General features: G+C 64.3%; 50 protein-coding genes and 1 pseudogene. 24 read left to right on the forward strand and 27 right to left on the reverse strand.

From position 1 onward, the window contains the following. Positions 1-147: 147 nt before the first annotated feature. Together CK219_RS29205 and CK219_RS29210 are read right to left on the reverse strand one after the other, a co-directional pair. Positions 148-354 carry a 4-oxalocrotonate tautomerase family protein gene (locus tag CK219_RS29205; RefSeq protein WP_095769985.1) on the reverse strand — a complete coding sequence of 69 codons (207 nt, stop codon included), beginning with the start codon at positions 352-354 and terminating at the stop codon, positions 148-150. Positions 355-382: 28 nt separating this feature from the next. Then, on the reverse strand, positions 383-1,303 hold the full coding sequence (locus tag CK219_RS29210) for an SMP-30/gluconolactonase/LRE family protein (RefSeq protein ID WP_095769986.1): 921 nt from the start codon (positions 1,301-1,303) through the stop codon (positions 383-385). Between the two features lie 294 nt (positions 1,304-1,597). On the opposite strand from CK219_RS29210, the gene CK219_RS29215 reads away from it, so the two are divergent. After that, on the forward strand, positions 1,598-1,762 hold the full coding sequence (locus CK219_RS29215) for a hypothetical protein (protein WP_224584863.1): 165 nt from the start codon (positions 1,598-1,600) through the stop codon (positions 1,760-1,762). A gap of 207 nt (positions 1,763-1,969) precedes the next feature. Here CK219_RS29215 and CK219_RS29220 read toward each other — a convergent pair whose 3' ends face one another. The 4 genes from CK219_RS29220 to ccmA form a co-directional block, all read right to left on the reverse strand. Next, positions 1,970-2,542 carry a DsbE family thiol:disulfide interchange protein gene (locus CK219_RS29220; protein WP_095769987.1) on the reverse strand — a complete coding sequence of 191 codons (573 nt, stop codon included), beginning with the start codon at positions 2,540-2,542 and terminating at the stop codon, positions 1,970-1,972. Then, positions 2,539-2,706: a heme exporter protein CcmD gene (ccmD, locus tag CK219_RS29225; protein WP_095769988.1), complete on the reverse strand. Its 168-nt coding sequence runs from the start codon at positions 2,704-2,706 to the stop codon at positions 2,539-2,541. The genes CK219_RS29220 and ccmD overlap by 4 nt, the downstream gene beginning before the upstream one ends. A gap of 117 nt (positions 2,707-2,823) precedes the next feature. Further along, entirely contained in the window at positions 2,824-3,489 is a 666-nt protein-coding gene (ccmB, locus tag CK219_RS29230; protein ID WP_095769989.1) for a heme exporter protein CcmB, read from the reverse strand. 211 nt (positions 3,490-3,700) lie between these two features. Next, entirely contained in the window at positions 3,701-4,309 is a 609-nt protein-coding gene (ccmA, locus tag CK219_RS29240; protein WP_095769990.1) for a heme ABC exporter ATP-binding protein CcmA, read from the reverse strand. A gap of 283 nt (positions 4,310-4,592) precedes the next feature. Here ccmA and acnA point away from each other — a divergent pair, with 283 nt between their 5' ends. The 3 genes from acnA (at position 4,593) to CK219_RS29260 (ending at position 9,712) form a co-directional block, all read left to right on the forward strand. Continuing rightward, the gene (gene acnA / locus CK219_RS29245; RefSeq protein WP_095769991.1) at positions 4,593-7,283 is read left to right on the forward strand and encodes an aconitate hydratase AcnA; all 2,691 of its coding nucleotides are present in this window, start codon (positions 4,593-4,595) and stop codon (positions 7,281-7,283) included. 450 nt (positions 7,284-7,733) lie between these two features. Then, the gene (locus tag CK219_RS29255) at positions 7,734-8,522 is read left to right on the forward strand and encodes a thioredoxin family protein (protein ID WP_095770028.1); all 789 of its coding nucleotides are present in this window, start codon (positions 7,734-7,736) and stop codon (positions 8,520-8,522) included. 803 nt (positions 8,523-9,325) lie between these two features. Beyond that, complete coding sequence (locus CK219_RS29260; protein WP_095770029.1) at positions 9,326-9,712, forward strand: DUF2794 domain-containing protein; 387 nt, start codon at positions 9,326-9,328, stop codon at positions 9,710-9,712. A gap of 99 nt (positions 9,713-9,811) precedes the next feature. Here the strand turns inward: CK219_RS29260 and CK219_RS29265 are convergent, their stop codons facing one another. The 4 genes from CK219_RS29265 to CK219_RS29280 form a co-directional block, all read right to left on the reverse strand. Next, a complete protein-coding gene (locus CK219_RS29265; protein ID WP_348628357.1) occupies positions 9,812-10,423 on the reverse strand; it encodes an N-acetyltransferase family protein in 612 nt (203 codons plus the stop codon). A gap of 87 nt (positions 10,424-10,510) precedes the next feature. Continuing rightward, entirely contained in the window at positions 10,511-11,251 is a 741-nt protein-coding gene (locus tag CK219_RS29270) for a Bax inhibitor-1/YccA family protein (protein WP_095769993.1), read from the reverse strand. Positions 11,252-11,497: 246 nt separating this feature from the next. Then, positions 11,498-14,053 (reverse strand): ABC transporter permease, encoded by a 2,556-nt coding sequence (locus tag CK219_RS29275; protein WP_095769994.1) that lies wholly within the window; start codon positions 14,051-14,053, stop codon positions 11,498-11,500. Between the two features lie 4 nt (positions 14,054-14,057). Then, positions 14,058-14,753 carry an ABC transporter ATP-binding protein gene (locus CK219_RS29280; protein ID WP_095769995.1) on the reverse strand — a complete coding sequence of 232 codons (696 nt, stop codon included), beginning with the start codon at positions 14,751-14,753 and terminating at the stop codon, positions 14,058-14,060. An 82-nt stretch (positions 14,754-14,835) separates the two neighbouring features. Here CK219_RS29280 and CK219_RS29285 point away from each other — a divergent pair, with 82 nt between their 5' ends. Together CK219_RS29285 and thpR are read left to right on the forward strand one after the other, a co-directional pair. Next, complete coding sequence (locus CK219_RS29285) at positions 14,836-15,480, forward strand: arylesterase (protein ID WP_095769996.1); 645 nt, start codon at positions 14,836-14,838, stop codon at positions 15,478-15,480. A gap of 118 nt (positions 15,481-15,598) precedes the next feature. Continuing rightward, positions 15,599-16,192 (forward strand): RNA 2',3'-cyclic phosphodiesterase, encoded by a 594-nt coding sequence (thpR, locus tag CK219_RS29290; RefSeq protein ID WP_095769997.1) that lies wholly within the window; start codon positions 15,599-15,601, stop codon positions 16,190-16,192. On the opposite strand, the pseudogene CK219_RS29295 reads toward thpR, so the two are convergent. Next, positions 16,099-16,609, reverse strand: a pseudogene (locus tag CK219_RS29295) (low molecular weight protein-tyrosine-phosphatase). The gene thpR and the pseudogene CK219_RS29295 sit on opposite strands and share 94 nt — an antisense overlap. Before the next feature lie 49 nt (positions 16,610-16,658). Here CK219_RS29295 and CK219_RS29300 point away from each other — a divergent pair. The 3 genes from CK219_RS29300 (at position 16,659) to CK219_RS29310 (ending at position 18,448) form a co-directional block, all read left to right on the forward strand. Beyond that, positions 16,659-16,952, forward strand: coding sequence for a 4a-hydroxytetrahydrobiopterin dehydratase (locus CK219_RS29300; protein WP_095769998.1), 294 nt, complete (start codon positions 16,659-16,661; stop codon positions 16,950-16,952). Positions 16,953-17,324: 372 nt separating this feature from the next. Beyond that, positions 17,325-17,687: a YkvA family protein gene (locus CK219_RS29305; protein ID WP_095770030.1), complete on the forward strand. Its 363-nt coding sequence runs from the start codon at positions 17,325-17,327 to the stop codon at positions 17,685-17,687. Positions 17,688-17,944: 257 nt separating this feature from the next. Then, positions 17,945-18,448, forward strand: a complete 504-nt coding sequence (locus CK219_RS29310; RefSeq protein WP_095769999.1) for an invasion associated locus B family protein — start codon at positions 17,945-17,947, stop codon at positions 18,446-18,448. 67 nt (positions 18,449-18,515) lie between these two features. Here CK219_RS29310 and CK219_RS29315 read toward each other — a convergent pair whose 3' ends face one another. Both CK219_RS29315 and CK219_RS29320 read right to left on the reverse strand, forming a co-directional pair. Further along, positions 18,516-19,865, reverse strand: coding sequence for a chloride channel protein (locus CK219_RS29315; protein WP_095770000.1), 1,350 nt, complete (start codon positions 19,863-19,865; stop codon positions 18,516-18,518). A gap of 170 nt (positions 19,866-20,035) precedes the next feature. Further along, positions 20,036-20,335 carry a hypothetical protein gene (locus tag CK219_RS29320; RefSeq protein WP_095770001.1) on the reverse strand — a complete coding sequence of 100 codons (300 nt, stop codon included), beginning with the start codon at positions 20,333-20,335 and terminating at the stop codon, positions 20,036-20,038. A 367-nt stretch (positions 20,336-20,702) separates the two neighbouring features. On the opposite strand from CK219_RS29320, the gene rlmN reads away from it, so the two are divergent. The 3 genes from rlmN (at position 20,703) to CK219_RS29335 (ending at position 23,151) form a co-directional block, all read left to right on the forward strand. Further along, entirely contained in the window at positions 20,703-21,935 is a 1,233-nt protein-coding gene (gene rlmN / locus CK219_RS29325) for a 23S rRNA (adenine(2503)-C(2))-methyltransferase RlmN (RefSeq protein ID WP_095770002.1), read from the forward strand. Next, positions 21,932-22,399, forward strand: coding sequence for a hypothetical protein (locus CK219_RS29330; protein ID WP_095770003.1), 468 nt, complete (start codon positions 21,932-21,934; stop codon positions 22,397-22,399). The genes rlmN and CK219_RS29330 overlap by 4 nt, the downstream gene beginning before the upstream one ends. Positions 22,400-22,467: 68 nt before the next feature. Next, positions 22,468-23,151, forward strand: a complete 684-nt coding sequence (locus tag CK219_RS29335) for a GNAT family protein (RefSeq protein WP_176477190.1) — start codon at positions 22,468-22,470, stop codon at positions 23,149-23,151. Here CK219_RS29335 and CK219_RS29340 read toward each other — a convergent pair. Continuing rightward, positions 23,148-23,801, reverse strand: coding sequence for an outer membrane protein (locus CK219_RS29340; protein WP_176477191.1), 654 nt, complete (start codon positions 23,799-23,801; stop codon positions 23,148-23,150). The two genes, CK219_RS29335 and CK219_RS29340, sit on opposite strands and share 4 nt — an antisense overlap. A 118-nt stretch (positions 23,802-23,919) precedes the next feature. Beyond that, entirely contained in the window at positions 23,920-24,561 is a 642-nt protein-coding gene (locus CK219_RS29345) for a LysE family translocator (RefSeq protein ID WP_095770006.1), read from the reverse strand. A gap of 161 nt (positions 24,562-24,722) precedes the next feature. On the opposite strand from CK219_RS29345, the gene CK219_RS29350 reads away from it, so the two are divergent. Then, a complete protein-coding gene (locus tag CK219_RS29350; protein ID WP_095770007.1) occupies positions 24,723-25,943 on the forward strand; it encodes an argininosuccinate synthase in 1,221 nt (406 codons plus the stop codon). 164 nt (positions 25,944-26,107) lie between these two features. On the opposite strand, the gene CK219_RS29355 is transcribed toward CK219_RS29350, so the two are convergent. Further along, positions 26,108-26,395, reverse strand: coding sequence for a GIY-YIG nuclease family protein (locus CK219_RS29355; protein WP_095770008.1), 288 nt, complete (start codon positions 26,393-26,395; stop codon positions 26,108-26,110). A gap of 259 nt (positions 26,396-26,654) precedes the next feature. Beyond that, positions 26,655-27,458, reverse strand: a complete 804-nt coding sequence (locus CK219_RS29360; protein WP_095770031.1) for a lytic transglycosylase domain-containing protein — start codon at positions 27,456-27,458, stop codon at positions 26,655-26,657. A gap of 363 nt (positions 27,459-27,821) precedes the next feature. On the opposite strand from CK219_RS29360, the gene CK219_RS29365 reads away from it, so the two are divergent. The 5 genes from CK219_RS29365 to rpsP all read left to right on the forward strand — a co-directional run bounded on the left by CK219_RS29365 (position 27,822) and on the right by rpsP (position 32,574). After that, positions 27,822-28,427 carry a DUF1236 domain-containing protein gene (locus CK219_RS29365; RefSeq protein WP_095770009.1) on the forward strand — a complete coding sequence of 202 codons (606 nt, stop codon included), beginning with the start codon at positions 27,822-27,824 and terminating at the stop codon, positions 28,425-28,427. 489 nt (positions 28,428-28,916) lie between these two features. Next, positions 28,917-29,867: a type II CAAX endopeptidase family protein gene (locus CK219_RS29370; RefSeq protein ID WP_095770010.1), complete on the forward strand. Its 951-nt coding sequence runs from the start codon at positions 28,917-28,919 to the stop codon at positions 29,865-29,867. A gap of 340 nt (positions 29,868-30,207) precedes the next feature. Next, positions 30,208-31,788, forward strand: coding sequence for a signal recognition particle protein (gene ffh, locus CK219_RS29375; protein WP_095770011.1), 1,581 nt, complete (start codon positions 30,208-30,210; stop codon positions 31,786-31,788). Between the two features lie 7 nt (positions 31,789-31,795). Then, positions 31,796-32,122 (forward strand): chorismate mutase, encoded by a 327-nt coding sequence (locus CK219_RS29380; RefSeq protein ID WP_095770012.1) that lies wholly within the window; start codon positions 31,796-31,798, stop codon positions 32,120-32,122. 50 nt (positions 32,123-32,172) lie between these two features. Further along, positions 32,173-32,574 carry a 30S ribosomal protein S16 gene (gene rpsP, locus CK219_RS29385; RefSeq protein WP_095770013.1) on the forward strand — a complete coding sequence of 134 codons (402 nt, stop codon included), beginning with the start codon at positions 32,173-32,175 and terminating at the stop codon, positions 32,572-32,574. A 77-nt stretch (positions 32,575-32,651) separates the two neighbouring features. Here rpsP and CK219_RS29390 read toward each other — a convergent pair whose 3' ends face one another. The 3 genes from CK219_RS29390 to CK219_RS29400 form a co-directional block, all read right to left on the reverse strand. Continuing rightward, on the reverse strand, positions 32,652-32,915 hold the full coding sequence (locus CK219_RS29390) for a YMGG-like glycine zipper-containing protein (RefSeq protein WP_095770014.1): 264 nt from the start codon (positions 32,913-32,915) through the stop codon (positions 32,652-32,654). Between the two features lie 147 nt (positions 32,916-33,062). Then, on the reverse strand, positions 33,063-33,590 hold the full coding sequence (locus tag CK219_RS29395) for an SRPBCC family protein (RefSeq protein WP_095770015.1): 528 nt from the start codon (positions 33,588-33,590) through the stop codon (positions 33,063-33,065). A gap of 13 nt (positions 33,591-33,603) precedes the next feature. Next, positions 33,604-34,014, reverse strand: a complete 411-nt coding sequence (locus CK219_RS29400; protein ID WP_095770016.1) for a DoxX family protein — start codon at positions 34,012-34,014, stop codon at positions 33,604-33,606. Between the two features lie 137 nt (positions 34,015-34,151). On the opposite strand from CK219_RS29400, the gene CK219_RS29405 reads away from it, so the two are divergent. Continuing rightward, a complete protein-coding gene (locus CK219_RS29405; RefSeq protein ID WP_095770017.1) occupies positions 34,152-34,580 on the forward strand; it encodes an ACT domain-containing protein in 429 nt (142 codons plus the stop codon). Here CK219_RS29405 and CK219_RS29410 read toward each other — a convergent pair. After that, the gene (locus CK219_RS29410) at positions 34,562-35,020 is read right to left on the reverse strand and encodes a GNAT family N-acetyltransferase (protein ID WP_095770018.1); all 459 of its coding nucleotides are present in this window, start codon (positions 35,018-35,020) and stop codon (positions 34,562-34,564) included. The genes CK219_RS29405 and CK219_RS29410 overlap by 19 nt on opposite strands. Before the next feature lie 383 nt (positions 35,021-35,403). Beyond that, positions 35,404-36,438 (reverse strand): aspartate-semialdehyde dehydrogenase, encoded by a 1,035-nt coding sequence (locus CK219_RS29415; protein WP_095770019.1) that lies wholly within the window; start codon positions 36,436-36,438, stop codon positions 35,404-35,406. 585 nt (positions 36,439-37,023) lie between these two features. Here CK219_RS29415 and CK219_RS29420 point away from each other — a divergent pair. After that, complete coding sequence (locus CK219_RS29420) at positions 37,024-38,916, forward strand: DEAD/DEAH box helicase (RefSeq protein WP_095770020.1); 1,893 nt, start codon at positions 37,024-37,026, stop codon at positions 38,914-38,916. Positions 38,917-39,246: 330 nt separating this feature from the next. Here the strand turns inward: CK219_RS29420 and leuB are convergent, their stop codons facing one another. The 5 genes from leuB to leuD form a co-directional block, all read right to left on the reverse strand. Next, positions 39,247-40,350, reverse strand: coding sequence for a 3-isopropylmalate dehydrogenase (gene leuB, locus CK219_RS29425; protein WP_095770021.1), 1,104 nt, complete (start codon positions 40,348-40,350; stop codon positions 39,247-39,249). Positions 40,351-40,570: 220 nt separating this feature from the next. Further along, positions 40,571-40,921, reverse strand: coding sequence for a VOC family protein (locus CK219_RS29430; RefSeq protein ID WP_095770032.1), 351 nt, complete (start codon positions 40,919-40,921; stop codon positions 40,571-40,573). 43 nt (positions 40,922-40,964) lie between these two features. Further along, positions 40,965-41,348 carry a RidA family protein gene (locus CK219_RS29435; protein ID WP_095770033.1) on the reverse strand — a complete coding sequence of 128 codons (384 nt, stop codon included), beginning with the start codon at positions 41,346-41,348 and terminating at the stop codon, positions 40,965-40,967. 330 nt (positions 41,349-41,678) lie between these two features. After that, entirely contained in the window at positions 41,679-42,608 is a 930-nt protein-coding gene (locus CK219_RS29440; RefSeq protein WP_095770022.1) for a hypothetical protein, read from the reverse strand. Positions 42,609-42,826: 218 nt separating this feature from the next. Then, positions 42,827-43,432, reverse strand: a complete 606-nt coding sequence (gene leuD, locus CK219_RS29445; protein WP_095770023.1) for a 3-isopropylmalate dehydratase small subunit — start codon at positions 43,430-43,432, stop codon at positions 42,827-42,829. 155 nt (positions 43,433-43,587) lie between these two features. On the opposite strand from leuD, the gene CK219_RS29450 reads away from it, so the two are divergent. From CK219_RS29450 to CK219_RS29465, 4 genes are all read left to right on the forward strand, one after another. Then, the gene (locus CK219_RS29450) at positions 43,588-44,013 is read left to right on the forward strand and encodes a GNAT family N-acetyltransferase (protein WP_095770024.1); all 426 of its coding nucleotides are present in this window, start codon (positions 43,588-43,590) and stop codon (positions 44,011-44,013) included. A gap of 338 nt (positions 44,014-44,351) precedes the next feature. Further along, positions 44,352-44,672, forward strand: a complete 321-nt coding sequence (locus CK219_RS29455; protein ID WP_095770025.1) for a metalloregulator ArsR/SmtB family transcription factor — start codon at positions 44,352-44,354, stop codon at positions 44,670-44,672. Then, complete coding sequence (locus tag CK219_RS29460) at positions 44,669-45,118, forward strand: SRPBCC family protein (RefSeq protein ID WP_095770026.1); 450 nt, start codon at positions 44,669-44,671, stop codon at positions 45,116-45,118. Before CK219_RS29455 ends, CK219_RS29460 begins: the two co-directional genes overlap by 4 nt. 45 nt (positions 45,119-45,163) lie before the next feature. Next, complete coding sequence (locus CK219_RS29465; RefSeq protein WP_095770034.1) at positions 45,164-45,814, forward strand: SRPBCC domain-containing protein; 651 nt, start codon at positions 45,164-45,166, stop codon at positions 45,812-45,814. The last annotated feature ends 90 nt before the right edge of the window (positions 45,815-45,904 follow it).

Consider the following 45,904-nt stretch of genomic DNA (forward strand, 5'->3'; position numbering starts at 1 on the left):
TACCGGCCTAGGGGCCGCACCGCCACCATCAAACTCAACCCCAAGGCCAAATCGCCCACCAAGCACAACACACTTCGCGGTCAAAACCCCTCTGCGAGCCTGTTCTCGCTAACTGCGCAACAGGCCCACAAGGGGAGAAGGAGGAACCTACCCCTTCCTCCGCGTCTCGACATCGGTCTTGCCGACATACCAGTCGCGGGCGTTGACCTCCTCGAACACCACCCAGACGTCGTCGTTGCCGAGCCCGGTGGCGTCCATGATGGCCGCAGTCACCTTCTTGGCGATGTCAGACTTCTTGCCGGCCGGATCGGCGGCGATCACTTCCTTGACGATGCGGATGTTGACGAACGGCATTTTTCTCTCCCGCTGATATGCCTCGCTGTCAGTACGTCTTGGCCCCGTTCACCATGAGCCGCACCATGTAGAGCGAGGTGGTGCCGGCGATGTAGAGGCAGTTGAGTTTGTTGCCGCCGAACACGCAGTTGGCGGTCACTTCCGGCACCTTCACCTTGCCGATCAGCGTGCCGTCGGGGTCATAGCAATGGATGCCGTCGGCGGCACTTGTCCAGATGCGGCCGTCCGAATCGAGCCGGAACCCGTCGAACAGGCCGGCGGTGCAGTCGGCGAACACCTTGCCGCCGGAAACCTTCTTGCCGTGCTTGCCGACATTGAAGACGCGCATATGCGCCGGATTCTTCTCGCCATGCGTGCGGCCGGTGTCGACGACATAGAGCAGGCTTTCGTCGAGCGAGAAGGCGAGCCCGTTGGGCCGCACCATGTCGGTGATGACCGCCTCGACATCGCCGGTCTCGGGATCGACGCGATAGACATTGCAGGCGCCGATCTCGCTTTCGGCCTTGTCGCCCTCATAGTCGGTGTCGATGCCGTAGCTCGGATCGGTGAACCAGATCGAGCCGTCGGAGCGCACCACCACGTCGTTGGGCGAGTTCAGCCGCTTGCCTTTCCATTTGTCGGCGATGGTGGTGACCGAGCCGTCGAACTCCGTCCGGCTGACGCGGCGGCCGGAATGCTCGCAGGTCACCAGCCGGCCCTGCCGGTCGACCGTGTTGCCGTTGGAATTGCCGGACGGCTGGCGGAACACGCTGACGCTCCCGTCGGTTTCGTCATAGCGCAGCATGCGGTTGTTTGGAATATCCGACCAGACGACATAGCGGCCGGCGGCGAACCAGGCCGGTCCTTCTGCCCAGCGGCATCCGGTGAACAGCTTCTCCACCTGCGCGCTGCCGTTGAACAGGCGCGCGAAGCGCGGATCGAGAACTTCGTAATAGTCTGCGGCCGCCATCAATTTCCTCCCGGCATCAGGTGACGGGCGGATCAAGCCAGCCCGCAGCCGTTCTGGCAAGACGGCACGCCAGCAATTTGTATGACAAAAACGGATGAGAACTGCGTGAAGCCGACCGGTCTCGTATGCCACGCCGGACGCATGGCCCGTTAGCTTGCAATTAACCGGCTATGCGCTGGCTGCAATGGTGCATTGCAACATCTTTCTTTTGCAATGCACCATTCCTATGTCATGCTCGCAATCGTCAGGGAGGAACAACCGGCCGCGCCAATGCGGCATGAAAGGAACCCTGTCATGTTCGACAATCTTGTCTCCCGCGCCCGCGCCAGCATGGCCAAGCGCCGCCACTACAACCGCCTTGTCGCCGAAATCGAGAACCTGTCCAGCCGCGATCTCGCCGATCTGCGCGCCGACCGTTCGGAAATGCTCTACCAAATCCACAAGCAGATCTACGGCTGAGCTTCGACGCTTTCGTCATCCTCGGGCTTGACCCGAGGATCCATGCCGTGACCTTCGAGCGCCGCAGCGGTGCAGGCACGCGCGCCCACAAGCGCCAGTTCTTGACCGCGGGGTTCTACGATCAACGTAACGGAATGGATTCTAGGGTCTGCGCTGCGTCGCTTCGCTCCTTGCTTCGCCCTAGAATGACGACGGACGGGAGGCGCCTCAGCCCGGCGCCGACAGCGCTTTCTCGATCTGCGGCAGCAGCAGGTCCCGCGCCGACTCCGGCGTCAGCGGCCCGACATGCTTGTAGGCAATCTTGCCGTCCTTGCCGATGAGGAAGGTCTCCGGCACGCCATAGACGCCCCAGTCGATCGCCGCGCGTCCGGCCGGATCGACGCCGATCGCCTGATACGGATTGCCGAGATCGCCAAGGAAGCGGCGGGCGTTTTCGGGCTGGTCCTTGTAGTTCAGCGCGGCGAGCGTGAAGCGCTTGTCCTGCGACAGGCCGAGCAGCACCGGATGCTCCTCGCGGCACGGCGCGCACCAGGACGCGAACACGTTGACCAGCGTCACCTTGCCGGCAAAGTCTTTTGACGCGAGCCCCGGCAGGCTCGTCCCTTCGAGCGGCGGCAAGTCGGTCTGCGGCGCCGGCAGGCCGATCAGCGCCGAGGGGATTTCCGAGGTGTCGCGGCCCGAGAGAAGCTGCGACAGGAACAGCCCCGCCAACCCCAGGAACACCAAGAGCGGCAGAAGCACGAACAGGCGGCGCCGCGGCGCTTCGGTTTCGAGGCTCATGGCTTGACGGCCTTGTCGGAACGCCGCCGCACCCCGGCCGCTTCAAGTGCCGCAAGCTCACGCCTGCGCGCCCGCTGGTTGAGCAGGATCCAGCCGATCAGTCCGGCCAGCACAACGGCGGTGATGGCATAGGCGGCGGTGACGAACAGGGCGTGCGCGCTCATAGCGACCGCTCCCTGCTCGTAGCCATGTCAACCGTTCCGATCATGTCTTTCCATAACCCCGCACCGGCCGGTCCGCAATTTGCCGCGGTGCCGCAGTGAGGCAACGTCTTCGTCGCCTCAATCCGTCCCGTGCCGCAACGCCAGCGCTGCCGCCAGTGGACCGAGCACCGCAAGAAACAGCGTCAGCGCGGCAAGAATGAGGAAAGGCTGCAGGAACGGCGCCGGATCGGCCACCGCGCCATAGCTTGCCGAAACGCCGAAGATCAGCACCGGAATGGTCAAAGGCAGCACCAGCACCGAAATCAGCAATCCGCCGCGCGGCAGCGCCACCGCCACCGCGGCGCCCGCCGCGCCGATGAAGGTGATGGCCGGCGTACCGACGAGAAGCGTGAGCGCCGTGGCGCCGATGCCCAGCGGCGCCATATTCATGAACAGGCCGAGCAGAGGTGCCGCGACCACCAGCGGCAGCACGCTGCCCGTCCAGTGCGCCAGGCATTTCGTCAGCACCGTCAGCGCCAGCATGTGGCGGTCGCCGTTCAGCACCAGGAGATCGAGCGAGCCGTCCTCGCGGTCGGCCTGGAACAGCCGGTCGAGCCCGAGCAGGCAGGCAAGCAGCGCGGCGATCCACAGGATGGCCGGGCCGATGCGGGCGAGCAGGTTGAGGTCGGGCCCGACGCCGAACGGGATGGTGACGATCACGGCGAGGAAAAAAATCACGCCGATCAGCGCCCCGCCGCCGGCACGGATGGAAAGGCGCATGTCGCGAAGGAAGAGGGACCACATTAAGAGGTGGCTCCCTGGTTAGCTATGCGTTCCTTCGCGCCCCCCTCTGGCCTGCCGGCCATCTCCCCCACAAGGGGGGAGATCAGCCGTCGCAGGCGATTTCGCCAATCAGCAACGTTGGCAAGATGAACGAGGCGCCGAAGCCACCAATCTCCCCCCAAGTGGGGGAGATGGCCGGCAGGCCAGAGGGGGGCGCCGTAGAGCACCGGCATCAATGGCCTACCCTCATTTGCAATTCCTTCGCCCCTTCCAGCCCCAGCGGCAGATGCGTCGCCGCAACCACGATCCCCCCATCGTCGAGATGGCCCCGCATCAGCCCCGCGAACCGTTCCTCCGAAGCTTTGTCCAACCCCGCCGTCGGCTCGTCCAAGAGCCAGACGGGCCGACGGCTGACCAAAAGCTTGGCGATCGACGCGCGTCGCCTCTGCCCCGTCGAGAGATAGCCGAAGGGCAGATGCCCGAGACCGCCGAGCGCCACCGTCTCCAGCGCCTCTTCGACGTCCAGCCCCGGCTCGCCCTGGAAGGCGCACCAGAAGCCGAGATTCTCCTCGACGCTGAGCGCCGTCTTCATTGCGTTGAGATGGCCGAGATAATGCGAAGCCGAGGCGACCGTCGGGAAAGCCTCGCCGCCGCCCTCGACAAGCACCTTGCCTCCGGCGGCCGGCAGCAGCCCGGCGACGATTCTCAGCAGCGTCGATTTGCCCGCGCCGTTCGGCCCGGTGACGATGAGCGCCTCGCCTTTTTCCAGCGCGAAGCCGATATTGGAGAAAACCGTCTCGCCGCCGCGCTCGCCGCCCAGATTTTCGGCGATCAGCCGCATTCTTGCCCGTCCCGAAAGCACCGTTTCGCGGCGCTTGCCGCCTCACGCAAATTCGTCTTTCGACTGTCTAGAACTATTCCGGGAAATTCTCTATATGCGGTTCATCCGTGCCAGCGGTCGGCGCGGGATCAGAATTAGCGCCGAACCAGCGCACGCGCCGCCTTGAACGGCTCGGGTTGCTTGGGAGCGGACAGCGGAAATGGCCGTACCCGCACCTTTGCGCGTGATTGCATGCCAACGGCGTCCGTTCCCTTTCAGGCTGAACAGACAAGGACGGATCGCCGTGACGAAATCCCTCGACAGTTTCAATTGCCGCCGCACCCTGACCGCAGGTGGCGCGGACTATGTTTATTTCGACCTCGTTGAGGCCGAGAAGAACGGCCTCACCGGCATCGGCCGGCTGCCCTATTCGATGAAGGTGCTGCTGGAGAACCTGCTGCGCAACGAGGATGGCCGCTCGGTCACCAGGGAATCGATCCAGGCGGTCGCCGCTTGGCTGACCGACAAGGGCACCGCTGGCGTCGAGATCGCCTATCGCCCGGCCCGCGTGCTGATGCAGGATTTCACCGGCGTTCCGGCCGTCGTCGACCTCGCCGCCATGCGCGACGGCATCAAGGCGCTCGGCGGCGACCCGGAAAAGATCAATCCGCTGGTGCCGGTCGATCTCGTCATCGACCACTCCGTCATCGTGGACGAGTTCGGCACGCCGATGGCCTTCGCCCGCAATGTCGAGCTGGAATATGAGCGCAACGAAGAGCGCTACAAGTTCCTCAAATGGGGCCAGCAGGCCTTCCGCAACTTCCGCGTCGTGCCGCCCGGCACCGGCATCTGTCACCAGGTCAACCTTGAATATCTGGGACAGGTGGTGTGGACCAATTCGGAAGATGGCGAGACCACCGCCTATCCCGACACCTGCGTCGGCACCGATTCGCACACCACCATGATCAACGGTCTCGGCGTGTTGGGCTGGGGTGTCGGCGGCATCGAGGCCGAGGCCGCGATGCTCGGCCAGCCGGTCTCCATGCTTTTGCCCGAGGTCATCGGCTTCCGCCTCACCGGCAGGCTCAAGGAAGGCGTCACCGCCACCGACCTGGTGCTCACCGTCACCCAGATGCTGCGCAAGAAGGGTGTCGTCGGCAAGTTCGTCGAGTTCTTCGGCCCCGGCCTCTCCAACATGACGCTGGCCGACCGCGCCACCATCGGCAACATGGCGCCGGAATATGGCGCCACCTGCGGCTTCTTCCCGGTGGACTCCGAAACCATCCGTTACCTCACCATGTCCGGCCGCGAGGAAAACCGCATCGCGCTGGTCGAGGCCTACTCCAAGGCGCAAGGCATGTGGCGAGACGCCGGCTCGGCCGACCCGGTCTTCACCGATCTGCTCGAGCTCGACCTCGGCGATGTGGTGCCGTCGATGGCCGGCCCGAAGCGTCCCGAGGGCCGCGTCGCCCTGCAGGACATCCCCGCCGGCTTCGCCAAGGCGATGGAGACCGAATACAAGAAGGCCGCCGAGATCTCGAAGCGCTACGCCGTCGAGGGCACCGATCACGATCTCGGCCATGGAGACGTCGTCATCGCCGCCATCACCTCCTGCACCAACACCTCGAACCCGAGCGTGCTGATCGGCGCCGGCCTGCTGGCCCGCAACGCCAACCGGCGCGGCCTGAAGCAGAAGCCGTGGGTGAAAACCTCGCTCGCTCCCGGCAGCCAGGTGGTGGCCGAATATCTCGAAAAGTCCGGCCTGCAGAAGGAGCTTGACCAGATCGGCTTCAACCTGGTCGGCTTCGGCTGCACCACCTGCATCGGCAATTCCGGCCCGCTGCCGGCGCCGATCTCGAAGACCATCAACGACAAGGGCCTGATCGCCGCGGCCGTGCTTTCCGGCAACCGCAACTTCGAAGGCCGCGTCTCTCCGGACGTGCAGGCGAACTACCTCGCTTCGCCGCCGCTCGTGGTCGCGCATGCGCTGGCCGGCACGATGACCAGGGATCTGACGACCGAGCCGCTCGGCGAGGGCAGCGACGGCAGGCCGGTCTATCTCAAGGACATCTGGCCGACATCGTCCGAGATCCAGGAGTTCATCGAGAAGAACGTCACCCGCGAGCTGTTCGCCCGCAAATATGCCGACGTCTTCAAGGGCGACGCCTATTGGCAGAAGGTCAAGGTACCGGAAGGCCAGACTTACGCCTGGGACGACCACTCGACCTATGTGCAGAACCCGCCCTATTTCGCCGGCATGGGCCGCGCCTTCGGCAAGATCGGCGACATCAAGGGCGCGCGGGTGCTCGGTCTCTTCGGTGACAAGATCACCACCGACCACATCTCGCCGGCCGGTTCGATCAAGGCCGCTTCGCCGGCCGGCAAGTATCTCACCGAGCATGGCGTCGGCGTCGCCGACTTCAACCAGTACGGCACGCGGCGCGGCAATCATGAGGTGATGATGCGCGGCACCTTCGCCAACATCCGCATCCGCAACCACATGCTGGGCGAGAACGGCCGCGAAGGCGGCTACACGATCCACTATCCTTCGAAGGAGGAGATGTCGATCTACGACGCCGCCATGAAATACAAGCAGGAAGGCGTGCCGCTGGTGATCTTCGCCGGCGTCGAATACGGCAACGGCTCCTCGCGCGACTGGGCGGCCAAGGGAACGAATCTCCTTGGTGTCCGCGCCGTCATCGCCCAGTCCTTCGAGCGCATCCACCGCTCCAATCTGGTCGGCATGGGCGTCATCCCCTTTGTCTTCGAGGACGGCACCTCATGGGCCTCGCTCAATTTGAAGGGCGACGAGCTGGTCGAGATCGACGGCCTGGACACGATCAAGCCGCGCCAGAAGATGGTCGCCAAGGTGACCTTCGGCGACGGCACGGTGAAGAACGTGCCGATCGTCTGCCGCATCGATACGCTGGACGAGCTCGACTACTTCAAGAATGGCGGCATCTTGCAGTACGTGCTGCGGGATCTCGCTGCTTAACAGCAGCAAGGGAGTAGGGCTTAGGCAGTAGGCAGTAGGGAAACAGGACACCTACTGCCTACTGCCTACTGCCTACTGCCTACTGCCTACTGCCTACTGCCTACTGCCTACTGCCTACTGCCTTCGCCTTCCCAACCTCGCCGTCGCCGCCAGCAGTCCCGCGGCAATGAAAGTCAGGTTGGTCGAAGCATTGGCCGGCTCTGCCCAAAGTCCAGGCCCCGACCGTTCGCAATAGAGATCGACTGGGGTCAGGAGAGTTTGCCCCATGGCGAGGACGCTGCTCCCGAATCGAACCGCGCCGTGAAATGCAATCACCCCGCCTATTGCGCCCTTACCTGCTGCTGCAACATCAAAATTTCACCGCAACGTGACTTCCCGTTGACTGGCGCTTCTGCCACATATTTTGGCAATCAGAACAAGGCCGGCGTCACCGGCGGGAATTGGAAAGTCATGGCAATTCAAGGACGATTGCGGCTTGCGGCACTGGCGCTGGCCCTCACCGCGTTGGGCGGCGCGGCCCTTGCAGCCGAGCCCGCCAAGGCCGTGACCAGCAAGCCTCAGACCGACAAGCCCTTGGGCGTGATCGAATTGTTCACTAGCCAGGGCTGCAGTTCCTGTCCGCCGGCCGACGAGTTCTTTGCTGAGCTCGCCAGCAAGGACGACATCATCGCGCTCGCCTACCACGTCAATTACTGGGACTATCTCGGCTGGCAGGACACGCTGAGCACCAAGGAAAACACCGAGCGCCAATATGACTATATGCGCGCCTTCGGCAGCCGCTCGGTCTACACGCCGCAAGCCGTCATCAACGGCCGCAGCCACGTCAACGGCGCCAGCCGCAAGGATGTCGACGGCGCCTTGGCCCGGATGGACCGGACCGGCGAGGGCATGCGGGTCGGCATCAAGGTGAGCCGAACCAGCGACCGCGTCATGATCGACGCGGGCGACGCCGGCAACGGCCCGAGCGACGCCCATGTTGTGATCGTCTATTTCGATCCGCCGCAGACGGTGAAGATCGGCCAGGGCGAGAACAGCGGCCGCAGCCTGACCTACTGGAACGCCGTTTCCGACATCCAGACCGCCGGCATGTGGCACGGCAAGGCGCAGCGTTACGAACTGCCGATGACCGAGATCGCCAAGAAGGGCGGCTGCGCGGTGCTGCTGCAGTCGGTCGGCAAGGACGGCATGCCGGGGCCGATCCTCGGCGCCGCCTTCATCCGCAAGCCGGACCGGCTTTAGCTCCCCGTTCTAGCAATTGGCTTTTCGTCCGCTGGCGCGGACCGCTTCTCACCACAAGGCAGGCAATCTCTGGGAGTTCGGATAGCCGGCATGGCCTTGATCGGCGTGATTGATCGGCTGAAGGCTTGATTGCCAGGTGGTTCCCCCGATCCGTCGCTGCTTCGCAGCGCCACCTTTCCCCCTCCGGAGGGAAAGGAAGGGAGCCTTGCGGACGAGCGTCGACGGCAAAAAGCTTGGCGCCTTTCCTCTCCCCCGCCGATCGGGGGAGAGGTGGTTCGGCGAAGCCGAGACGGAGTGGGGGTCGACCAGCGCTGCATAAACAATGCATGCGCCAAGCTGCCATGCACGCTATCGCCAAAGACCAGCCCGCTTGGAAATGTGTGCATGCGGTAGACAAGGAGAGCTGGGAAATAAAAAACCGGCGTCAGCTTGCTTCTGACGCCGGTCATTCAGGTTTTGGGATCGTCGCACCTGATTTTTCCAAGGAAAAACCGAGGTTGGTTCGATCCGACGCTGACCCGTGGGCGGGGGGCTTGGGGTTTACGAGCCGGTGCCGGACCGAACCGTCTCAGGCAACGACCGTAGATTCGTCGGACATTGGGGCATGAGCGCGGATTATTTGTGGCGAGAATGTGGCGGAGCATCACCAATTCCAACATGTGTTTCGCAAACGTGACTGGACGTTTGGGAAACCGCGCGACCCGCGCGTGTTCGGCCGGCCCCGCATTTCCATCGTGCCCTTGCAATTCCCTTATGAAAGCGCGAACCTTGGCCGGCGCATGATTCAATCGAAGGATCGAGGCATGACCGATCACAGCAGCGGGACGGAGGATGGGGAAGCATCCGGAATATTGATCCCGTTGCACGAGGCGCGCAACGCACGCCTAGACCAGCCGGTGCGATTCGACCGGCGCGAGCTCGACCAGATCCTGAGGCTTTACGGACGTATGGTTGCGGCCAATGAATGGCGCGACTACGCGATCGACCATCTCACTGATCGCGCTGTCTTTTCCGTCTTCCGCCGGGCCAGCGAAGTGCCGCTGTTCCAGATCGTCAAGGACCCCAGGCTGGCGCGCCGGCAAGGCGCTTTCGCCGTCATCGCCGCAGGTGGCCGCATCCTCAAGCGTGGCCAGGAGCTCGGCCGCGTGCTCGGCGTGTTCGATGCCAAGCTGAAGCTCGTCGAGGCGTGAAGGGAAAGGGGAATTGATGAACTGAAGAATTGAAGAACTGAGGAAAAAGGGCGCTTGGCGGCCGGTGCGGCAGTCGTTTTTCTTCAGTTCCTCAATTCTTCAGTTCTTCAATTCCTTTTGAATCCGGAACCTTCGCTCGGGCAGCGAATCCGGATCCGGCGGCAATTCCGCGCCGCCATTCAGCGCAAGCTGCATGAACACCGTGTCCAGCCATCGTCCGTGCTTGTAGCCGGATCCTTCCAGTCGCCCGGAATGGCGGAAGCCGAGCTTCTCGTGCAGCCGCACCGAGGCGCTGTCTGAATGGCCGTCGCCGATCACCGCGATGATCTGGCGGAAGCCCGCTGCGCGCGCCGTCTCGATCAGCGCCCGCATCAGCAGCAAGCCCACGCCCTGCCCCTTGGCCTCCGGCGCGACATAGACCGAATCCTCGATGACGAATCGGTAGGCGGGGCGCGGCCGGAACGGCCCGGCATAGGCATAGCCGAGCACGACACCGTCTTTCTCCGCCACGAGATAAGGAAAGCCGCCCGCCGCTAGGGCGTCGAATCGGTTGCCCATTTCCGCGCGGCTCGGCGGCTCCAGCTCGTAGCTTGCCGTGCCGTGCGCGACCGCATCGGCATAGATTTCGGTGATTCGGTCGAGGTCGGCCGCAGTAGCGGCCCTGATCGCAATAGTGCTCATAATTTGTGCAGTTCTCGTTGCTGCCTCGATATCAGCAGAGGACTGTGCGAAAAGAAAGGGCGGCCATTGGGCCGCCCTTCGCAAATCTATGGTCCACTGAAACCGGGGTAACCGCCCTTAGCGGCGGTCGCCCATGAACTGCAGCAGGAACATGAACAGGTTGATGAAGTCGAGATAGAGGCGCAGCGCGCCCATGATCGCCTTGCGGCCGGCGACGTCGGCGACGTCACCTTCGAAATACATTTCCTTGATCTTCTGCGTGTCGTAGGCGGTCAGGCCGGCGAACACCAGCACGCCGATCGCCGAGATGGCGAAAGCGAGCGCCGACGACTGCAGGAAGATGTTGATCAGCATCGCGATCAGCAGGCCGATCACGCCCATGATCAGGAACGAGCCGAACGCCGACAGGTCGCGGCGGGTCGTGTAGCCGTAGAGCGACAGACCGCCGAAGGCCGCGGCCGTGGCGAAGAAGGTCTGGGTGATGCTGGTGCCGGTGTAGACGAGGAAGATCGTCGACAGCGACAGGCCGACAAGGCCGGCATAGACCCAGAACGTGGCCTGAGCCGCGCCCACGCTCATCGACTGGATGCGGAACGACAGGAACATCACGGCGGCGAGCGGCGCCAGGATGACGACCCAGCGGAACGCGCTTGCATAGATCAGCTGGCCGAACGCGGTCAGCTGGCCGTCGCCGGTGATGGCGAGCTGGAAGGCGCCCCAGGCGGCAAGGCCGGTAATGAGCAGGCCAAGCCCCATGAGGTTGTAGACTTTGATCATGTAGGCGCGCAGGCCTTGATCGATATCGACGCGCACGCCGGGGGCGGCGGACGTCTGGTAGTTGCGAATGGGATCAGCCATTGGAAATCCTCTGTTGCTTCTGCCCCGTCCGGTGACAGGTCATTCGAGACCAGGCGCCGCTGGCGGGGCTCCAGCATGCCTGCGCAAAATATGAGCGTTCTCGACGTCAAGAACAAGACGGTAACGAGGCGCAACGCTTCGTGAGAAAGCAAAAGGCCGGTTTTCGGGTCTTCCGGGCGTCTTTCTTACAAAAATTTAACCGGGCTTACAAAGGTTTAAGCGAGCGGGCGGCTCTCGGCCCCTCCGTCAGAGGTTGCGCAGCACCGGCGCCGCCTTGTGGCCGAGCACCCGCCAGGTCCCGGCAAGGCCGATGCCGACGGTGACCGCCAGCGAAACCAGGATCGTCGCCACCGCGACCTGTGGCATGAAATGCGACGGCAGCGTCATGATATGCGCGACCACGAACCAGGCGGCGATGCCGCCGGCGGCAAGCGCGAACAGCGCGGTCGCAAGGCCGATCAGCATATATTCCAGCGAGAAGGCGGTAATCAGCGTTCGTCGCGTCGCGCCGAGCGTCTTCAGCACCACAGCGTCATGAATGCGCGCCCGATTGCCGGCGGCCAAAGCGCCGGAGAGCACCAGCACCGAGGCGATCAGCGCCACGCCGGCGGCGGCGCGGATCGCGGCGCCCAATTGCGCCACCAGCCGGTTGACGATGTCGAGCGCGTCCTTGACGCGCACAGTCGTCACAGCCGGAAAGGCGCGGGTGACGGCGTTGAGCAGCCTTGCATCGTCGGCCGCAGTGGCTTGTTTGTCGGTCAGTGTCGCCAGCCAGCCATGCGGCGCCCCGGCAAAGGTGTTGGGCGAAAACACCATGACGAAGTTGATGCCCATCGTCTCCCACTCGACCTGGCGGAAATTGGCGATCCTCGCGGTGACGTTGCGTCCAAGCACATTGACGGTGACGGTGTCGCCGAGCTTCAGCCCGATCGCCTTGCCCTCCTCGGCCGAGAACGACACCAGCGGCTCGCCGGAATAGTCCTGCGGCCACCACGCGCCTTCGGTCAGCGTCGCGTTTTCCGGCTGCTTGGCGTCATAGGTCAGGCCGCGGTCGCCGCGCAGCACCCAGGCGCCGTCGGCCGGGATCTTCACCTTGTCGACGTCGACGCCGTTGAGCGCCATGATGCGGCCGCGCAGCATCGGCACCTTGACCAGCGTTCCCCGCGTCGACTCCTTGCCGATGAGGCCGGCGAAGGCGTCGACATCGCTGCTCTGGATGTCAACGAAGAAGAAGTTCGGCGCCCGCTCCGGCAGGCTGCCGGAGATCTGCCGCCTGAGATTCCCGTCGATCAGCGCCAGGGTGACGAGAAGCGTCAGCCCGAGGCCGAGCGACAGCACCACCGAGGGCGTCAGCGCGCCGGGACGGTGGATGTTGCCGAGCGCCAGCCGAAGCGACACGAAACGGACGCGCGGACTTTTCCTAGCCGCCCACTGCACCAGCGCCGCCACCAGCCGCAGCACCAGGAAGGCAAAGACCGTGGCGCCGACGAAGATCGAGGCGATGCGGTAGTCGTTGGCCGAAAGGATCGCCAACGCCGCCAGCGCCAGCACGATCACGAGCGCCGCGCCCGTATAGGGCAGGCGCGGCAGGCCCTGGCTTTCAAAGCCCATTTCGCGGAACAGCGCGGTTGCCGGCACGTCGCGGGCGCGGCCGAGCGGCAAAAGCGCGAAGGCCAGCGTCACCAGCAGGCCGAACAGCGCGGCAAGGGCCAGCGCGCCAGGATAGAAGCCGCCTTGCGCCGGCACCGGGATGACCGACTGCAGAAGCGCGCTCGCCACGAACGGCATCGCGGCGCCGACGATAAGCCCGAGCACGATGCCGAGGCCTGCAATCAACAGGATCTGCACCAGATAGACGGTGAAGACGAAGCCGCCCGAGGCGCCGAGGCTCTTGAAGGTGGCGATGACGCCGCGCTTGCCGTCGAGATAGGCGCGCACGGCGTTCGCCACGCCGACGCCGCCGACCACCAGCGCCGTCAGCCCGACCAGGGTCAGGAATTGCGAGAAGCGTTCGATGTTGGCGGAGAGCGCGGGGGCGGCGTTGCTGCGCGTGCGGATCGACCAGCCGGCCTGCGGGAAATCCTTCGCGGCTTGAGCCTGGATGTCCTTGATCCGCGCCTCGGACGTGCCGTCGGGCAGGCGCACCTTATAGGCGTTCTCGACCAGGCTGCCGGGCTGCACCAGGCCGGATGCGGCAAGGCCCTGGCGCGAAATCATCAGCCGCGGCGCGAAACCGAAACCGTCCGACACCGCATCCGGCTCGCTGACCAGCCTCGCCCGCAGTTCGAAAATGGCGCCGCCGAGTTTCAACCTGTCGCCGATGTGAAGATTGAGCCGGTCGAACAACAGGTCGGGCGCGGCGGCGCCGAACACGCCGGACCGTTCGCCGAACAATTGGTCCTTCGGCAGCGCCGGATCAGTTTCCAGAGCGCCGAAGAGCGGATAGGCGTCGTCGACGGCCTTTGCCTCGACCAGCGCCTGGTCCGAGCCGTCCTCCAGCCGCGCCATCGAGCGCATGCCGGAATTGAGCGAGACAGTGCCGAGGCCCTTGATGAAGCGGAGCTCCGCATCGGAAGCGCTGCGCTGGTTGACCTGGAAGCGCAAATCGCCGCCAAGCAGCGTCTGGCCCTGATTGGCGACGCCGGCCGAGATCGCCTGCGCCACCGAATTGACGCCGCCGATCGCCGCGACGCCCAGCGCGATGCAGCCGAGGAAGATCATGAAGCCGGACAGTCCGCCGCGCATCTCGCGCAGCGAGAAGCGGATGGCAAGCTTCAGGGTTCGAAGCCGGGCGGCCGCCATGCCTCTATGCCGTCACTTTGAGCAAAGGCGCATCCTCGATCCGCCCCGAACGCATCGAGACCTGGCGCGCACAACGCCCGGCCAGCGCCGGATCATGCGTCACCAGCACCAGCGTCATGCCGCGCTCCGCCGCCTTGGCGAACAGGAGATCGGCGATCTGCTTTCCCGTCACCTGGTCGAGGTTGCCGGTCGGCTCGTCGGCGATGAGGATGCGCGGCGACGGCGCCAGCGCCCGCGCGATCGCCACGCGCTGCTGCTCGCCGCCGGAAAGCTCTCCCGGATAATGCGTCACGCGGTCGCTCAGGCCGACCGCCGCGAGCTCCCGCGCGGCCACCCCGAACGGATCGGTATGGCCGGCGAGCTCCAGCGGCACGGCGACATTTTCCAGCGCCGTCATGTTGGGGATGAGATGGAAGGATTGGAACACGATGCCGATGTTTCGCCCCCGAAACGAAGCAATCTGATCCTCGCTTTTGTTATTGATCAGCTCGCCGGCGATCCGGACTGTGCCCGAATCGACCCTTTCCAGCCCGGCAAGGACCATCAGCAGCGTGGACTTGCCGGAGCCCGACGGACCGACAATGCCGGTGGCTTCGCCGGCCGCCACGTCGAGGCTCACGTCTTTCAGCACATGGACGGAGGACGCGCCCTCGCCGAGCGTCAGCGATATGTCCCTCAGCGCAATGACGGCTTCTGTCACAATGAAAGCGCCCTATATGTGAAAAAAGGAGACGGCCGCTGTCTCCTCCCTTGGATTGTTCCGGTCATATGGGGCTCGCCGCATGGCTTTCAAACACCGTTTTGCCGCAGCCCTCCTCCTTTTCCTCGGCCTTTGCGCCGCCATCTCGCCGGCGCGCGCCGCAACCTTCACCATAGTCGGCTTCGGCGACAGCCTGATGGCTGGCTACAGCCTTGGACCGGGCCAGGGTTTCACCGACAGGCTGCAAGCGGCTCTGAAGGCGAAGGGCCTCGATGTCGCCGTCGCCAATGCCGGCGTGTCGGGCGACACATCGAGCGGCGGGCTGGCGCGGCTCGACTGGTCGGTGCCGGACGGCACAAGGCTGGTGATCCTCGAGCTTGGCGCCAACGACATGCTGCGCGGCCTTTCGCCCAAGATCGCCGAGAAGAACCTCGACGCCATGCTCGGCAAGCTGAAGCAACGCAACATCCCGGTGCTTCTGGCCGGCATGCGCGCCGCGCCCAATCTCGGCGCCGATTACCAGAAGGCCTTCGATGCCATCTATCCGCGGCTTGCCGAAAAATACCGCGTTCCGCTCTATCCGTTCTTTCTCGACGGCGTCGCCGGCCATCCCGACCGCCAGCTCGAAGACGGCCTGCATCCCAATCCCCGGGGTGTCGACGTCATGGTCGAGCGCATCCTGCCCGTGGTCGAAAAGGCGATCGCCGACAATGGAGGGAAGTCATGAGTCCGTAATGCCACGCTTTCCGCTGGGGAAACTTTGTGGACAACAAACCGCTTGCCCCGCGCCAATATCGATGATTCGCTAGGAACGAGAGTTTCGATTCGAGGACAGGAGGCTTTACATGCCACGTCTTTTCACCGCCCTCGAAATTCCGCGTGATGCCGCACTCTCTTTGTCCCTGCTCCGCGGCGGGCTGCCCGGAGCGCGCTGGATCGATGTCGAAAACTACCATCTGACGCTGCGTTTCATCGGTGATGTCGAGGGCCATGTCGCCGACGAAATCGCCAACGCCCTCGACAGGGTCGACCGCCCCTCTTTCCAGATGACGCTCTCCGGGGTCGGCGCCTTCGGCGGCAAGAAGCCGCATGCGGTGTGGGCCGGCGTGTCGGCCTCGCCCGACCTGACGGCGCTGCAGGGCGAGATCGACCGCATCTGCCAGCGGCTCGGTCTGCCGGCCGACCCACGCAAGTTTTCGCCGCATGTGACGCTGGCGCGCCTGCGCAATGGGAGCCCGCTCGATGTCGCGCAATATCTTTCGGCGCGCGGCAATTTCGCGGCATTGCCCTTCCGCGTCGGCCGCTTCGTCCTGATGTCGTCGCGCGATTCGGTCGGCGGCGGCCCCTACATCGTCGAGGAAGCCTGGCCGCTGGTCGGCGAAGCGCTGGCCCCAAGCCGCTTCGCCAGCGCATCCGACGCCTCGCGGATCATGCGGTAGACCGAGGCGAAGGCCTCGGCGCCGTCGTAATAGGGATCGGGAACGTCCACGGTCTTTCCCGTAGCAAAATCCAGATAGAGATGGATGCGGTCGTGCGCGGCCTGCGGCGCCAGCGCCTTGAGGTCGCGCACATTTGCATTGTCCATGCCGAGGATCAGGTCGAAACGCGAAAAATCCTCCTGCAGCACCTTGCGCGCCCGCTGCCCTGAAATGTCGACGCCGTGCCTTGCCGCCACCGCGATCGAGCGCCGGCTCCTGGCCGGCATGCCAGCCGCCCGTCCCGGCCGAATCGATCACCAGACCCTGGTCTTTGCCTTGCTCGGTCAGGACGGCGCGGAACACGCCCTCGGCCAGCGGCGAGCGGCAGATGTTGCCAAGGCAGACGAACAGAATGGATTTTATGGGCTTTGCGCTCATCGATCCGGCGTTATGGTTGGATCATCTGCGAATAGCACAGGGACCGGACATGAACAGGGAAAAACTCAACAAGGAAGCGATCGTCGCCGCGCTTGCGGAACTTGACGGCTGGTCGCTCGCCGCCGACGGCGCCTCCATCAAGCGCAGCTTCGTCTTCAAGAATTTCTCCGAGGCCTTCGCCTTCATGACGCGCGTGGCGCTGGCGGCCGAAAAGATGGACCATCACCCGGACTGGTCGAATGTCTACAAGACCGTCGACGTGACGCTGAACACGCATGACGCAGGCGGCGTCACGGCGCTGGATATCGAGCTCGCCAAGCGGATGAACGTATATTTCGGCTGAGAGCGAGCGGACTTCGTCATTCCAGGGCGGAGCAAGGAGCGAAGCGACGCGCGCAGACCCTGGAATCCATTCCGTGACCTTTGCCGAGAATTGCAGCGGGGCAGCATTCTGCACCGTGAGCAGCGCTCGTATGTCACGGAATGGATCCTCGGGTCTGCGCGCGTCGCTTCGCTCCTTGCTCCGCCCGTGGATGACGATCGGAGGGATGCCTTGGCCAACTATCGTACTGAGGCGATTGCCATGCTTGTTATTGTTGCGAGTTCGATTTTAGATCGACGCACCCCTAAACTCTTGTAGCCGCCTCCCGCTTTCACCACATTTTGCCGCGGCGAGCCGCCCGCAACGATGCACGCGGCCGCCAAGGAGCGATTGATGGCGCAAGGTACCGGTTTCGATTTCTTCGGCTTCGGCGACAAGCTCGCCGGCGAGGGCGAGGTGCGCGAAAAATTCTGGCGCACCGCCAAGAAGGCGGCGCGGCAGATTCCGTTCATGGACGAGGTTGTCGCCGCCTATTATTGCGCCATGGACAAGGACACGCCGCTGCGCGCCAAGGGTATCCTGCTCGCCGCGCTCGGCTATTTCGTCCTGCCGGTGGATTTCATCCCCGACTTCATCTTCGGCCTCGGCTTCACCGACGACCTTGCCGTGCTGACCGCGGCGATCACCGCCGTCAGCGCGCATATCACGCCTGCCCACAGGCAGGCCGCCAAAGACGCGCTGGCGGACAAGAGCTGATCCCGGCTCGCTTCAGGCCCGCAAATCGGCGCGGACGAAAAGACAAACTCTTGCCGTTTTCGTGGCATCCAACTCCGCGCCGGGACGTCGCGCCGGCATCAATCCACAGTGGCGGCGCCGATGGTGGCGGTTTCCTGGGGTGGGTTCCTTTTCTTCAAGGACGATTCACCGTTTGGTAACCCTGATTAAATCAAAATGAAGCGACGGCAGGACGCCACGCGGCCCGCCTCCGCACCATTTGGAATACGGGAAGAACGATGCGCGGATTGATTGCTATAGTTTCCAGCCTGGTCCTGGCGGCCTCGGCGGCGCCGGCGTTGGCGCAGCAGGCGACCAAGATCGGCCAGCACAATGCCTGGGGCACCTACAGCTATCAGTCGGCCGCCGGCAAGGTCTGCTATGTGCTGACCGTGCCCACCGACAAGCAGCCGCCGTCGCTCGATCATGGCGACATGTTCTTCTTCGTCAGCCAGCGGCCCGGACAGCAGGTCTCCTACGAGCCGCAGTTCATCGCCGGCTACAACTTCCAGGAAGGCTCGAAGGCCACCGTCACCATCGACAAGAAGAGCTTCTCGATGTTCACCCGCGGCAAGTCGGCCTGGGTCGAGAACGCGGCGGAAGAGCCGGTGCTGATCGCCGCCATGAAGACCGGTTCCGACATGAAGGTGCAGGCCAAGTCCGGCCGCGGCAATCCAACTTCCTACGTCTTCTCGCTGAAAGGCATCTCGGCCGCGCTGGCCTCGATCGCCAAGTGCAAATAGGCGGGAACCGCATTCGAACCTGACGCAAGGCCGGACATCATGCCCGGCCTTTTGCTTGGGCTGGCGCTCAGCCCTGCGCCGGCTCTGGCTGCGCCCTGCGCCGCCGGATCGCCTCGGCGATGAAGACGCGCGACAGCGCGTGGTAGAGAGGTTCGTTGGAGATCAGCCTCGCCGTGCCGTAGCCCAGCATCGACGCGCACATCAGCGCGATCACATTGTCGTGGTTGCCGGTCATCTCGAGAATGATGACGAAGGCCGTCATTGGCGCCTGCACGACGCCGGCGAAATAGCCGGCCATGCCGAGCAGCGCCGCCGTGCCGGTGGCCGTGCCGAAGACCAGGCCGAGCGTGCTGCCCAGCCCCGCGCCCACCGCCAGCGACGGCGCGAAGAGGCCGCCGGGAATGCCCGACACCATCGACAAGAGGCCGGCTGCGAACTTCTCGACGAAGAAGAAGGCCGGCAGCGGCGTGCCTTCGATCGCGCCGCGCGCCTGCACATAACCGGTGCCGAAGGTCGATCCTCCGGAGGCGATGCCGATCGCGGCGACGGCCAGGCCGCAGACAGCCGCCACGACCAGCGTGCGCGGCAGCGGCTGCAGCGCGTTCCAGCGCCGGATGCGGCGCATGACTTTCAGCGCCGAGAGCGAGAACAGCGCGCCGACACCGCCGCCGATGATTCCGCAGGCGAGCACCAGCGGCCAGTCCGTGGCGAAGGCGACCGTGTCCCTGGCGACGCCGAAATAGGTGTAGTTGCCGAGCAGCCCGAGCGAGGCGAGGCCAGCCAGGATCACCGCCGTCAGCACCAGCCCGTTGGTGCGCGCCTCGTAGGCCCGGCCCATTTCCTCGATGGCGAAGACGATGCCGGCAAGCGGCGTGTTGAAGGCAGCGGCGATGCCGGCGGCGGAGCCTGCCAGGATCAGGCCGCGCGCCTGCGCCATCCCGCCCCAGCGCGCCGCCTGCAGCATCAGCGAAGCGCCGACCTGCACTGTCGGGCCTTCGCGCCCGATCGAGGCGCCGCAGGCGAGGCCGACGATGGTCAGCGCGATCTTGCCCACCACCAGCCTCAGCGACAGGATCCGGCTGCGGTCTTCCTCGTCGCGCAGATGCCGCGCCGCGATCGCCTGCGGAATGCCGCTGCCTTGCGAGCCCGGAAAGAAGGAATGCGCGAGCCAGGCGCAAAGGACGAAACCGAGCGGCGTCACGACGAGCGGCAGATAGAAGCGCCAGCCGCCGTCATTGCCCGTCATGAGATGGACCAGGGCCTGCGCCCGGTCGGCGAGCAGGGCGAACAGGACGCTGATCAGGCCGATCGAGATGGCGCCGGCCCAGAAGACGAGACGCGGCTGCCAGACGCGCCGCGACATCCACATGGCGTGGGAACGCCGCAGCATGCGGTATTTTCGGGATATGCCGGCCATGACCGTCCTCGTGATGGTTACCCGCCCTAGCACACTCGCCGGGTCGATCAACCCGCGAGGGCGAGCCCGACGTCAGGTCGAGGAGCAGTGCTCAAGGGGACGTTGCCGGATGGCGGATAACCCGCCGGCACACCGGCCGGCGGGGAGGTCGGCAGGCAGGATCGGCGAGGTCACATCGCCATTTTTTCACATTCGGCCTGGGCCTTCTTGGTCGACGTGTCGACCATGTAGGCCTTGCCCTTGGCGTCGGTGATCATCATCATGCAATGCTTGATCGGCTTGGCCATCTTCATCATCTCGGCGCTCATCTTGGCGTCCGGCATCATGGTGCCCATGTGGCCGTCCGGCATGATCGCGGTGACCTGTCCGCCCTTCATCATCGTCATGGCGCCCATCGTGTCCTCGGCAAAGGCCTGCGAGGCGCAAAGACCGGCGAGGCCGGCAATGAGTGCGAACTTGATCGAGTGCATTTGAACAACTCCCATTGTTGAGGGGCATGGTCGCCCCTTTCAGGTTCGCGGATGCGTTTCGATTGGTTACGCCAACACGAATATGTGATCGGTTTTTGAGGGCCATCGCCAGTCGCGGCCTTCTCCCCCTGTGGGAGAAGGTGGATCGGCGCCCAGCGCCGAGACGGATGAGGGGTGTTCCAGTGAACACCAACGCCTCACTCCGCTGGAGCACCCCTCATCCGACCGAGCTTCGCTCGGCCACCTTCTCCCACAAGGGGAGAAGGAAAGCGGGGCGCATGACTCCGGCGCCGGGCTGTGCTATGCGCCGCGTTTCCTGTGCGGCCGGTGCTGAAATCGGCCGCAAATCGCTTATATTGGCGCCACCATGACCGTTTCGCTTGATCTTACCGCCGAGGGCGCACGTGATGCCTTGCGCCGCGCAGCACCGGCCGAGAAGCCGTCGCTGATCGGCCTGACCCGTGCCGAGCTCGGCGAGGCGCTTGTCGGCGCCGGCATCGTGCTGGAGCGCCAAGCAAAGATGCGCGCCCAGCAGCTCTGGCACTGGATGTATGTGCGCGGCGTCTCCGACTTCGCGCATATGTTCAACATCTCCAAGGACCTGCGCGCCGAGCTCGACAGGCATTTCACCGTCGCCCGGCCCGAGATCGTCGAGGAGCAGATCTCTGCCGACGGCACGCGCAAATGGCTGTTCCGCTTTCCGCCGCGCGGCGCCGGCCGTCCGGTCGAGATCGAGACCGTCTATATTCCCGAGGAAGGCCGCGGCACGCTCTGCATTTCGTCCCAGGTCGGCTGCACCCTGACCTGCTCCTTCTGCCACACCGGCACGCAGAAGCTGGTGCGCAACCTCACCGCCGAGGAGATCCTGGCGCAGCTGCTCACCGCGCGCGACCGCCTCGGCGATTTCCCCGACCGCGACACGCCGGACGGCGCCATTGTGCCGGCCGAGGGCCGCAAGGTATCCAACATCGTCATGATGGGCATGGGCGAGCCGCTCTATAATTTCGAGGCGGTGAAGAAGGCGCTGCTGATCGCCTCCGACGGCGACGGGCTGTCGCTGTCGAAGCGGCGGATCACGCTGTCGACCTCCGGCGTGGTGCCGGAAATCTTCCGCACTGGCGAGGAGATCGGCGTGATGTTGGCGATCTCGCTGCACGCCACCAATGACGACCTGCGCGACCTTTTGGTGCCGATCAACAAGAAGTTCCCGCTCAAGGAGCTGATCGCCGCCTGCAAGGCCTACCCGGGCCTCTCCAACGCCAAGCGCATCACCTTCGAATATGTGATGCTGAAGGACGTCAACGATTCCCTCGACGACGCCAAGGCGCTGGTCAAGCTGCTCAAAGGCATTCCGGCCAAGATCAACCTTATCCCGTTCAACCCGTGGCCGGGCACCAACTACCAGTGCTCGGACTGGGAAACGATCGAAAAGTTTGCCGACTATATAAACAATGCCGGCTATGCTTCGCCGATCCGCACCCCGCGCGGCCGCGATATCCTCGCCGCCTGCGGCCAGCTGAAGTCGGAGTCCGAGCGCATGCGCAAGGTCGACCGTCTGGCGCTCGAAGCCATGATGATCGCGGGACACGGCGAGGCGTGAGGCGCATCATCGCCTACCTCATTCGCTTCGCCGTCATCCTGATCGGCTATGTCGTCGGCTCGCTGGCGGCGAGCGCCTTCCTCAACATCCTGGTCCTGGCGCATCTGGGCTACACCCCGGCCGATCCGGAGCCGACGGCGACCGCCTCGCTCTATTTCTCGGTGCCTTTCGTGGCGCTGTTCGTCGCCTATTTCGCCTTCATGCCGGCGGCGGTCGTCATTTTGACCGCCGAAGTGCTCGGCCGGCGCGACTGGCTGTTCTACGCGCTGGGCGGCGCCGTCATCGCACTCGTTTTCCTCGGCTTCGTGCACAATGTGGGCGACGCCAATTTCGATGTCACCGAAACCAATGCCAGATTGGCGGTGATCGGCGCCGGCATGGTCGGCGGCATCTTCTACTGGCTCTCCGCCGGCCGCTGGGCCGGAAGCTGGCGGCGCGAGGCGCTGCCCGACCTGGAGCGGTAGGCTGCTCCCGGATCAACTGAGCCAAACTCCGGCTTGACCCCGGTTCGATGCTCCCGCATCACTGGACCATGCCGAAGATGCCGCAACCGGGCGCCAAGCCCCTCGTCACGCCCCTTGCAGCACAGGGATTGAGACCCGTCTTTGTCGACCGCTGGAGCGACAAGATCCGAATCCGCACGCTCAGGCCGGCGGATGTGACACCCGAGATCGCAGCTTGGCTAGCCGATCCCGCCGTCATGGAAGGATTGAACGCGCCGCAAAAAGCGATGGGCCTCGATGCCTTCCGGGCCTATGTCGCCAGCTTCGATAATCTGAAGCGCAATCTCATGACGATCCTCGGTCTGCCAGACGGCCAGCCGCTCGGCCTGGCGGTCATGGAGGTCGATCTCCGGCACCGGCTCGGCTCGTTGCACTTGATTATCGGCGATCCGGAGAACCGGGGTAGGAATGTTGCCTTTGAGGCATCTGCCGTTCTGCTCAGGCATTTCTTTCGCGAGCGAAAGCTCGAGAAGGTGACCTTTCAGCCGCTGGCGCGTAACGCCGCGGCTATCGCCGTGTGCGAACGTTTCGGATTGCGGCTGGAAGGCACGTTGCGGGCTCATCGCATAGATGGCCGGACCGGCAAGCGCCTCGACCAGATGCTCTACGCGCTGACATTGGAAGAATATGACGAACGCGTTCGCGCCTTGGAGGCGGCCGGCATAGTTCGACCCTTCGCCGGCCCTGGTCTCCCGACCCAAAAACTGCCCTAAAAACGGTACGCTACGCCGAATTTTACTGTATCGAGGGACGGTCGGAAGCTCGCGCCAGCCGTGCCGCCCGGCCCAGGTTCGATCTTGTCGAATGCGTAGTGGAGGTATTCCCCTTTCAAGGACCAGTTCGGCGCGAGTGCATACTCCGCGCCCAAGCCGATCACGCCGCCCACCTTCACGCCTGAAAAATCCGCAGTCGACCCGACTGGCGCAAAAATGGGACGGTCATAGGAAGTTGCCTGAAAATGCCCGGCAGCCACGCCGCCGGTGACATAGGCAAGGAGTTGGTCGGTCGGCGTGTAACCGGCTCTCAGCCTCGCCGTCGCGACCCAGTCGACGTCGTAAGTATAGGCTTCGCCCTTGCCGAGAAGGTCTAGGTGGCCGAATTTTGTGTCGTGCATGCCGACGAAATCGAAATCGCCGGCGACGCCGTAAACGAAGTCCCCGCTCTGCCAATCGTGCCCGGCATAGATGCCGCCGAGATAACCATCCTTTTGATGGCTGCCGTCGAAGTTTGTCGTGTCGGCATCGAAATCGACGGAGGAGTGGGCATAGCCGCCCTCCACGCCGACATAAGATCCCGACCAGTTATAGGTCGCCTCCTGCGCGCTGGCCTCGCAGACCAGCCCGATCACGGCAACGGATGCCAAGAGTAAGCTCTTCATTAGTCCCCCAATATGCCCTAGCGAATCTTCTAGGTGGGCAGAATCCTGGGGGCAAGAGCAGCAATGCAACAGCGCCGGCGAATTTTACGCGATGGCTAACGCCCTACTTCGCCTGCGCGGTCAGGATCTTGAGCGCGAAGGCCGAGAACACGCCGCCGAACAGATAGTCGACCACGCGCGTCACCCGCGGGCTCGCCTTCATCGCCGCCGAAAATTTCTCCGCCGCCAGCACCATCGGCGCCGTCACCGGGATCGACAGCACGATGAACATCACGCCGAGGAAGAACAGTTTTCCGGACGCGTTCGGATCGTGCGCGGAGACGAATTGCGGCAGGAAAGTCATGAAGAACAGGATGATCTTCGGGTTGAGCAGGTTGACGCCGAGCCCGGCCGCCCAGCTGCGGAACAGCGAAACCTGCGGTCCCGTCCTCTTCTCCGGCGAAAAGGCCGAGCCTTTCGTCACCGCTTGAAAAGCCAGGAACACCAGATAGCCGGCGCCAAAAATCTTCAAGACGAAAAAGGCCATCGGCGAAGCGACGATCAGCGCCGAGATGCCTACCACCACCAGCGTGGTGTGGATCAGTGTGCCGCAGAGCGCGCCGGCCATGGAGGCGAAGCCGGTGGCGCGGCCCTGGCTCAGCGTGCGCGACACGAACAGCGTCATGTCCGGCCCAGGCGTGATCGCCAGGATGATGGTGGCGATGGCGAACTGGATGAGCGTCGAAGTGTCGGGAATGAAGGACATGGAAGGCCCGGTTTCGTGATGGTTTGCGAGTTTATAACGCGGCTGCCCCAGTCGCGCCAGCCGCGGCGATTGGGTTCTCCTGCTCACCTTCGTCTCTTGCGCCGCCCGGAAAGGCCGTGATACCTCGCCCGCGAAGCTATTTTCCCGCGGAACCGCCAAAAATGCCCAAGACCAAGAACATCAAGAAAGTCGTGCTCGCCTATTCCGGCGGCCTCGACACCTCCATCATCCTGAAATGGCTGCAGACCGAGCTCGGCGCCGAAGTCGTCACCTTCACCGCCGATCTCGGCCAGGGTGGTGAGCTCGAGCCGGCGCGCCGCAAGGCCGAGATGATGGGCATCAAGGACATCCGCATCGTCGACGTGCGCGAGGAGTTCGTCGCCGACTTCGTCTTCCCGATGTTCCGCGCCAACGCCGTCTATGAAGGCACCTACCTGCTCGGCACCTCGATCGCCCGGCCGCTGATCTCCAAGCATCTGGTCGAGATCGCCAAGGAAACCGGCGCCGACGCCATTGCCCATGGCGCCACCGGCAAGGGCAACGACCAGGTCCGCTTCGAATTATCCGCCTATGCGCTGAATCCGGACATCAAGGTCATTGCGCCGTGGCGCGACTGGTCGTTCAAGTCGCGCACCGACCTTCTCAACTTCGCCGAGCAGCATCAGATCCCGGTGCCGAAGGACAAGCGCGGCGACGCCCCGTTCTCGGTCGACGCCAACCTCCTGCACTCCTCATCCGAGGGCAAGGTGCTGGAGGATCCGTGGAGCGAGCCGCCGGAATTCGTGCATCAGCGCACCGTCTCGCCGATGGATGCGCCCGATGTCGTCACCGAGATCGAGATCGAGTTCCTCAAGGGCGATCCTGTCGCGCTCAACGGCAAGAAGCTGTCGCCGGCCACAATGCTGGCGGCGCTCAACGACCTCGGCCGCGACAACGGCATCGGCCGCCTCGACCTGGTCGAGAACCGCTTCGTCGGCATGAAGTCGCGCGGCGTCTACGAGACGCCCGGCGGCACCATCCTGATCGCCGCCCACCGCGCGATCGAATCGATCACGCTCGACCGCGGCGCCGCGCACCTCAAGGACGAGTTCATGCCGCGCTACGCCGAGCTCATCTATAACGGCTTCTGGTTCTCGCCCGAGCGCGTGATGCTGCAGGCGATGATCGACAAGAGCCAGGAAGACGTCGAAGGCACGGTGCGGCTGAAGCTCTACAAGGGCAATATCATCGTCACCGGCCGCAAGTCGAAGAAGACACTCTACTCGGATGCGCTGGTCACCTTCGAGGACGACCGCGGCGCCTACGACCAGAAGGATGCCGAGGGTTTTATCCGGCTGAACGGACTTCGGCTGCGGACGCTCGCGGCAAGGAACCGTCGCTGAAATTGCGGATCTCCCCTACGGGTGAGATGTCCTGTGGGGCAGAGGAGCGTGCTGTCCCGTCAATCTGTCCTTCGTCATTCTAGGGCGGAGCAAGGAGCGAAGCGACGCGCGCAGACCCTAGAATCCACGCCGTGACGCCTGAGCGCCGCCACGGTGCAGAACGCTCACCAACCAATTCCGCGAAACAGCTCGAACCATTCCGGATTGCTCTTTTCGATCAGTTCAATCTTCCATCGCCGTGGCCAGCGTTTCAGTGACGTCTCACGCTGGATGGCATCAGCGATGTCGAAATATTCCTCGTACCAGACGAGACGCTGCACACCGTAACGGCTGGCGAAGCTGGAATCTTGGCCATTCTTGTGCTCGGGTATGCGGCGGGCAAGGTCATTGGTGACACCGATATAGATCGTGCCCCCTTTCTGGCTAGCAGTCATGTAGACATAGCCGGTCATCTGGCGATCCTAGCTGGCGCAGCCATCGGCGCCTATTCTGGACCGCAGCATTCTACGGCCAATGCCACGGCATGGATTCTAGGGTCTGCGCGCGTCGCTCCGCTCCTTGCTCCGCCCTAGAATGACGAAGCACAGGTCGCTCCGCGAGGTCCCAAGGCGCCCCGAGGGAAGTGATCCCCACTTTCCCGGCTTTCGCCAATCTCCACAAACAAAAAAGCCCGGCGCTTGGCCGAGCTTTTCCGTGGAATGACGACCTCAATCAGTCCGCGTCAATCGCTTCGGCGATGCGGGCGATGGCTTGCTGGTAGACGCTTGCCGAGTTCCAGCCCGCGATCGCGCCCATATTGGCCTCGTAGCTCGCGCCGGCCTGCCAGCCATGTGCCTTGAGATAGTTGGCGGTGGAAGCCAGCGCCGTGTTGCGGTCGCGCAGGTTTCCGCTGCCGACGCCATATTTCAGCACGTTTCCGGGCAGGAACTGGGTGTGGCCGATCTCGCCATGCATGGCGCCGACCGAGGAGGCGCTCAGCGCGCCGCGATCGACGAGCTTCAGCGCCGCGATGGCGTGCGGGGTGAAATAGTCCGGGCGGCGGCAGTCATAGGCGAGCGTCAGGATGGCCGACACCGTGTTCTGATTGCCCATCGAGGCGCCGAAGCCGGTTTCCATACCCCAGATGGCGAGCAGCACGCCCGGCGGCACGCCATAGGTCCGCTCGATATCGGCGAACATCGCCGCGTTGGCCTTCTTCAATGCGCGGCCTCTCGAGATGATCGCGGACGCCCCGCGGCGTTTCATGAAAGCCTCGACCGAACCGCTGAAAGCCTTGTGGATGGCGCGATCGGCCGAAATCGTCCTTGTCGCGTAGGTCGCCCCCTCCAGCGCCGAAAGCCCCCTTTGGCCGACGCCGTTGGCCTTGGCCTCGGCGGCAAAGTCCTGCTTCCAGGCGTCGAATCCGGCGCCGTTCTTGCCGCAGCTGGCCGCGGCTTCAGCGCCTGTCGCCAACCCCAGCATCGCCACCACCGCCGCGGCGACCGCGAAAATCCTTCTTTTGGCAAAGAATGCCATGTCCTTCTCCTGGTTGCCTTGAATCACGTCCCGGCTGCGAATTTGCCAGCGAAACGCCCGGTTGTCACCGTCCTCGCAGGGGGACATGACACCCGACGCTGGCGAAAGAAGGGCAATTGCCTGCGATCGGCCATCAGGTGTGGCGGGCCTGCCTCATGAAAGACATTGACGTCGTGGTCATTGGCGCCGGTCCGGCGGGACTTGCCGCGCTAAAAGCGCCTTGCGCCCGCTCACGCCCTTTTGACCGCAACCCCGAGAAATCATGGAACAATTCGTGAGCGGCCGAAAGGCGCTTTAGCCGGAACGCATAAGCCTTGGTTTCGTTTCCGACCGCGAGGGAGCGTGGAAAAACGGAGTGAAAACATGAAACGCGTACTGTTTCCGGCGCTTGCCGGCGCGCTGTTCGCCATGTCGGGCACGGCCTTGGCCGACACTGCCGTCTCGGCGGTGGCCGATCTCAATGTGCGCGCCGGCCCCGGCCCGCAATATCCCGTGATTGGCGTGCTGGCCGCCGGCCAGTCGGCAACGCTCACCGGCTGCATCGCGAACAGCAAATGGTGCACGATCGCCGAAGCGGGCGGCAATGGCTGGGTCTATTCCGACTATGTGACGGGCGATTTCGGCGGCAGCCGCGTCGTGCTGACACGCCGGCCGGCCAATGCCGGCATCGCCGTCGTGTCGCCGCCGACCGATAACATCTATACCACGGACAGCTACACCGGCGCCATCGTTCCCGGCGACGACGCCATCGAATCGATCGGCAGGCCGCCGGCCGAGGTCGGCACCTATGTCACCACGCACCGGGTCGATCCGGTCTATCTCGAGGGCGAGGTGGTGACCGGCGCCACGCTGCCCGACACGGTCGAGCTGCGCGAGATCCCCGATTACCGGTATCGCTATGTCTATGTGAACAACCAGCCGGCGCTGGTCGACCCCGGCACGCGGCGCATCGTCTATGTGATGCGCTGATCGGGCTTGATCGTCGTCAGACGAGCGGCCGCCGGCGATGGCGGCCGTTTCTTTTCCGTGCTGACGGCTCAGCCGGCTTGCCTGCGTTCAATGCACACGTTTGGGATTGGCCGAAGCGTCCGAACTTCGTCATCCAAGGGCGGAGCGGAAGCGAAGCGGACGCGTAGACCCGAGGATCCATTCCGTGACCCGGCCGAAGAGCGCAGCGGGGCAGAATTCTGCACTGTGGCAACGCTCGGAAGTAACGGAATGGATCCTCGGGTCTGCGCCGCGTCGCTTCGCTCCTTGCTCCGCCCGTGGATGACGACGAGATGGGCGTTCCAGCTAATCTCCTACCGTCGTGATCGCGCGTTAGTGTTCCGTGGTACGAATTTGATGTTCGTGCCGCCCTCAACGCGATCCAGTCAGTCCCGGCTAAAGCAAGGTAATCGCGCGGTAACCACCGACCTCCTACACAATACAGCCGAAAGCCTTCGGCAGGGGAGCCGCGTGACGATCGAAAATGCCGCCTTCGAGCGCTATCGCCGCTCGCCGAACGAAAAGACCACTTTGCTGCGGCTGTTCTTCGGCACGGCAATCGTCATTGCCTTCTGGATGGCGGCGACGGCTGTCGTGCTGTTTGCCGGCACCTATGTCTACATCGTCTGGCGCCTGCCCGGCCCCTCGACCGGGCAGTACATGCAGGACTTCCTGGCATCGCCCGTCGGCATCCTCAGCGCGCTGAGCTCCTTTGCCGGCATCTGGATCGGCCTGTGGGTGGCGATGCGATTGGTGCATGGCGAGCCGCTGTCGGCTCTCTTTGGCGTTACCCGCCGCATCGCTGGCGGCGATTTTTTGAAGGGCCTGGTCGCGGTGCTGATCACCTCGCTGTTCTCCGAGGTGCTGCTCTATTGGCTGCAGCCGGAGATCGCGCGCGGACCGATCACCCTGTCGTCCTGGCTGCTTTTCCTGGCGCCGATCGCGCTGCTCGCCTTCCTGCAGACCTCGTCGGAGGAAGTGCTGTTTCGCGGCTATCTGCTGCGCGCCCTCGCTCGTCGCTTCAGGAGTCCTCTGGTCTGGGCGGTGCTGCCGGGCCTGCTGTTCACGTCGCTGCACTGGAATACGGCCTCGACGCTGGCCATCAATGCCAGTGTCTTCATCTCGATCGGCACATTCGCCCTGCTGCTCACGCTCCTGGTCTATGTCACCGGCAATCTCGGCGCCGGCTTCGGCGCCCATCTCGGCAACAACTTGACCGGCTTCCTGCTGATCTCGCACCAGGAGGCCTACAATTCCTTCGCGCTGCTCAATGCCAAGCCTCTCGAAGGCCCCGGCTGGACCAATCTGGACGCCGTTCTCATCGCCGCGATCGGCGTCGTCAGCACGCTTCTGACGATGCTGCTGCTTTTGCACCGGCGCTCGCCGCTTAGAGTCGGGGCGACCCGGCAAAGTCCGCTATGACACACCCCAAATGGCGGCGTTTTGGCCGGGATTCCAGCATAGTTTCTTGACGCATGTCGTTGCCGCAAAACCGCTGCGCACTTTTGCGCGACATGCGTTGGCCTTGACTCAGCGGCCGATTTCCTGTCTAGAGCCGCTGAATTCCGCGACGAGTTTTCTTTCGCGAAAGCCGACCAGGACGCCGAAACCTCTTTGAGGCGGGTGCTGTAAAGAGATCCTGGAGGCCAACACCCGGCAGCGCGATGCGTCCCCGGGTGCTTTTTGGCTTTGCGCTTTTGCTTGGCGACCCGGCGCGAACGCACTACCTCTCGGTCAACCCCACCGAGATCAAGGACCGCAGATGTTTGAATCCCTCCAGGAGCGTCTTGGCTCCATCCTGAACGGCCTGACCGGCCGCGGCGCGCTCTCCGAGGCGGATGTCTCGGCGGCTTTGCGCGAGGTGCGCCGTGCGCTGCTCGAGGCCGACGTCGCGCTGGAAGTGGTTCGCTCCTTCACCGACAAGGTGCGCGAGAAGGCGGTCGGCGCCGCCGTGCTGAAGTCGATCAAGCCCGGACAGATGGTCGTCAAGATCGTCCATGACGAGCTGGTCGAGATGCTCGGCGCCGAGGGCGTAGCCGTCGACCTCAACGCGCCGGCGCCCGTGGTCGTCATGATGGTCGGCCTGCAGGGTTCCGGCAAGACGACGACCTCGGCCAAGATCGCCAAGCGGCTGACCGAGCGGCAGAACAAGAAGGTCCTGATGGCCTCGCTCGACACGCGGCGGCCCGCCGCGCAGGAGCAGCTGCGCCAACTCGGCGAGCAGACCAAGGTCGCGACGCTGCCGATCATCGCCGGCCAGAGCCCGGTCGATATCGCCAAGCGCGCTGTGCAGGCCGCCAGGCTCGGCGGCCATGACGTCGTCATCCTCGACACCGCCGGCCGCACCCATATCGACGAGCCGCTGATGGTCGAGATGGCCGACATCAAGAAGGTGTCGAGCCCGCACGAGATCCTGCTGGTCGCCGACTCGCTCACCGGCCAGGACGCCGTCAATCTGGCGAAAAGCTTCGACGAGCGCGTCGGCATCACCGGCCTGGTGCTGACCCGCATGGACGGTGACGGCCGCGGCGGCGCGGCGCTGTCGATGCGCGCCGTCACCGGCAAGCCGATCAAGCTCATCGGCACCGGCGAAAAGATGGACGGGCTGGAGGAATTCCACCCCAAGCGCATCGCCGACCGCATCCTCGGCATGGGCGACATTGTCTCGCTCGTCGAGAAGGCCGCCGAAACCATCGACGCCGAGCAGGCGGCGGCGATGGCGAAAAAGATGCAGTCGGGCAAGTTCGACCTGAACGATCTCGCCCAGCAGCTTCAGCAGATGTCGAAAATGGGCGGCATGGGCGGCATCATGGGCATGATGCCCGGCATGGGCAAGATGAAGGACCAGCTGGCCGCCGCCGGCCTCGACGACAAGATGTTCGGCCGCCAGCTCGCCATTATCTCCTCGATGACCAAGGCCGAGCGCGCCAACCCCGATATCCTCAAGCACTCGCGCAAGAAGCGCATCGCCGCCGGTTCCGGCACCGACGCGGCCGAGATCAACAAGCTCTTGAAGATGCATCGCGGCATGGCCGACATGATGAAGGCGATGGGCGGCAAGGGCAAAGGCGGCGGCCTCATGCGCGGCATGATGGGCGGCCTCGCCTCGAAAATGGGGCTGGGCGGCATGATGCCCGGCGGCGGCATGCCCGACCTATCAAACATGGATCCCAAGCAGCTCGAAGCCCTGCAGAAGCAGGCGCAGGCCGCCGGCCTCGGCAAGGGCCTCCCCGGCGGGCTTCCCGGTGGCGGCGGACTGCCGGGCCTGCCTGGCGGCATGAAGCTTCCGGGTCTGCCGGGCCTGGGCGGCGGCGGGCTGCCCGGTTTGGGCAAGAAGAAGTGAAGGGGCGATGAACGAGGAGAAAGACATGGCCGATGCACGCGCCATCCTGGCCGGCTACCGCGCTTCGATCGACAATATCGACGCCGCCCTCATCCATATGCTGGCAGAACGCTTCCGCTGCACCAAGGCGGTCGGCGTTCTGAAGGCCGAGCATGGCCTGCCGCCCGCCGACCCCGCGCGCGAGCAGCAGCAGATCGCCCGTCTTCGCCAGCTGGCGAAGGATGCGCATCTCGACCCGGATTTCGCGGAGAAATTCCTCAACTTCGTCGTCCGCGAAGTGATCCGGCACCACGAACAGATCGCCGCTGCCAACGGCGTGACGAAAACCGGCTGAACCCAGCCGAAAACTCATCAACGAAATCAGAGCTTTTAGGAGACAAAGAAATGGCACTGAAGATCAGACTGGCCCGTGCGGGCTCGAAGAAGCGTCCTTACTACCACGTCGTTGTCGCCGACGCCCGTTCGCCGCGCGACGGCCGTTTCATCGAGTCGCTCGGCTCGTGGAACCCGCTGCTGCCGAAGGACGGCGAGCGCGTCAAGGTCGACGCCGACCGCGTCAAGCACTGGCTGTCGCATGGCGCCCAGCCGACCGACCGCGTGCTGCGCTTCCTCGACGAGGCCGGTATTGCCAAGCGCGAGGCCCGCTCGAACCCGAACAAGGCTCTGCCCGGCAAGAAGGCGCAGGAACGCGCTGCCTTGCTGAAGAAGGCCCAGGAAGACGCCGCTGCGGCGGCTGCGGCGGCGAGCGCCGCACCGGCCGAGGTTGAAGCGGCCAGCGCCGAGTAATCACGGTTCTTCGTCGCTTATGAAAACGGCGGGTATCGGCCCGCCGTTTTTCTTTGTTCGATTTTCGGTCCGATACCTCAATAGCCGGACGGGCAGCGCGCCACATAGACACGCCCGTAACGGTCGCGATAGCGGCACTGGCCGGCTTCGCTGGCATGGCCGATCAGCGCGCCGGCCACTGCGCCGACCGCGCCGCCCACGACCGCGCCCTGCACAGGGTCGCCCGCCACTGCGGCACCGACCGCCGCACCGCCCAGGCCACCGATCGCAGCGCCCTTTTCCGTTTGCGAGCAGGCGCCAAGGGCCACCGTCAGCACCAGGATGGTAATTGCTTTCTTCATTGCTGTTCCTCTCTCAAGCGCCGTCCTCGCCGCCATGCCCTAAACTCACAAACAGCTAAATTGATCCCGGCAATGATGAAGATTGGCCGGCTAGGCCCCGGCCGGATCTGCAGCACTGAACGCCAACTCGTTGAAACTTCATGGTTTTCAGCGCTCCGCGAGGCGCTTCAGATTGCCGAGCCCGGCCTCGAAATCCTTGCCGATCAGCGTGTCGAAATTCATGAACAGGCCCATCAGCTTGGCGATGAAGGGCCTTGCCCCGCGCATCGCCCAGGTGACGGTCGTGCCTTCGCCGGACGGCGAAAGCGTGAAGTCGACACTGTTGTTGGCCCTGAACGGCTTTTCGAAGTCGAGCTTGAGCGACACCAGCGATGACGGCACCGAATTCGTGATCTCCATGCGGCCCTTGCCGGCCTTGGAGTTGCCTTCCCAGGCATAGGCCGCGCCCTTGCCGCTTTCGGCGCCGGACAGCGTGCGCCTCATGCCGGGGTCGAGTTTTTCGAAGGGCGACCATTCGGGCCAGCGCCGGAAATCGTTGATCAGCGGGAAGATCGTCTCGGCCGGCGCCTTGATGCTGGCCGAACGCGTGACGACGAAATCGTTCGGCCGGGTCGCGGCATAGGTCAGCACCGCGGCGACGATGACGACCAGGATGATGAGGATGGTGGCAAACATTTCTTTTGCTCCTCTATCGCGAGAACGGGATCAGCGCGCGCACCCTTTGGTCGCGCAGGTAGAGCCCGCCCCACAGGATTATGCCGAGATAGACGCCGAACAAGGTGTGCGAGAACAGCGGGTTGCCGATCCGCACATGCGTCGAAATCGCGCCGCCCATATAGGCGGTGAGCAGGATGGCGCCGAACACCGAGGTGCGCGGGATGGCGTAGAGCGCAGTCGAGATCAGCCCGATAACCCCGAGCAGGCGCGCGACATTGGCGTCGGCCGGCCAGCCAAGCTGCACCATCGTTTGCGTGACGATGTCGAGCGGCGACAGCTTGATGACGCCATCGAAAATCATGAACAGGACGACGACGGCGCTAAGCACGCGCCCGGTCCACAAGGCGCCGTTCGAGACAGGCGCGGCGTCGGAAATGCTCACGGATGTTCCCTCCTGTTGATTCAAGGGCTGGCTTTCTGCCAGCTTCGAACCAAGGACGGAGAACCACGCGGCGATCCTACGGGTCGCGTGCGCTTTTTTCAAAAGCGTGGTTCAGTGAATGGAACAGAGGAGGCAAGATGACCGGCGAGACCGACCTGGGCAGGCTGTTGGCTTCGATGACGCCGCAACTGCTCGCCGGAACCTACGTCTTCGCTACGCTGGCGCCGGACGCGGCCATGCCGGATGGGCTCGATCCCGTCATGCAATTCCGCGAGCACGAAGGTTTGACCCTGATCGTCGCGGAAGACGCAGCGAAAGCAGCCGGCCTTGCCGGCACGTTCCGCAGCCGGATGATCACGCTCGACATCCACTCCTCGCTGGAAGCCGTCGGCTTCCTCGCCGCCATCACCACGCGGCTCGCGGCGGCAGGCATGGGCGTCAATCCGGTGTCGGCCTTCTATCACGACCATCTGTTCGTGCCGGCGGAGCGGGCGGAGGAAGCGCTGGCGATATTGCGCGGCCTGGCGGTGGAAAGCGGCAGCTTGGCTCAGCGACCGCGCACGTAAAGAATATCCGGCAGCCCTTCCTCATTGGTCGAGCCGTCGCCGAAGGCTTCGGCGCGAAAACCGTGGCGTTCGTAGAAGCGGCGCGCGCCGGTATTGGCCTGAAAGCAATAAAGCTTGATCAGAGACATGCCGCCGGTGGCTTGAGCAAGCAGCCGGGTGCCGATGCCTTGTCCAGTCCAGGCCGGATCAAGATAGAGCTGGTCGATCCATTCGCCGCCGATGGCGATGAAGCCGACGATGCGGCCGCCAGCATCGGCGACCGTCACCTGCTGATTGGGCAGCAGGATGTCGCGGATGAAGAACAGGTCCTCCTCAGGCGTGTGCAGCAACGGCATCCAGCTGAGGGTATCGAGCGAGGCGCGCATCGTGATTGCGATGGCGGGGGCGTCGGAAGCGATGGCCGGACGCAGGAGGATATCTGAGGGTTCTGGACCGATCATGAGGGCGTAGCGCGGTTCCCCTTCTCCCCTTGTGGGAGAAGGTGGATCGGCGCGACAGCGCCGAGACGGATGAGGGGTGTTCCAGCGGAGTGAGACGTCAGCGTTCCCTGGAACACCCCTCATCCGTCGCCTTCGGCGACACCTTCTCCCACAAGGGGAGAAGGAAGAAGCGCCACGGCCGGAGGCCGAGCCTGCGACGGCAGGCCGCCGGCTTTCCGGCGCGCCCGCGCAGGGCCAGCCGCGCAGCGGCGATACGGCCCGTGAGTGAAAACCAAACGGCCGAAGGCCGAGCCTGCGACCGCAGGCCGCCGGTCGTCCGGCGCGCCCGCGCAGGGCCAGCCGCGGCAGCGGCGGTGCGGCCCGTGAGCGAAAACAAACTGCCGTCAGGCCGCCTTCTTCTTCGGCTGGATCAGGCCGCGCTCGACCAGGAGCTCGGCGATCTGGACGGCGTTCAACGCCGCACCCTTGCGCAGATTGTCGGAGACCACCCACATCGACAGGCCGTTATCGACGGTCGAATCCTCGCGGATGCGCGAGATGAAGGTGGCGTCCTCGCCGGCCGATTCCAGCGGCGTGATATAGCCGCCGTTCTCGCGCTTATCCAGCACTTGGCATCCGGGCGCCTCGCGCAGGATCTCGCGCGCCTCATCCGCCGTGATCGGCTTCTCGAACTCGATGTTGACCGCTTCCGAATGGCCGATGAACACCGGCACGCGCACGCAGGTCGCCGTCAGCTTGATCTTGGGGTCGAGCATCTTCTTGGTCTCGGCCACCATCTTCCACTCTTCCTTGGTGAAACCATCGTCGAGGAAGACATCGATATGCGGGATGACGTTGAAGGCGATGCGCTTGGTGAACTTCTTGACGTCGACCTGGTCGGCGACGAACACCGCGCGGGTTTGCGTGAACAGCTCGTCCATGCCTTCCTTGCCGGCGCCCGACACCGACTGGTAGGTGGCGACGACGACCCGCTTGATGGTGGCGACGTCATGCAGCGGCTTCAGCGCCACGACCAGCTGCGCCGTCGAGCAGTTCGGATTGGCAATGATGTTCTTGCGCGTGAACAGCGAGATCGCGTCCGGGTTCACTTCCGGCACGATCAGCGGCACGTCCTGATCGTAACGGAAGGCGGACGAATTATCGATGACGACGCAGCCCTGCTTGCCGATCTTCGGCGACCATTCCTTCGACACATTGCCGCCGGCCGACATCACGCAGATGTCGGTGTCGGAAAAATCGTACTGATCAAGCGCCTTGACCTTCAGCGTGCGGTCGCCGAAGGACACTTCGGTGCCCTGGCTGCGCCGCGACGCCAGCGCCACCACTTCGCTCACCGGGAAGCCGCGCTCGTCGAGAATGTTGAGCATTTCGCGGCCCACATTGCCCGTGGCGCCGACTACCGCAACCTTGAAACTCATCTGGTATCTCCTGTCCCTCTCCGCTTGGTTGTTGGAGAAAACCCGCCGGCCTCATGCGGGTTTCGCCCCCCGGGCCGTACCCGGGAGAGGGTGGTTAGGCCAAGGGAATCACACCGTTTTGGTGGTGGTTTTGGCCGTAGTTTTGCTGGAACGGACGGACGCGTCTAAGCGCCCAGCCCAATGCGTTACATTGTGGCTGGGGGAGTCGAATGCAAGAAGAGCCATCGAAAGGCCGCGCATCGGAAAACCATCCCGTTCGACGCGGGCTTTTACGCAGTTTGGCAAAAGAGTCAATTGGCGTAGCGCCTCTCCTTCTCCCCTTGTGGGAGAAGGTGGATCGGCGCGCAGCGCCGAGACGGATGAGGGGTGTTCCAGCGGAGTGAGGCGTTGGCTTTCCCTGGAGCACCCCTCATCCGGCCGCTTCGCGGCCACCTTCTCCCACAAGGGGAGAAGGGAAAGGCGCTGCGCACTGCTCTGTACAATGAGGGCCGCAGGAAGTACGAACGCCCAAACTCCCTTGGCTGACGCAGTGCCGGCCTTGTGCTCCAATGGCGAGCGCAGAACCCCGAATTCCGAAAGAAGAAAATGTCCAGTTTCGAAACGATTGTTCCTGCGCTGGCTCAGGCGCTGGAAAAGCGCGGTTATTCGGCGCTGACGCCGGTGCAGAAGGCGGTGCTTGGGCCGGAGCTCGGCGAAGCCGACGCGCTGGTGTCGGCGCAGACCGGGTCCGGCAAGACCGTCGCCTTCGGCCTTGCCGTGGCGCCGACCCTGCTTGGCGGCGCCGAGCGCTTCGGCGACGCCGGAGCGCCGTTGGGCCTGGTCGTGGCGCCGACGCGCGAGCTGGCGCTGCAGGTGCGGCGCGAGCTGGAATGGCTTTACGAGCTGACCGGCGCTGAGATCGCCTCCTGCGTCGGCGGCATGGACATGCGCACCGAGCGGCGCGCGCTGGAGCGCGGCGCTCACATCGTCGTCGGCACGCCGGGCCGGCTGCGCGACCACATCACGCGCGGCGCGCTCGGCATGTCGGCGCTGAAAGCGGTGGTGCTCGACGAGGCCGACGAGATGCTCGACCTCGGCTTCCGCGAGGATCTCGAATTCATCCTCGATGCGGCGCCCGCCGGGCGCCGCACGCTGATGTTTTCCGCCACCGTGCCGCGCTCCATCGCCACGCTGGCGAAGAGTTACCAGCGCGACGCCGTGCGCATCTCGGCCGGCGGCGGGGAAAAGCAGCATCTCGATATCGAGTACCGGGCGCTTTCGGTCGCGCCCGCCGATCGCGAGAACGCCATCATCAACGTGCTGCGCTATTACGAGGCGGGCAATGCGATGGTGTTCTGCAACACCCGCGCCGCCGTCAACCATCTCACAGCGCGTTTCAACAACCGCAATTTTGCGGTGGTGGCGCTCTCCGGCGAGCTCAGCCAGAACGAGCGCAGCCACGCCCTGCAGGCAATGCGCGACGGCCGCGCCAAAGTCTGCATCGCCACGGACGTCGCCGCGCGCGGCATCGACCTGCCCAATCTCGATCTCGTCATCCACGCCGACCTGCCGAGCAATCCGGAGACGCTGCTGCATCGCAGCGGCCGCACCGGACGCGCCGGCCGTAAGGGCGTCAGCGCGCTGATCGTGCCGGGCAATGCGCGCCGGCGCACCGAGCGGCTGCTCGCCAATGCCGGCCTGACCGCGGCCTGGGCGAGCCCTCCCTCAGCCGACGAGGTGCTGCGGCGCGACGACGAGCGCATCCTGGCCGATCCTTCCTTCGGCGAGCCGGTGAAGGACGAGGAGCGCGACTTCGCCGCGGCGCTCCTGGAACGGCACGGCGCCGAGCTGGTGGCCGCCGCCTTCGTGCGGCTTTGCCGTGCAAGCCGCTCGGCGCCTGAGGACCTGATCGATGTCGCGCCCTTCGCGCCATCAAAGGAGAAGTTCGCACGCCGGGAAGAGACATCCGGCCGCGGGGAAGAAACATCGGGCCGCCGCGACGATTTCGGCGATAGCGTCTGGTTCTCGCTCTCGGTTGGCCGCCGGCAGAATGCCGAGCCGCGTTGGCTGATCCCGATGCTGTGCCGCACCGCCGGCATGTCCAAGCGCGAGATCGGCGCCATCAAGATGCAGCCGGAGGAAACCTTCGTGCAGATCGCCGCAGACTGGGCCGACCGGTTCGTCGCCGCGATCGGGCCCGACCGCAAGCTGCAAGGCAGTATCGCGGTCAGGCGGATCGACGGCACGCCGGACCTGTCGCGCGCCGGCTACCAGCCGCCAAGGCCGGAGAAGAAGCCGCATCGCGGCAAGCGGTCTTTCGACCAGGGTGCGCCCGGATTCGAGAAGCGGGCGCTAGGCGAGCGTCAGCCTGCCGCGGCGCCGGGGTCAAAATCCTGGGCGAAGAAGCCGGCAAAGGCGAAGTTCGACAAGCCAAAGTTCGAGGGGCCGAAACCCGACCAGCCGGCAAAGCGCAAGAAGCAGAAGAAGCGGCCAGCGTAGGATCGCGACGGAAGGCAGGCCCGCGGCGAGCGCCGGCGTTCTTTTCAGCGGCAAATCGCAACCTCCGAGATTGGCCGAAGCATCCGAACTTCGGTCATCCACGGGCGGAGCGGAGCGAAGCGGACGCGTAGACCCGAGGATCTATTCCGTGACCTCGCGCCAAGAATAGGGACGACGCAGAACAGGGAGCCGTTCTGCAACGCTCATAGGTCACGGAATGGATTCCATGGTCTGCGCCGCGTCGCTTCGCTCCTTGCTCCGCCATAGAATGACGAAGGCGTGGTGTGCGCAATGTCGACCCTCGCCCAGCGAATGTCGACGGTCATACGATCACCCCAGGAACTTGGCGATGATGGCGTCGCCCATCTCGGTGGTGCCGACTTCCTTCATGCCCGGGGAAAGAATGTCCTTGGTGCGCAGGCCGTCGTCGAGCACGGCGGCGATCGACACTTCGAGCTTGTCGGCCTCGGCGACCATGCCGAAGGAATAGCGCAGGCACATGGCGAAGGACGCGATCATGGCGATCGGGTTGGCGATGCCTTTGCCGGCGATGTCGGGCGCCGAGCCGTGCACCGGCTCGTAGAGCGCCTTGCGCTTCTTGGTCTTGGCATCCGGCGCGCCGAGCGAGGCCGACGGCAGCATTCCGATCGAGCCGGTGAGCATGGCGGCAATGTCGGAGAGCATATCGCCGAACAGATTGTCGGTGACGATGACGTCGAACTGCTTCGGCCAGCGCACCAGCTGCATGCCGCCGGCATCGGCCAGCATATGGTCGAGCTTGACGTCGGAATAGCGCGCCTTGTGGGTCTGCGAGACGACCTCGTTCCACAAAACGCCCGACTTCATGACGTTGCGCTTTTCCATGGATGTCACATGGTTGCGACGGGTCCGCGCGAGCTCGAAGGCGACGCCCGAAATGCGCTCGATCTCGAACGTGTCGTAGACCTGGGTGTCGATGCCGCGCTTCTGGCCGTTGCCGAGATCGATGATCTGCTTCGGCTCGCCGAAATAGACGCCGCCGGTCAGCTCGCGCACGATAAGGATATCCAGGCCCTCGACCACCTCCTGCTTGAGCGAGGAGGAAGCGGCCAAAGCCGGGTAGCAGATCGCCGGTCTGAGATTGGCGAACAGCTCCATGTCCTTGCGCAGGCGCAGCAGTCCGGCCTCGGGGCGCACCTCGTAAGGCACGGCATCCCATTTCGGCCCGCCGACGGCGCCGAACAGCACGGCATCCGCCGCCATCGCCTTGGCCATGTCGGCGTCGGAGATCGCCGCGCCATGCGCGTCGTAAGCGCAGCCGCCGACCAGCCCCTCGTCAGTGGCAAAGCCGCTGCCCAGCCTGTCGTTCATGGCTTTGATCAGCTTCTTCACCTCGGCCATGGCCTCTGGGCCGATGCCGTCGCCGGCGAGCAGGAAGAGATTTTTCGAAGCCATGGAGAACCGTCCCAATAGTATCTGGAGAAACGCGGCCTTGCTAAACGCCAAGTGATTGCGGCGCAAGGGGATGTCTCGAAGCTTGGTTTCCTCGCCCCAGCCAGAGGCGGGGGAGAGGTGTCCGCGAAGCGGACGGGAGGGGGCCTTCGTAGGGCGCTCCCCTCTCCGTCTCGGCTTCGCCGAGCCACCTCTCCCCACTTCGTGGGGCGAGGAACCCCAGCTACCGATGCACCAAAATATTCACCAGCCTGCCGAACGGATCGCGCACATAGAAGCGCCGCACGCCCCAGGGCTCGTCAGCCGGGCCATATTCGACAGCGAAGCCGGCGGTCTTCATGGCCTCGAGCGCCGCGTCCACATCGTCGACTTCGACCGACAGGTCCGGCACCGGCGTGCCGGATCCGCCTTGCGCCATGAAGCTCACCTGCGCCTGCATCCGTTCCTCGGACCCGTAGGTGGCGATCCAACCCATATCCATGAGCAGATCAAGCCCGAGCACGTCCTGGTAAAAGCGCTTGGCCGCGGCAATGTCGGATGTGGCGATGTTGGCGACGATGCGCTCGACTTTCACCATAGGCTGACCCCTGCTTTGCGCGCTTCCCAGTGCCGGCAGCCTATGCCGTGCGCCTCAGCGCCGTCACCTCGATCTCGATCTTCATCTCCGGCTTGTTGAGCTGGCACACGATCATCGTCGCCGCCGGGCGGATGTCGCCGAACGCCTCGCCGAGGATCGGGAAGACCACGTCAACATAGGTCTGGTCGGTGATGTAGTAATGCGCGCGCACCACGTCGGCCATGTCGAACCCGCCTTCGGCGAGCGCCTTGGCGATGGTGGCAAGGCAATTGCGCGTCTGCGCCTCGACCGTGTCGGGCATGGTCATGGTGGCATAGTCATAGCCGGTCGTGCCGGAGACGAAGCACCAGTCGCCCTGCACCACCGCGCGCGAATAGCCGGCGGTTTTCTCGAAGGGCGAACCGGTGGAGATGAGCTTGCGCATGGGAGCCTCGCGTTGGTTTAGGTCGGCGTGCATCTAGCAAAACAGGCTCGGCTGGTCGTGGGCCAAGCAATGCGGAGTATTGTCACGACGTGAGCGCAATCCTTGGAGATTAGCCTGAGCCTTCCTCAGGCCGTCATTCCAGGGCGGAGCAAGGAGCGAAGCGACGCGCGCAGACCCTGGAATCCATGCCGTTACGCCGAAGCGCTGGCAACCGTGCAGAATTCTGGACCCTCGCGCTCTCCGGCAGCGGTCACGGCATGGATCCTCGGGTCTGCGCTCCGCTTCGCGTCGCTCCGCCCGTGGATGACGAAGCCGCGCTGAACCGAATCCCTAGTTCCCCTGCGCGTCGTCATACGCCTTCTTGATGTCCTCCGGCCAATCCTTCATCGACGGCCAGGCCTGCGGCTCGCCATTGTCGCCGCGGCGGGCGAAATAGACTTTCTGCTTGGCCGGGTCGACGGCCATGAAGCCGTCATTGCCGCCGCAGTCATGCGGCACGCAGCCGGTGGCGTAGAAGGCGCCGGACGCCGTCTTTTCGGTGCCGCCGCCGACCAGAAGGCTGGTCGCCATGTCGGGCATGTCGTTGCCCAGCAACGCCTGTCCGGCCTTGTAGACGGCCTCGTTGTGGAAGGCGTCGATGATGTTGTCCAATTTCGACGGGTCGACATCCTTCCAGCCGGTGCCGGGCTCCGGCGTGTAGGTCAGGGTGCCGGAGGTCGTCAGCCCTTCCGTGGGCGACCATTGCAGCGCTGGCTTGGACTCGCCCGGCAGCAGATAGGGCACGAAATAGATGGCGCTGTCGGAGACTGCTGCCGGCGGCGCGCCGCATTCGTCCTGCTCGACCGTGGTGGTCTGGATCTCGCCGTCCTTCGGCTTCCAGACGATGACCTTGGCCGGCCCGCACTGGTTGCCGCCGTCGCCGACATCGACCAGCGCCACGTTGACGTCGCCGATCTTGACGATCCTGTCGAAGAAGACGTCGTAATTGCTGGCCAACTGCTTGCCGTCATAGGCAAGCACCCTTTCGCTGTCCTGCTCGGGCTGCGTGATGGTGAGCTGCCCGCCCTCGAAGGGGATCGGCGCCTGCTTGTCGTCATCCGACGCGGCCTGGTCGTTGCCCTGGTCGGCCGCGCCTTGATCGGCAGCCGGCTGGTCGGACGCGGCGGGCGCCGGCTGCGTGGCCGGCGCGGTGGTTTGCGCATTGGCGCCGATCGTGGCGAGAAGGATTGCCACCGAAGCAGCCAGAAGCGAGCGTGTCATGACTGTCCCTCCATTCAGCCGTCACGAACCCGGCCTGCGAAGGCCGGAGCCTATTGTTTTAAAGCCATGTCGCCCAGAGACTGTTTCGAAATTCGCTCTGACGAGTCATATGGTGGTGGTTTCGAGAACCGTAGCGCAGCGGACATTTGGTCCGTGAGCAACGGAAGCGTAGAAACCGCCATCAGATGGCCGCCGGAGTAGAATTTCCAAACGGTCTCTCAGGCCCAGGGGCGCTGCTCGGCATTCTTCTTCTCGAAGGACGCGATGGCGCCGGCCTTCTCCATGGTCAGCCCAATGTCGTCGAGGCCGTTCAAAAGGCAGTGGCGCTTGAAGTCGTCGAGGTCGAATTTGACCACGCCGCCATCCGGCCCGCGGATTTCCTTCGCCTCGAGGTCGATCGACAGCGTCGCGTTGGAGCCGCGCGAAGCGTCGTCCATCAGCTTGTCGAGGTCTTCCGGGCTGACCGTGATCGGCAGGATGCCGTTCTTGAAGCAGTTGTTGTAGAAGATGTCGGCGAACGAGGTCGAGATCACGCAGCGTATGCCGAAATCGATCAGCGCCCAAGGCGCATGCTCGCGGCTCGAGCCGCAGCCGAAATTGTCGCCGGCGACCAGGATCTGCGCCTTGCGGTAGGCCGGCTTGTTGAGCACGAAATCCGGGTTCTCCGAGCCGTCCTCATTGTAGCGCATCTCGGCGAACAGCCCGGTGCCGAGCCCGGTGCGCTTGATCGTCTTCAGATAATCCTTCGGAATGATCATGTCGGTGTCGACATTGACGATCGGCATGGGCGCGGCGACGCCGGTGAGCTTGGTGAATTTATCCATGGTCCTTGCCCGTCTTTCCTTGGTGGCAGGCGCACGGTTTACACAAAGCGCCGGGCAAATGAAAGTCAGGTATTGGCAGTTGGGTTCGGGCCATTGAACACAAGATCGGGACCAGTGGCTTTCAAAACGCGGATGGCTGAGGCAATTTGGCGGGGATGGTTAAGCCCAGCGAAATCCTGTACGCCAGCGAGCCCGCTCTCGACGTCGCCGAATTCCGCCGTGTGCTGGTCGAATCCGGTCTCGGTGAAACACGGCCCGTCGACGATGAAGCGCGCCTGAAGACAATGCTCGGCAATGCCAATCTGGTGCTGACAGCGCGGCTCGACATCAAGGGCAAGCCGCTGATCGGCGTCGCGCGCGGCGTCACCGATTTTTCGTGGGTCTGCTACATCTCCGAGCTCGCCGTATCCGCCTCGGCGCAAGGGCTCGGCGTCGGCAGGGGCCTGATGGACGAGGCGCAGCGGCAGCTCGGGCCTTCGGTCGCCATCAGCCTGATCTCGATGCCCAATGCCGTCGGCTTCTACGAGCGCATCGGCATGACGCGCATGACCGACGCCTTCTGGTTCTCCCGCAAGCGCTGACCTGAACCGCCACCGATATCGGAGCTGACTCCTGCCTGGAACCGGCAAGCCAGATCGACCCCCACTCCGTCGAGCTTCGCTCGACACCTCTCCCCCGATCGACGGGGGAGAGGAAGGACGCGAACTTCATTCAGCCTGGCTCCCTTCCTCTCCCTCCGGAGGGGGGACAGGTGGCGCTGCGAAGCAGCGACGGAGTGGGGGAAGGCGCTGCTCAAAATCGAAGCCGCCTCAAGACATGCACAATCCGGGAAGCAAGAAAACTCAGGCAAGCAGCAATCAGGCTGCAGAATATTTTCGCTAGCGCTTGACATGCAACCAAATGGTTGCATATTAAAGCCATGAGCATGGATGCTGTGTTTCGCGCTTTGGCCGACCCGACCCGCCGGCAATTGCTGGACAGCCTCCATGCCCGGAACGGGCAGACGCTGAACGCGCTGTGCGAGCACATGGAGATGACGCGCCAGGCGGTGACCAAGCACCTGGCGATCCTCGAGGAGGCGAACCTCGTCACCACCATGCGCCGAGGCCGCGAGAAGGAGCACTACCTCAACCCCGTTCCGATCAACGAGATCGCTGAGCGCTGGATCGGCAAGTTCGAGCGGGGGCGGCTTGCCGCTCTCAGCGACCTGAAGCAACGCCTTGAAAGGGAAGAGCCGTGAGCGAGAACAGTTTTGTCTATGTCACCTACATCCGCACCACGCCTGAAAAACTCTGGCAGGCGCTGACTGACCCGGAATTCAACCGGCGGTTCTTCCTCAGCTCCTACCAGGAGAGCGACTGGAAGGTCGGCTCGAGCTGGAAGCTGGTCTTCCCCGACGGCCGCATCGCCGATTCCGGCGAGATCCTCGAGATCGACCCGCCGCGGCGTCTGGTGATCAAATGGCGCAACGAATGGATGCCCGAGGTGAAGGAGGACGGCTACACGCGCTGCACTTTCACCATCGAGCCCGACGGCGAATTGATGAAGCTCGCCGTCACCCACGAGGCCGACGGCCCGCACAGGCTGATTCCGAACGTCTCCAAAGGCTGGCCGCTGGTGCTGGCCAGCCTCAAGAGCCTGCTCGAAACCGGCAAGGGTTTCGAGCGCCCGCCGTCAAAGGGATAAGGATTCGTTTCGGATACGAGACGATTCGCGCCGGAGGTGTATGCGATGCTGCAACTATCCTTGCCGCAAGCCATGGCGAATGCGGACACGGTCATGGCCTCGGCCGAGCTTCCCGCCTCGCCGGACGAGGTTGGCGCGGCGCTGATAACTAGAGAGGTCGAGCGCTGGTGGGGTTCGCCCGAAACTTACCGCATGACCGGCTGGAACGCCGATCTGCGCGTCGGCGGAAGCTGGCGTGTCACGGTGCGAACCGCCGACGGCAGGCGCCTGCCCGCCGGCGGAGAGTTTCTCGAGATCGAAATGCCGCGCCGGATCGTGCAGACGCGGCGCTACGACTGGGACCATCCGGCGCTCGGCCGGCGCGAAACGACCCTCGCCTATCTGCTGGAGCCGATCGCCGGCGGCACGCGGCTCACCATCTGCCATGGCGGCTTCGCAGGTTTCCCGGACGCCGCGGCGGAACATGCCGAAGGCTGGGCGCGGGTGCTTGGATGGCTGCAGGGATATTTCGGCGGCGCGGCCTTCCCTTCTCCCTTGTGGGAGAAGGTGTCGCCGAAGGCGACGGATGAGGGGTGCTCCAGGGAAAACCAGCGTCTCACTCCGCTGGAACACCCCTCATCCGTCTCGGCGCTGCGCGCCGATCCACCTTCTCCCACAAGGGGCCTGTTGCGTAATTGGCTGGTTGTGATTCTCTGAGAGGAAGCTCGGAGGGAATCGCGATGGCTGTGAAGCAGACGGGACAGTTGAGCCTGGCGGAGGCGTTTCTAGGCGACAAGCTTGCGGGCG

Source organism: Mesorhizobium sp. WSM4313, assembly GCF_002294725.1.
Classification (GTDB): domain Bacteria; phylum Pseudomonadota; class Alphaproteobacteria; order Rhizobiales; family Rhizobiaceae; genus Mesorhizobium.

Bases quoted from the DNA above. Each gene is read 5' to 3' on its own strand.
- CK219_RS29205 (WP_095769985.1), bottom strand. From the start codon at position 354: ATGCCGTTCGTCAACATCCGCATCGTCAAGGAAGTGATCGCCGCCGAT.
- CK219_RS29210 (WP_095769986.1), bottom strand. From the start codon at position 1,303: ATGGCGGCCGCAGACTATTACGAAGTTCTCGATCCGCGCTTCGCGCGC.
- CK219_RS29215 (WP_224584863.1), top strand. From the start codon at position 1,598: ATGTTCGACAATCTTGTCTCCCGCGCCCGCGCCAGCATGGCCAAGCGC.
- CK219_RS29220 (WP_095769987.1), bottom strand. From the start codon at position 2,542: ATGAGCCTCGAAACCGAAGCGCCGCGGCGCCGCCTGTTCGTGCTTCTG.
- ccmD (WP_095769988.1), bottom strand. From the start codon at position 2,706: ATGAGCGCGCACGCCCTGTTCGTCACCGCCGCCTATGCCATCACCGCC.
- ccmB (WP_095769989.1), bottom strand. From the start codon at position 3,489: ATGTGGTCCCTCTTCCTTCGCGACATGCGCCTTTCCATCCGTGCCGGC.
- ccmA (WP_095769990.1), bottom strand. From the start codon at position 4,309: ATGCGGCTGATCGCCGAAAATCTGGGCGGCGAGCGCGGCGGCGAGACG.
- CK219_RS29255 (WP_095770028.1), top strand. From the start codon at position 7,734: ATGGCAATTCAAGGACGATTGCGGCTTGCGGCACTGGCGCTGGCCCTC.
- CK219_RS29260 (WP_095770029.1), top strand. From the start codon at position 9,326: ATGACCGATCACAGCAGCGGGACGGAGGATGGGGAAGCATCCGGAATA.
- CK219_RS29270 (WP_095769993.1), bottom strand. From the start codon at position 11,251: ATGGCTGATCCCATTCGCAACTACCAGACGTCCGCCGCCCCCGGCGTG.
- CK219_RS29275 (WP_095769994.1), bottom strand. From the start codon at position 14,053: ATGGCGGCCGCCCGGCTTCGAACCCTGAAGCTTGCCATCCGCTTCTCG.
- CK219_RS29285 (WP_095769996.1), top strand. From the start codon at position 14,836: ATGGCTTTCAAACACCGTTTTGCCGCAGCCCTCCTCCTTTTCCTCGGC.
- thpR (WP_095769997.1), top strand. From the start codon at position 15,599: ATGCCACGTCTTTTCACCGCCCTCGAAATTCCGCGTGATGCCGCACTC.
- CK219_RS29300 (WP_095769998.1), top strand. From the start codon at position 16,659: ATGAACAGGGAAAAACTCAACAAGGAAGCGATCGTCGCCGCGCTTGCG.
- CK219_RS29305 (WP_095770030.1), top strand. From the start codon at position 17,325: ATGGCGCAAGGTACCGGTTTCGATTTCTTCGGCTTCGGCGACAAGCTC.
- CK219_RS29310 (WP_095769999.1), top strand. From the start codon at position 17,945: ATGCGCGGATTGATTGCTATAGTTTCCAGCCTGGTCCTGGCGGCCTCG.
- CK219_RS29315 (WP_095770000.1), bottom strand. From the start codon at position 19,865: ATGGCCGGCATATCCCGAAAATACCGCATGCTGCGGCGTTCCCACGCC.
- CK219_RS29320 (WP_095770001.1), bottom strand. From the start codon at position 20,335: ATGCACTCGATCAAGTTCGCACTCATTGCCGGCCTCGCCGGTCTTTGC.
- rlmN (WP_095770002.1), top strand. From the start codon at position 20,703: ATGACCGTTTCGCTTGATCTTACCGCCGAGGGCGCACGTGATGCCTTG.
- CK219_RS29335 (WP_176477190.1), top strand. From the start codon at position 22,468: ATGCCGAAGATGCCGCAACCGGGCGCCAAGCCCCTCGTCACGCCCCTT.
- CK219_RS29345 (WP_095770006.1), bottom strand. From the start codon at position 24,561: ATGTCCTTCATTCCCGACACTTCGACGCTCATCCAGTTCGCCATCGCC.
- CK219_RS29350 (WP_095770007.1), top strand. From the start codon at position 24,723: ATGCCCAAGACCAAGAACATCAAGAAAGTCGTGCTCGCCTATTCCGGC.
- CK219_RS29355 (WP_095770008.1), bottom strand. From the start codon at position 26,395: ATGACCGGCTATGTCTACATGACTGCTAGCCAGAAAGGGGGCACGATC.
- CK219_RS29360 (WP_095770031.1), bottom strand. From the start codon at position 27,458: ATGGCATTCTTTGCCAAAAGAAGGATTTTCGCGGTCGCCGCGGCGGTG.
- CK219_RS29365 (WP_095770009.1), top strand. From the start codon at position 27,822: ATGAAACGCGTACTGTTTCCGGCGCTTGCCGGCGCGCTGTTCGCCATG.
- ffh (WP_095770011.1), top strand. From the start codon at position 30,208: ATGTTTGAATCCCTCCAGGAGCGTCTTGGCTCCATCCTGAACGGCCTG.
- CK219_RS29380 (WP_095770012.1), top strand. From the start codon at position 31,796: ATGAACGAGGAGAAAGACATGGCCGATGCACGCGCCATCCTGGCCGGC.
- rpsP (WP_095770013.1), top strand. From the start codon at position 32,173: ATGGCACTGAAGATCAGACTGGCCCGTGCGGGCTCGAAGAAGCGTCCT.
- CK219_RS29390 (WP_095770014.1), bottom strand. From the start codon at position 32,915: ATGAAGAAAGCAATTACCATCCTGGTGCTGACGGTGGCCCTTGGCGCC.
- CK219_RS29395 (WP_095770015.1), bottom strand. From the start codon at position 33,590: ATGTTTGCCACCATCCTCATCATCCTGGTCGTCATCGTCGCCGCGGTG.
- CK219_RS29405 (WP_095770017.1), top strand. From the start codon at position 34,152: ATGACCGGCGAGACCGACCTGGGCAGGCTGTTGGCTTCGATGACGCCG.
- CK219_RS29410 (WP_095770018.1), bottom strand. From the start codon at position 35,020: ATGATCGGTCCAGAACCCTCAGATATCCTCCTGCGTCCGGCCATCGCT.
- CK219_RS29415 (WP_095770019.1), bottom strand. From the start codon at position 36,438: ATGAGTTTCAAGGTTGCGGTAGTCGGCGCCACGGGCAATGTGGGCCGC.
- CK219_RS29420 (WP_095770020.1), top strand. From the start codon at position 37,024: ATGTCCAGTTTCGAAACGATTGTTCCTGCGCTGGCTCAGGCGCTGGAA.
- leuB (WP_095770021.1), bottom strand. From the start codon at position 40,350: ATGGCTTCGAAAAATCTCTTCCTGCTCGCCGGCGACGGCATCGGCCCA.
- CK219_RS29435 (WP_095770033.1), bottom strand. From the start codon at position 41,348: ATGCGCAAGCTCATCTCCACCGGTTCGCCCTTCGAGAAAACCGCCGGC.
- CK219_RS29440 (WP_095770022.1), bottom strand. From the start codon at position 42,608: ATGACACGCTCGCTTCTGGCTGCTTCGGTGGCAATCCTTCTCGCCACG.
- leuD (WP_095770023.1), bottom strand. From the start codon at position 43,432: ATGGATAAATTCACCAAGCTCACCGGCGTCGCCGCGCCCATGCCGATC.
- CK219_RS29450 (WP_095770024.1), top strand. From the start codon at position 43,588: ATGGTTAAGCCCAGCGAAATCCTGTACGCCAGCGAGCCCGCTCTCGAC.
- CK219_RS29455 (WP_095770025.1), top strand. From the start codon at position 44,352: ATGAGCATGGATGCTGTGTTTCGCGCTTTGGCCGACCCGACCCGCCGG.
- CK219_RS29465 (WP_095770034.1), top strand. From the start codon at position 45,164: ATGCTGCAACTATCCTTGCCGCAAGCCATGGCGAATGCGGACACGGTC.